Annotated in this window: 43 protein-coding genes and 2 tRNA genes (1 of these 45 only partly in view); 30 read left to right on the forward strand and 15 right to left on the reverse strand. The window is 72.5% G+C overall.

Annotated elements, in window-relative coordinates; all coding sequences use genetic code 11:
• On the forward strand, window positions 1-418 hold the final stretch of the coding sequence (locus ABZ860_RS16850; RefSeq protein ID WP_357220724.1) for an ATP-dependent DNA helicase. 2,840 nt of this gene lie to the left of the window's left edge; 418 of the gene's 3,258 nt are visible here — the last part of the coding sequence; the start codon falls outside the window, past its left edge; the stop codon is at window positions 416-418.
• Here ABZ860_RS16850 and ABZ860_RS16855 read toward each other — a convergent pair.
• The gene (locus tag ABZ860_RS16855; protein WP_357220725.1) at window positions 393-1,115 is read right to left on the reverse strand and encodes a Uma2 family endonuclease; all 723 of its coding nucleotides are present in this window, start codon (window positions 1,113-1,115) and stop codon (window positions 393-395) included. The two genes, ABZ860_RS16850 and ABZ860_RS16855, sit on opposite strands and share 26 nt — an antisense overlap.
• A gap of 163 nt (window positions 1,116-1,278) precedes the next feature.
• Between ABZ860_RS16855 and ABZ860_RS16860 the strand changes: the two genes are divergently transcribed.
• A complete protein-coding gene (locus tag ABZ860_RS16860; RefSeq protein ID WP_357220726.1) occupies window positions 1,279-2,289 on the forward strand; it encodes a hypothetical protein in 1,011 nt (336 codons plus the stop codon).
• 3 nt (window positions 2,290-2,292) lie between these two features.
• On the opposite strand, the gene ABZ860_RS16865 is transcribed toward ABZ860_RS16860, so the two are convergent.
• Genes ABZ860_RS16865 through ABZ860_RS16880 form a run of 4 tightly spaced genes read right to left on the reverse strand, consistent with a single transcriptional unit; the run spans window position 2,293 to window position 7,774 of the window.
• Window positions 2,293-3,387, reverse strand: coding sequence for a type III PLP-dependent enzyme (locus tag ABZ860_RS16865; RefSeq protein WP_357220727.1), 1,095 nt, complete (start codon window positions 3,385-3,387; stop codon window positions 2,293-2,295).
• Complete coding sequence (locus tag ABZ860_RS16870) at window positions 3,384-4,988, reverse strand: IucA/IucC family protein (protein ID WP_357220728.1); 1,605 nt, start codon at window positions 4,986-4,988, stop codon at window positions 3,384-3,386. The genes ABZ860_RS16865 and ABZ860_RS16870 overlap by 4 nt, the downstream gene beginning before the upstream one ends.
• A gap of 3 nt (window positions 4,989-4,991) precedes the next feature.
• Complete coding sequence (locus ABZ860_RS16875) at window positions 4,992-6,611, reverse strand: IucA/IucC family protein (protein WP_357220730.1); 1,620 nt, start codon at window positions 6,609-6,611, stop codon at window positions 4,992-4,994.
• Complete coding sequence (locus ABZ860_RS16880) at window positions 6,596-7,774, reverse strand: siderophore biosynthesis protein (RefSeq protein ID WP_357220731.1); 1,179 nt, start codon at window positions 7,772-7,774, stop codon at window positions 6,596-6,598. The genes ABZ860_RS16875 and ABZ860_RS16880 overlap by 16 nt, the downstream gene beginning before the upstream one ends.
• Window positions 7,775-7,897: 123 nt before the next feature.
• Here ABZ860_RS16880 and nudC point away from each other — a divergent pair, with 123 nt between their 5' ends.
• Window positions 7,898-8,818, forward strand: a complete 921-nt coding sequence (nudC, locus tag ABZ860_RS16885) for an NAD(+) diphosphatase (protein ID WP_357220732.1) — start codon at window positions 7,898-7,900, stop codon at window positions 8,816-8,818.
• A 1-nt stretch (window position 8,819) separates the two neighbouring features.
• Here nudC and ABZ860_RS16890 read toward each other — a convergent pair whose 3' ends face one another.
• Both ABZ860_RS16890 and ABZ860_RS16895 read right to left on the reverse strand, forming a co-directional pair.
• Window positions 8,820-9,059: a mycoredoxin gene (locus ABZ860_RS16890; RefSeq protein ID WP_142571384.1), complete on the reverse strand. Its 240-nt coding sequence runs from the start codon at window positions 9,057-9,059 to the stop codon at window positions 8,820-8,822.
• Between the two features lie 76 nt (window positions 9,060-9,135).
• A complete protein-coding gene (locus ABZ860_RS16895) occupies window positions 9,136-10,161 on the reverse strand; it encodes an alpha/beta hydrolase (protein WP_357220734.1) in 1,026 nt (341 codons plus the stop codon).
• A gap of 75 nt (window positions 10,162-10,236) precedes the next feature.
• Between ABZ860_RS16895 and ABZ860_RS16900 the strand changes: the two genes are divergently transcribed.
• The 6 genes from ABZ860_RS16900 to ABZ860_RS16925 all read left to right on the forward strand — a co-directional run bounded on the left by ABZ860_RS16900 (window position 10,237) and on the right by ABZ860_RS16925 (window position 14,969).
• Entirely contained in the window at window positions 10,237-12,333 is a 2,097-nt protein-coding gene (locus ABZ860_RS16900; protein ID WP_357220735.1) for an ATP-dependent DNA helicase UvrD2, read from the forward strand.
• Between the two features lie 24 nt (window positions 12,334-12,357).
• Window positions 12,358-13,254 (forward strand): acyl-CoA thioesterase II, encoded by an 897-nt coding sequence (locus ABZ860_RS16905; protein ID WP_357220736.1) that lies wholly within the window; start codon window positions 12,358-12,360, stop codon window positions 13,252-13,254.
• Between the two features lie 112 nt (window positions 13,255-13,366).
• Complete coding sequence (locus ABZ860_RS16910) at window positions 13,367-13,657, forward strand: hypothetical protein (RefSeq protein WP_357220737.1); 291 nt, start codon at window positions 13,367-13,369, stop codon at window positions 13,655-13,657.
• Window positions 13,658-13,778: 121 nt separating this feature from the next.
• Window positions 13,779-14,042 (forward strand): WhiB family transcriptional regulator, encoded by a 264-nt coding sequence (locus ABZ860_RS16915; RefSeq protein WP_030507395.1) that lies wholly within the window; start codon window positions 13,779-13,781, stop codon window positions 14,040-14,042.
• Between the two features lie 37 nt (window positions 14,043-14,079).
• Entirely contained in the window at window positions 14,080-14,262 is a 183-nt protein-coding gene (locus tag ABZ860_RS16920) for a hypothetical protein (RefSeq protein ID WP_357220739.1), read from the forward strand.
• Window positions 14,263-14,531: 269 nt separating this feature from the next.
• Window positions 14,532-14,969: a hypothetical protein gene (locus tag ABZ860_RS16925; protein WP_357220740.1), complete on the forward strand. Its 438-nt coding sequence runs from the start codon at window positions 14,532-14,534 to the stop codon at window positions 14,967-14,969.
• A gap of 16 nt (window positions 14,970-14,985) precedes the next feature.
• Here the strand turns inward: ABZ860_RS16925 and ABZ860_RS16930 are convergent, their stop codons facing one another.
• Together ABZ860_RS16930 and ABZ860_RS16935 are read right to left on the reverse strand one after the other, a co-directional pair.
• Window positions 14,986-16,329: an AarF/ABC1/UbiB kinase family protein gene (locus ABZ860_RS16930; protein ID WP_357220741.1), complete on the reverse strand. Its 1,344-nt coding sequence runs from the start codon at window positions 16,327-16,329 to the stop codon at window positions 14,986-14,988.
• Between the two features lie 112 nt (window positions 16,330-16,441).
• Window positions 16,442-17,530 (reverse strand): ThiF family adenylyltransferase, encoded by a 1,089-nt coding sequence (locus ABZ860_RS16935; RefSeq protein WP_357220742.1) that lies wholly within the window; start codon window positions 17,528-17,530, stop codon window positions 16,442-16,444.
• A gap of 200 nt (window positions 17,531-17,730) precedes the next feature.
• On the opposite strand from ABZ860_RS16935, the gene ABZ860_RS16940 reads away from it, so the two are divergent.
• Window positions 17,731-18,246, forward strand: coding sequence for a M48 family metallopeptidase (locus ABZ860_RS16940; protein WP_357220743.1), 516 nt, complete (start codon window positions 17,731-17,733; stop codon window positions 18,244-18,246).
• Window positions 18,243-18,818, forward strand: a complete 576-nt coding sequence (locus ABZ860_RS16945; RefSeq protein ID WP_357220744.1) for a hypothetical protein — start codon at window positions 18,243-18,245, stop codon at window positions 18,816-18,818. Before ABZ860_RS16940 ends, ABZ860_RS16945 begins: the two co-directional genes overlap by 4 nt.
• A 16-nt stretch (window positions 18,819-18,834) precedes the next feature.
• Here ABZ860_RS16945 and ABZ860_RS16950 read toward each other — a convergent pair whose 3' ends face one another.
• The 3 genes from ABZ860_RS16950 to ABZ860_RS16960 all read right to left on the reverse strand — a co-directional run bounded on the left by ABZ860_RS16950 (window position 18,835) and on the right by ABZ860_RS16960 (window position 21,722).
• Window positions 18,835-19,842, reverse strand: a complete 1,008-nt coding sequence (locus ABZ860_RS16950; RefSeq protein ID WP_357220745.1) for an endonuclease/exonuclease/phosphatase family protein — start codon at window positions 19,840-19,842, stop codon at window positions 18,835-18,837.
• An 81-nt stretch (window positions 19,843-19,923) separates the two neighbouring features.
• Window positions 19,924-20,466 carry an NUDIX domain-containing protein gene (locus tag ABZ860_RS16955; RefSeq protein WP_357220746.1) on the reverse strand — a complete coding sequence of 181 codons (543 nt, stop codon included), beginning with the start codon at window positions 20,464-20,466 and terminating at the stop codon, window positions 19,924-19,926.
• A 41-nt stretch (window positions 20,467-20,507) separates the two neighbouring features.
• Window positions 20,508-21,722, reverse strand: coding sequence for a zinc-dependent metalloprotease (locus ABZ860_RS16960; protein WP_357220795.1), 1,215 nt, complete (start codon window positions 21,720-21,722; stop codon window positions 20,508-20,510).
• Between the two features lie 133 nt (window positions 21,723-21,855).
• Between ABZ860_RS16960 and ABZ860_RS16965 the strand changes: the two genes are divergently transcribed.
• The 18 genes from ABZ860_RS16965 to ABZ860_RS17050 all read left to right on the forward strand — a co-directional run bounded on the left by ABZ860_RS16965 (window position 21,856) and on the right by ABZ860_RS17050 (window position 44,540).
• A complete protein-coding gene (locus ABZ860_RS16965; protein ID WP_357220747.1) occupies window positions 21,856-22,926 on the forward strand; it encodes an NAD-dependent epimerase/dehydratase family protein in 1,071 nt (356 codons plus the stop codon).
• Between the two features lie 57 nt (window positions 22,927-22,983).
• Window positions 22,984-23,409, forward strand: a complete 426-nt coding sequence (locus ABZ860_RS16970) for a molybdenum cofactor biosynthesis protein MoaE (RefSeq protein ID WP_357220748.1) — start codon at window positions 22,984-22,986, stop codon at window positions 23,407-23,409.
• A 43-nt stretch (window positions 23,410-23,452) separates the two neighbouring features.
• Window positions 23,453-24,499, forward strand: coding sequence for a PDZ domain-containing protein (locus ABZ860_RS16975; RefSeq protein WP_357220749.1), 1,047 nt, complete (start codon window positions 23,453-23,455; stop codon window positions 24,497-24,499).
• A 239-nt stretch (window positions 24,500-24,738) separates the two neighbouring features.
• A complete protein-coding gene (locus ABZ860_RS16980; protein ID WP_357220751.1) occupies window positions 24,739-27,663 on the forward strand; it encodes a UPF0182 family protein in 2,925 nt (974 codons plus the stop codon).
• 82 nt (window positions 27,664-27,745) lie between these two features.
• Window positions 27,746-27,822, forward strand: a tRNA-Met gene (locus ABZ860_RS16985).
• A gap of 229 nt (window positions 27,823-28,051) precedes the next feature.
• Window positions 28,052-28,128, forward strand: a tRNA-Met gene (locus tag ABZ860_RS16990).
• A 116-nt stretch (window positions 28,129-28,244) separates the two neighbouring features.
• Window positions 28,245-29,786 (forward strand): helix-turn-helix domain-containing protein, encoded by a 1,542-nt coding sequence (locus tag ABZ860_RS16995; RefSeq protein WP_357220752.1) that lies wholly within the window; start codon window positions 28,245-28,247, stop codon window positions 29,784-29,786.
• 116 nt (window positions 29,787-29,902) lie between these two features.
• Entirely contained in the window at window positions 29,903-31,156 is a 1,254-nt protein-coding gene (locus tag ABZ860_RS17000; RefSeq protein WP_357220753.1) for an FAD-dependent oxidoreductase, read from the forward strand.
• Between the two features lie 85 nt (window positions 31,157-31,241).
• Window positions 31,242-32,324, forward strand: coding sequence for a DUF917 domain-containing protein (locus tag ABZ860_RS17005; protein WP_357220755.1), 1,083 nt, complete (start codon window positions 31,242-31,244; stop codon window positions 32,322-32,324).
• Window positions 32,325-32,427: 103 nt separating this feature from the next.
• On the forward strand, window positions 32,428-33,975 hold the full coding sequence (locus tag ABZ860_RS17010) for a hydantoinase/oxoprolinase family protein (protein ID WP_357220757.1): 1,548 nt from the start codon (window positions 32,428-32,430) through the stop codon (window positions 33,973-33,975).
• Between the two features lie 17 nt (window positions 33,976-33,992).
• On the forward strand, window positions 33,993-35,627 hold the full coding sequence (locus ABZ860_RS17015; RefSeq protein WP_357220759.1) for an ABC transporter substrate-binding protein: 1,635 nt from the start codon (window positions 33,993-33,995) through the stop codon (window positions 35,625-35,627).
• 2 nt (window positions 35,628-35,629) lie between these two features.
• Entirely contained in the window at window positions 35,630-36,646 is a 1,017-nt protein-coding gene (locus tag ABZ860_RS17020; protein ID WP_357220761.1) for an ABC transporter permease, read from the forward strand.
• Entirely contained in the window at window positions 36,643-37,500 is an 858-nt protein-coding gene (locus ABZ860_RS17025; protein WP_357220762.1) for an ABC transporter permease, read from the forward strand. The genes ABZ860_RS17020 and ABZ860_RS17025 overlap by 4 nt, the downstream gene beginning before the upstream one ends.
• On the forward strand, window positions 37,497-38,288 hold the full coding sequence (locus tag ABZ860_RS17030; RefSeq protein ID WP_357220763.1) for an ABC transporter ATP-binding protein: 792 nt from the start codon (window positions 37,497-37,499) through the stop codon (window positions 38,286-38,288). The genes ABZ860_RS17025 and ABZ860_RS17030 overlap by 4 nt, the downstream gene beginning before the upstream one ends.
• Window positions 38,285-39,268, forward strand: coding sequence for an ABC transporter ATP-binding protein (locus tag ABZ860_RS17035; protein WP_357220765.1), 984 nt, complete (start codon window positions 38,285-38,287; stop codon window positions 39,266-39,268). Before ABZ860_RS17030 ends, ABZ860_RS17035 begins: the two co-directional genes overlap by 4 nt.
• A complete protein-coding gene (locus ABZ860_RS17040; protein WP_357220766.1) occupies window positions 39,252-40,766 on the forward strand; it encodes a helix-turn-helix domain-containing protein in 1,515 nt (504 codons plus the stop codon). The genes ABZ860_RS17035 and ABZ860_RS17040 overlap by 17 nt, the downstream gene beginning before the upstream one ends.
• Before the next feature lie 43 nt (window positions 40,767-40,809).
• Window positions 40,810-42,834, forward strand: a complete 2,025-nt coding sequence (locus tag ABZ860_RS17045; protein WP_357220767.1) for a hydantoinase/oxoprolinase family protein — start codon at window positions 40,810-40,812, stop codon at window positions 42,832-42,834.
• Complete coding sequence (locus ABZ860_RS17050; RefSeq protein ID WP_357220769.1) at window positions 42,831-44,540, forward strand: hydantoinase B/oxoprolinase family protein; 1,710 nt, start codon at window positions 42,831-42,833, stop codon at window positions 44,538-44,540. The genes ABZ860_RS17045 and ABZ860_RS17050 overlap by 4 nt, the downstream gene beginning before the upstream one ends.
• A 27-nt stretch (window positions 44,541-44,567) precedes the next feature.
• On the opposite strand, the gene ABZ860_RS17055 is transcribed toward ABZ860_RS17050, so the two are convergent.
• Together ABZ860_RS17055 and ABZ860_RS17060 are read right to left on the reverse strand one after the other, a co-directional pair.
• Window positions 44,568-44,939 carry a DUF742 domain-containing protein gene (locus ABZ860_RS17055; protein ID WP_239109313.1) on the reverse strand — a complete coding sequence of 124 codons (372 nt, stop codon included), beginning with the start codon at window positions 44,937-44,939 and terminating at the stop codon, window positions 44,568-44,570.
• Entirely contained in the window at window positions 44,936-46,945 is a 2,010-nt protein-coding gene (locus ABZ860_RS17060) for a nitrate- and nitrite sensing domain-containing protein (RefSeq protein ID WP_357220771.1), read from the reverse strand. The genes ABZ860_RS17055 and ABZ860_RS17060 overlap by 4 nt, the downstream gene beginning before the upstream one ends.
• 175 nt (window positions 46,946-47,120) lie before the next feature.
• Here ABZ860_RS17060 and ABZ860_RS17065 point away from each other — a divergent pair, with 175 nt between their 5' ends.
• On the forward strand, window positions 47,121-48,716 hold the full coding sequence (locus ABZ860_RS17065) for an ABC transporter substrate-binding protein (RefSeq protein WP_357220773.1): 1,596 nt from the start codon (window positions 47,121-47,123) through the stop codon (window positions 48,714-48,716).
• A gap of 5 nt (window positions 48,717-48,721) precedes the next feature.
• Here the strand turns inward: ABZ860_RS17065 and ABZ860_RS17070 are convergent, their stop codons facing one another.
• A complete protein-coding gene (locus tag ABZ860_RS17070) occupies window positions 48,722-49,117 on the reverse strand; it encodes a hypothetical protein (RefSeq protein WP_357220776.1) in 396 nt (131 codons plus the stop codon).
• Window positions 49,118-49,656 lie beyond the last annotated feature (539 nt).

Consider the following 49,656-nt stretch of genomic DNA (forward strand, 5'->3'; position numbering starts at 1 on the left):
GGAGCTGCCCGGCGCCGCCGACGAGATGTCGGAGACCGACGTCCAGCTCGCCGAGCTGCAGGAGCGGTTCGAGGAGAGCGAGTGGGCCGCGCGTGAGCCGGTCGATCTGGAGGTCCCGTTCGAGACCATGATCGGCGACCGGCTGGTGCGCGGGCGGATGGACGCGGTCTTCCGCGAGGGCGACGGCTACGTGGTGGTCGACTGGAAGACCGGCGAACGGCCGCAGGGCAGGGCCGCCGAGACCGCCTCGGTGCAGCTCGCGGCCTACCGGGTGGCCTGGGCCGCGCTGGCCGGGGTGCCGCTGGAGAAGGTGGGCGCCGCCTTCCACTACGTCCGCTCGAACGACACCGTCCGCCCCGTGGACCTCCTCGACGCGGACGGGCTCACCGCGCTCATTCAGCGGGTTCCTCAGGAGTGACCGCCTGGTCGAAGAGCGCGCTCGTCTCGATCTTGATCCCGAACGGCTCGGGCAGCTCCAGCACCTCCCCCTCCTCGGCGGTGACGATCTGCCGGTACGCCTGCCGGTGGTAGTCGAGGGGCTCCAGATCGGGGAGAGGATCGCTCATCAGCGTCACCCTTCGCGGAGACGTCACGGGGTCCACGATCAGGTAGAGCGGCACGCCCGCCCGCGCGTAGTCGAGCGGCTTCTCCTGCCAGTCGACCTTGTACGTCCCGGGCGAGCACACCTCCACCACGAGCAAGGCGCAGTGCCCGCGCATGCGCATGTCGTCGAATTGCTCGACCTCGTCGGGGGCGACCATGAGATCGGGCAGTCGAAGATCCTGATACGGCGGGATGTGCACCCCCCAGGTCTGGTGGAACCGCCAGCCGTTCGCCAGCTTCAGCGGGATCAGCAGATTGGAGAGCCTGTCGACGATGTATGTGCTCTCCCTTCCCGCGGGCGGCGTCACGACGACCTGCCCGAGACGAATCTCCGCCCGGTAACCGGCGTCGTTGAGTTGCATGCACAGGTGCAGCACCTCGTCTGGAAGCTCCTGCGGCTCTTCGGGCTGCCTGGCCTCCTGGGGCTCGTGCTCGTCTGGGATGGGGTCGTCCTGCTTTCGCGGGACGGGATGATCGTGCCTGCCGCGCTTGGTCGGCTTGGTGAGGGCCATGTCGCCATCCTCTCCTGCTCCTCCATGTGATGGTACGGAAGGTTGTCGGGACGCCACGGAAAGTAACAGCGGAGGGATGAGAGGGAAATTCTTCGGAGGGGGCGGCGAGGTGAAGAAAAGCCCTACCAGGGAGAGGAAAACCGGCTCTGTGAATCGGTCATGAGTGACGCACCTGCCGCCAATGTCCCGTGTCGGGATCGGGATTCTCCGCAAGAGCGATTACGTATTCCGCCGACACCGGCTGTTCATGATCGGCTATGAATGGCCTATGTCGGTTTTGCGGATGGCGATGGCGGTGGCCTGCGTCGCGGCGGTGACCGGATGTTCGGCGTCGTCGGCGGTGAATTCTCCGGATCTCGCCCTTCCCCTGGACGCCTACAGTCTCGGCGCGAAGGATCGGGCCCAGGTGATACGAGCCCGGTTCATGCTGATGGAGGAATGCCTGCGCCATGTGGGGCTCGATTTCCGGTTTCCCGCCGTCGAACCGGTGACCGACCGGCGCAATGTCGATCTCCTCGGATGGCTCGATCCTCGCCAGGCTGCCAAATCCGGATATCTGCAGGATGGGCGGCACCCGGATGAGATGACCGGCGTTCCGTCGTACCCCATCACCGACGATGCGTTCTACGTGCTGTACGGGAAGGTCCGGCGATTCCACGGGCGGACCGTGCCGCGCGGAGGCTGCATGGCCAAGGCCGACGCCCTGCTGAACCGGGGAGCGCGGGGCGTGGCCCCGGCCGATGCCGACAGGAGATTCGACGAGGACGAGGTTCCGCGTTACGTCGACAGCGCGGCCGACCTCGCCGTGAAGGACCCGCGGATCGCGGCGGCCGAACGCGAGTGGAGCGACTGCATGCGGTCGGAGGGCTTCGACTACCGGAGCATCGACCAGGCCGCCGGAGACCGGCGCTGGGCGTGGACCGTCGACGACGACTCGATCGGCAACACCCCCAAGCCGCGCGGCACGCAGGCCGAGATCGGCACCGCGGTCGCGGACGCGGGATGCCGGGCCGGGACCGGCTACCTCGACGTGCGCCGCACGGTGCACGTCGAAGCCCAGAACCGGGTCATCGGCCGCAACCGGGCCCGGCTCGACGTCATCAGGTCGCTCAACCAGGCCCGTCTCGCCAACTCCGCCAAGGTCCTCGACGGCACGCTCACGCTGTCCTGGTGAGGCTCACCCCAGGTAGTGGAACGCGGGCTTCGGATGCATGAGGAAGTCGTGGTGCGAGATGTTCCAGGCGTACGCACCGGCCATGGCGAAGGCCACGACGTCGCCGACGGCGAGTGAGGCGGTCACGCGGCGGGCGAAGACGTCCTTGGGCGTGCAGAGCCGTCCCACCAGGGTCACCGGCCCGTCCTCGCCCTCCCCGCCTCTCGCGAGCACGGCGAACGGCTGGTCGTGTCCCTTCGTCACCGGGGTCCGCAGGTGGTGGGTGCCGCCGGAGAGCACGGCGAAGCGCTCCCCGTGGACCCGCTTCACGTCGAGCACGGTGGTGAGATACCAGCCGCAGTAGGCCGTCAGGGCGCGTCCCGGCTCCACGCGCAGCGTCTCGCCCGGCCGGGCCAGCGCCCGCAGGCCCGCGCCGTACGCCGCCCAGTCGAACCGCTCCTGCGGGCGGGTGTAGGAGACGGCCATGCCGCCGCCCAGGTTGAACTCGCGCAGGCCGAGGCCCCTGCCGTACGCCAGGACGGCCTCGGCGAGGGTGAGCAGGCCGGGGGCGGCCAGGCCGCTCGCGAGGTGGGCGTGGACGCCGCGCAGCCGCACCGGTGAGGACCCGAGCAGGGCAAGGCATTCGGCGACCCCGCCGGGGTCCATGCCGAACGGCGTGGCGCCGCCGCCCATGGCGAGGGCCGCGCCGGCGACGTTCACGTCGAGGTTGACCCGCAGCAGCACGTCCGCGGGCTCCCGGAGACGCCGCAACTCGGCCGGGCTCTCGACGTGCCAGCGGTACGCCGAGGGGGCGAGGGCCAGCTCCGCGCCGGTCTTCCCCGGTCCGCCGAAGCTCAGCGGCACCTCCGGCAGCACCGTCCTGACGTGCGCGAACTCGCCGCCGGAGGAGACCTCGAAGCCGTCCACGTGGGGCGCGAGCGCCCGCAGCACCTCCGGGTCGGGATTGGCCTTCACGGCGTAGCAGATCTCCGTCCCCGCCAGGGCGGCCCGTACGCCCGCGGCGTGTCGGGCGAGGCCGGGCAGGTCGTAGACGTAGGCGGGGAGGTCGTCCAGCGACTCGGCGGCCTTCCGCACGCCCGGCGGAACCTCGATGCTCATCGCTCTCCTTCCGCCGCGCAGAACGGGCTCGGAACGGGCACGTATCCGGCGGTCCGGTCGGCCGCCCTCGCCCAGCGCACGCCCAGGTTGGCCTTGGCCGGCAGCGGCGCCCCTGCCAGCAGCCGGGTCAGCGGCTCGGCCGAGTCGGTGGCGTGGTCCGCGACGTAGCGTTCCAGGGACTTGCGGGCGACCGCCCACAACGCGCGCAGGACGCCGTCGGCCGGGCCGGCGACCGTCGCGGCCACCTCGGCGAGGTGGTTCACGAACAGGCAGTAGGCGACCCGGTTCCAGCCCCGCACGGTGTCGTACGACAGGGGGCCCGCCACCTCGTCCGGCACGCCGGTCAGGTCGTGGCGGCCGGCGATCAGCTTGGTGCCCTCCAGGTCGCGGAAGATCGCCTCGACCGGCCACCCGGCGGCGTCGAATCCGACGAGCACGTTCTGCACGTGCGCTTCGAGCACGACCCCGTGCCGGAAGAAGGCGTCGAGCACCGGGAACGCCACGCGCTCGACGTACGCCTCCCACCACCCGGCCGGGTCGGCCGCACGGCGGGCCAGGACGGCCTCGGGAACCCCGTCCGCACCGGCGGCCAGGGCGCCGGCGAGGACCGGCGTGGTCCCCGCCCCGCACACCGCCCACGGGCCGGTACGCACGATCACCCCGAGCCCTTCGAGCAGCCGGGTGCCGAGGGCGGCCGAGCGGTAGCCGGGCTCGGGCAGCCATCGCGTGCCGGGGAACCGCCCGGCCAGCCGCTCGAAGACGGGAGCGAGCCGCCGGGTCAGCTCGACCGCGCCGGACAGCTCATACCAGGCGTTCTTCCGCACGCAGTTGGTGATCCGCACGTCGAGGCTGAACTTCAGGCACACGCCGGTGCCGGGGTCGTACACGGTCCTGACCGACGACGTGGGCACGACCGCGTGGGGGCCGGTCCCGAGGTCGGCCAGCCGCCCGTCCGCCAGCGGCCCGCGCAGCTCGGCGGCCAGCAGGTCGAGCTGCCAGGGATGGGCGGGCAGCGGGACGTACCCGGCCGGCGCGCCCCCGAACGCGTCGAGTGCCGCCGTGTCGCCCTCCTGGGCCACCAGGTCGGCGCGCACCCCGAGCAGCCGCGGCGCGAAGCGCGCGTGCGTCTCCGGCGCGTAGTCCAGCCAGCCGTCGCCCTCGCGGGCCTTGGGCGCCGGGTGGAACGGGTGCCCGGCCACGAGGGCGTGCTCGGAGGCGAGCCACGGGTCGGCGGGCGGCACGGCCCGCGCGCGGGCGGCGCGGATCGCCGCGCCCGCCTCGCGTCCCGCGCGCACCTGGGCGGCGAACTCCTCGTTGCCGCCATCCAGCTCGCGTTCCACCAGCGCGACGAGCGAGGGCAGATCGAGAGGCCGCCACCGCCCCTCCGCCAGATGCTCCGGCGGGCCGTCGAAGCGCAGCGCGATGCCGCCGCTGACCCGGACGCGCACCGGCGTCCCTGCCACGCGAAGCGTCAGGTGAGGCCCGGCGGCGTGCACGTGCCCACGGGGGCCGCCGATCTCGCGCAGCCAGCAGCGCAGCAGCGCCTCGAGCGCCGCCTCCTCGGCCTGGGCGGTGTACGGGTCCAGCAGGAGGCGGTCCATCGCTCAGGCACCCCTCAGGTAGTTGGGGCCGGTCGTGCCGTAGAACTTGTTGACGTCCCTGGCCCCGGTGCGGTCCTTGGCCACGAGCGTCCCGGCGACGACCATCGACTTGCCGGTGAGGCGGGCGGCCTCCAGCGTGCGCGCCCGCAGCAGCCGGGCCATCGGGTCGTCCCCGTGCGGCTCCAGCGCGGCCGTCAGCGCCCGTCCGACGAGCGTGGCGGCGGAGCCGGGCAGCGCGCCGTGGGCCACGGCCATGGCGGCCAGATGCAGGGTGATCGTCACGAAGACGTCGGCGAGCGCGTAGGGGTCGTCGGTCAGCATGCGCTCGTCCCCGAAGCCGGGCGCCTCGATCCCCGCCGCCTGCAGCCGCCGGGGCGAGGCCAGCAGCCCGTCGTTGTCCTTGACCAGCAGCCGCATGGGCCCGTCGCCGAACACCAGCGCGAGGTTCTGCTGGTGGGCCTCCAGCGCGACGCCGTACCGGACGAACAGCGTGACGTTCCAGGTGAGCAGCGCCGCGAGGTAGTCGCGCAGCAACGCCTCCGCGTCGCCGCCGTGGTGGCGCTCGGCCACCTCGTGCAGGACGAGCCGCCCACCGGAGCCGGGAAGCGGCGCGAGCAGGGCCGCGACCGGCACGATCTCCCCTTCGGGCAGGTGACGGACGAGCCAGCCCAGGTATTCGTGCTCCGCGTGCCCGTAGGCCTGCTCGCCGGCCAAGAGGACGCGCAGGCCGGGCTCGCGCGTCAGGATCTCGCGCAGCAGCGACTCGGCAAGCGCGCCGTCCCGCAGGGTGCCCGGCTTGATCGACCGGCGGTTGCGCAGGCCGAGCGTGCTGGCCGGGAGCGGCACCTTGAGATGGACGCGCTCGGAGACCTCCACCGTCCGGGTCGACAGGGTCGGCCGCACGGTCAGGTACGGCTCGCGTCCCGCGACCAGCCCGGGAAGTCCGGCCACCAGCGGCTCCGCCAGCGGATGGACGGGAAGGAGCACGTGCGTGCGGGCCAGGCCGGGCGGCAGCCCGACGTCTCCGGGCACCGGCCACCATGCCGGGAGATCCGGCAGGGAGAGCGTCACCCGCTCGCGCGGCGCCGCCGTCCAGCGCATGGCGAACTCCGGCGCGAACTCCGGGGCGTAGGCCGCCAGGTCGGCGGGGGAGACCCCGAGGCGGCACCTGGCCGTCGGATAGAGCGGATGGTCCACCGCGGCCGCCAGCGACTCGTAGTGGATGAGGCCGTGCCGCATCCGCAGCCGCCGCGCCACCTCGCCGCGCATCCGATAGTGGGCCTCCAGGGCCGCGAGCGCCTCGTGGCACTCCCGCTCGAAGGCGGCGACCCCCTCGGCGTCGGCGGGATGGGCGACGGCCTCCAGCGTCTCCAGGACCTCCGCCAGGCGCAGGCGCTCGTACGGGGCCGTGGCGAAGTCCTGGAACGGGCTGCCCGCGGCGAGCCCGACCCGCCGTCCCGAGGCGAGGACGACGGCGACCCCGTCCTTGTCGTGGGTGACCCTGGCGGAGATCCCGGCGTAGTCCTCCCGCAGCAGGGCGTCGAGCACCCGCGCGGCCAGGTAGGGCTCCCCGCCGGCGGCCTCCTGATGATCGCGAGCCGCCGGGATCATGCGAGCACCCAAGGGTGCTCCTTCCTGAAGGCGTCGATCGCGGCGTCGACGCTCGCGCGGTCGGGGCCGGTGGCGCGGAGCAGGCCGAGGTAGTCGCGGTTCGTGCCCGTCACCTCGACATGATCGCCTATGCCGCGCAGTGCCCGGTGCCACAGCCGCACGCCGTCCTCCGTCTCCGGCAGGGACAGGTCCGCCGGGTGGAGGTCACGCGGGGCGGCGGTGACCGTGCCGGAGCGCTCGGCCACGAGGCTCACCACGGATCCGTACGCCGCGCGGAGGCCGTCCGGATCGCACTCCGGCACCGGTTCGCCCGCGTGGACGCGCAGGATCCACTGGTGCAGGGGCACGCCGAGCAGGTCAGCCAGCAGGAAGTCGCAGTTGTCGCCGATCAGCCGATAGTTGATCTCGATGACGCGGGGGCCGTCGCGGGTGACGGCGTACTCGGTGTGGCACATCCCGAAGCCGACCCCCGCCGCGTCGAGCGCCGCGCTCAGGTGGGCCAGGTGGTCCGCGTCCGGGGGCCGCCAGTCCAGGCGCTCCTCCACGAAGTGCGGCAGCGGGCCGAGCGTGGTGGCGAACCCGCCGACGACCTTCCGGGTGGTGCCGTCGCCGAGCGTCTCCAGCGTGCGTACCGGCCCCTGGAGGAACTCCTCGGCGACCAGGACCTCCTCCGGCCGCCGCTCCCTGATCGCCGCGACGGCGGCGGCCAGCGCGTCCGGGCCGTCCACCAGCATGACGTCCTCGCTGGCCACGCCCAGCGCGGGCTTGACCACGACCGGGTACGGCAGGCCCTCCGGCACCCGTCCGCCGGGCGGCAGCCGTACGGACCTGACGGGTTCGACGGCGGCGAGGGCGCGGCGGGTGAGCGCCTTGTTCTTGGCGGTGACGCAGGCCCGCCAGTCCTTGCCGGGCAGGCCGAAATACCCGGCGGCGAGCGCGGTGGCGGCCTGGAGGTGGTCGGAGTTGGAGAAGATCACGTCGGGCCGGTGGTGGGCGGCGACCGCGTCGATCACCGCCCGGGGGTCGCGCACGTCCGTCGCCACGACGTCGTACCCCGGATACCGATCAGGCTGGTCGGTGAGTATCGTCACGTCCCAGCCCAGCGCGGCCGCGGCGGGGAGGAACCCGCCGGTCACCGAGTCGGTCGGGTTGAGCGTGGTGAGGTACAGCCGCACCGGCCCTCCGTAGGTAAGGCTAACCTAAGCGACTGCATCCTAGCCTGGGACGTCGATCGTTCGACCAGGGAACGGGCATGGGCGGGAAGATTGCCGGGGCGGCGGCAGTGGAAGGATGACGGCGTGGAAATCGCGGACGGACTGCTCGGCCCCCTGCTCCTGGCGAGGAGCGCCATCGACAGATCGGCGGCCCTGCGCGGCGACGAGGAATGGCTGCGGCGCGCGTGGGAGGCGGAGAAGACGAGAGTCCTCCTCATCCACGACGGCCGCACGCTCGTGCGCCGCTTCACCGACGGCGCGGCCCTGGTGCTCACCTCGCCCGCCGAGGCGCCGGAGGGCACGCGCTATCTGCTGGGCGTCGACGAGGACGGCGTGCCCTACTTCGCGGTCAACGCGCCGCTGCCCGAGCCCGTCCACGGCGCCGGCGACACCGTGGGCCTCAGGGAGGCGGCGGTGCTGCTGGACGACCGCGACGCCGGTCTCCTCGTCTACGCGGTGGCCCTGGAGGCCTGGCACGCGACCCACGAGTACTGCCCGAGGTGCGGCAGCCTCACGGACGTCACCGCGTCGGGCCACATGCGGGTGTGCCCGCGCGACGGCAGCCAGCACTTCCCGCGCGTCGACCCCGCGGTGATCATGCTGGTGCACGACGACGAGGGCCGCATCCTGCTCGCCCGCGGGCCGGAGTGGCCCCGGGGCCGGATGTCGGTGCTGGCCGGGTTCGTCGAGCCGGGGGAGTCGCTGGAGCACGCGGTGGTCCGCGAGGTGCTGGAAGAGGTGGGCGTCGCCGTCACCGCGCCGCGTTATCTCGGCAGCCAGCCCTGGCCGTTCCCGCGCAGCCTGATGCTCGGCTTCTTCGCCCGCGCCGTCACCACCGACCTGCGTCCGGACCTCGAGGAGATCGCCGAGGCCCGCTGGCTGTCGAGGGAGGAGCTGGAGGCTCAGGTGCGCTCCGGCGACCTGGTGCTGCCCGGCCAGGTCTCGATCGCCCGGCGGCTGATCGAGACCTGGTACGGAGCGCCGATCCCCGACACCGACTGGTGACTCAGCAGGCGCCTTCGAGGTGCCGCCTCACCTCGGCGACCGACGGGTTGGTCATGGTGTGGCAGTCCGCGACCACCGTGGGGACGACCTGGTTGCCGTTGTTCACGCTCGCGACGAAATCGGCGGCGTCCGGGTGGCGCTCGATGTCGACCTCGCTGAAGACGATGCCCTCCCGGGTGAGCTGGCTCTTGAGCCGCTTGCAGGGGCCGCACCAGCTCGTGGTGTAAACCGTCAGCGCCATCTGTCGTCCCTTCCGTGCGCATCACTGTTGCCGAGAGCAGTCATGGCAACATCGCGAGCGCGCCGCGTGTTCCCGGTTATCCGGCGACGCGTCCCAGCCGGGCGACGATCCAGGCCTGGACGGCCTCCGCGACCCCCGGCTCCCGGTAGAGCGGGGCGCTGTGCTGGGTGCCGGCCATCGTCTTGACGGTCATCTGGACCCCCACGCTCGCCAGCGACTCCTTGAGCATCTCGCTCTGGTACGGCGGCACGAACTCCTCGGAGGAGTGGAAGGCGAGCATCGGCGGGTCGCCCGCCGAGGCGTGGAACGGCACTTCCATGCTCGACCAGACGCGCGGGCACTTGGCGGGCGTGCAGCCGCCGGCCAGCTTGATCGCCGCCTTGCGCAGTTTCTGCTGCTCCTTGGTGCCGAACGCGGTGCCGTCCGCGAACGCCGACAGCGGCGAGACGGGCGGGGAGATCCCGACGACGCCGCGCAGCCCCGGCCGGCCGTCGCCGTACGCGCCGACGGCGGCGGCGAGGTGGCCGCCGGCGGAGAACCCGACCAGGACGTAGCGGCTGGGGTCGGTGTTGAAGAACGCCGCGTGCCTGCGCACGGCGTTGACGGCGGTCATCACGTCGGTGCGCTGCGCCGGCCAGGCCGCGTCGCCCGACAGCCGGTAGTCGAGGTTCACGACCGTGTAGCCGAGCTCGGAGTAGCTGCGGCTGATCGACGTCATGTACTTCTTGTCGCCCCCGGACCACCAGCCGCCGTGGATCACGAACACGGCCGGGCGGCGCGGGCCGACGGTGTGCCACCACACGTCCATGATCTGGCGCGCGTGCGAGCCGTACGCGTAGGTGCGGATCCGCACGTCGGGCGGCGTGAGCGCCGGCGAGGGCGAGGCCGAAGGGGACGGCGAGGGCGACGGGCTCGCGGAGGGCGAGGCGGAGGGCCCCGTGGAGGGCCGCGTGGAGGGCCCCGCGGACGGAGTGGGGGAGGCGGAGGGGCGGTGGACGGGGGCGCCCGCCGAGGTGACCGCGTTGGCGTCCGGCGAGGCGAGCATGAGGGCGGCGAGGGCGGCGGCGCCCACGCCTAAAGAAGTTCGGACCGCGGTGGCCACGGCGTGTTCCTCCCCGATGTCGCGTCGTGCGCCGACCGGTCCCCGGGACACGCTCGGTCGGCTGCTGGAAGGATGATGCCAGTAACAACGTCCGCAACGCATGTTGGGAGCCGCTCCTTGGACGTCCTCGACGGTCTGGATCCCGAGCAGCGCGAGGTCGCCCAGGCGGTGCGCGGACCGGTGTGCGTGCTGGCCGGGGCGGGGACCGGCAAGACCCGCGCCATCACGCACCGCATCGCGTACGCCGTGCACACCGGGGTCGTCGAGCCGCAGGGTGTGCTCGCCGTGACCTTCACGACCCGCGCGGCGGCCGAGCTGAAGCAGCGGCTGCGCGGCCTCGGGGCGCCCGGCGTGCAGGCCCGCACGTTCCACGCGGCGGCCCTGCGCCAGCTCAGCTACTTCTGGCCGCGGGTGATCGGCGGCGACCCGCCGCAGGTGGTCGAGTCGAAGCTGCCGCTGCTCGTGGAGGCGGCCAGGCGCCTGCGCAGGAACCCCGACCGCGGCGAGCTGCGCGACGTCGCGAGCGAGATCGAGTGGGCGAAGGTCACCCAGGTCGGCCCCGAGGACTACCCCGCGGCCGCCGTCAAGGCGCGGCGCACCCCGCCGATCGCGCCCGAGGAGGTGGCGCGGCTGTTCGAGGGGTACGAGAGCCTGCGCCGCCAGCGCAACCTGATCGACTTCGAGACGATCCTGGAGCTCACGGCCGCGGTGATGACCGAGCACCGCGAGGTCGCGGCGCAGATCCGCCAGCAGTACCGCTACTTCGTGGTCGACGAGTTCCAGGACGTCAACCCGTTGCAGAAGCTGCTGCTCGACACCTGGCTCGGCGGCCGCGACGACGTGTGCGTGGTGGGCGACCCCAACCAGACCATCTACTCGTTCACCGGCGCGACGCCCCACTATCTGACCAACTTCGCCGTCGAGCATCCCTCGGCTGCCGTGATCAGGCTGGTGCGCGACTACCGCTCGACGCCGCAGGTGGTCACGCTGGCCAACCGCGTCATGGCGCGCTCGCCCCACCGGCTGGAACTGGTCGCCCAGCGGCCGGACGGACCCGAGCCGGTCTTCACCGAGTACGACGACGAGCAGGCCGAGGCGCTCGGCGTGGCGCTCACGGTCAAGAAGCTGATGGCCGACGGCGTGCCCACCCGCGAGATCGCGGTGCTGTTCCGGGTCAACGCCCAGTCGGAGGCGTACGAGCAGGCGTTCACCGATGCCGGCGTGCCCTACCTGCTGCGCGGGGCGGAGCGGTTCTTCGAGCGCCCCGAGGTGCGCCAGGCCGTGGTGCTGCTGCGCGGCGCGGCCCGGTCGTCGGCCGACGAGCCGCTCGCGCCCGCCGTGCACGCGATCCTCTCGGGCATCGGGCTCACCGCGGAGCCGCCCGGAGGCGGCAAGGCCAGGGAGAAGTGGGAGTCGCTCAAGGCGCTCGCCGACCTGGCCGAGGACATGGCGGCCGAGGGCGCCGACCTGCCCCGGTTCGTCGGCGAGCTGGAGCGCAGGGCGATGGAGCAGCACGCGCCGCCGGTCGAGGGCGTGACGCTCGCCTCCCTGCACGCCGCCAAGGGCCTGGAGTGGGACGCGGTCTTCCTCGTCGGCCTCACCGACGGCATGGTCCCGATCGTCTACGCGGAGACGCCGGACCAGGTCGAGGAGGAGCGGCGGCTGCTGTACGTCGGGATCACCCGGGCCCGCGAGCACCTGCACATGTCGTGGGCGCTCGCCCGCTCGCCGGGAGGCCGCCGCGCCCGCAGGCCGTCGCGCTTCCTCGACGGGCTGTCCCCGCGTACGGCGAGCCCGGCCCGGGCCGAGCGGCCGGGAGGCTCGGGCGGGCGGGCGAAGCGGTCGGCGGCGCCGCTGCACTGCCGGATCTGCGGCAAGACGCTCTCGGCCGCGGCCGAGCAGAAGCTGGGCCGCTGCGCGACCTGCCCCGCGGACTACGACGAGGCCCTGCTCGAACGGCTCAGGGCGTGGCGCACGGCGGCGGCGAAGGAGGCCAAGGTGCCGGCCTACGTCGTCTTCACCGACGTCACCCTCCAGGCCATCGCCGAGCGGGTGCCCGGCTCTGAGGAGGACCTGCTCGCGATCGCCGGAATCGGACGCGTCAAACTTGAGCGGTATGGCGACGCGGTCCTCGAGCTCTGCCGCGGCGCCGATAGTGTTACCGACGAGTAATACCCGCGTGCGCTGGAGGCCCCTGTGAACTCGGCCCTGAAGGAGCTGCTGGACCTGCTCGACCTCGAACCGATCGAGCTCGACATTTTCCGGGGGCGCAGTCCGGAGGAGCGCATCCAGCGGGTCTTCGGCGGTCAGGTGGCCGCGCAGGCGCTCGTGGCGGCAGGCCGTACGGTGCCGTCCGACCGGATGGTCCACTCGCTGCACGCCTACTTCATCCGGCCGGGGGACCCGGCCGTCCCGATCGTCTACAACGTGGAGCGGGTACGCGACGGGCGGTCGTTCACCACCCGGCGCATCACGGCCATCCAGCACGGCAAGGCGATCTTCTCGATGTCGGCGTCGTTCCACGTCGAGGAGCCGGGCGTGAGCCACCAGGCCGCGCGCATGCCGCAGGTGCCGGACCCCGAGACCCTGCCGACCTTCCAGGAGCGGATGCTCGACGTCGTGGGCGACGAGCCGGGCTGGCGCGAGCTGCTGGCCAAGCCGCGCCCGGTGGACGCGCGGTATGTGAACGCGCTGACGTGGGAGGCCGCCCACGACCCCGCCCTGGTCACGCCGGAGAACAACGTCTGGTTCCGGTACGACGCCGACCTGCCCGACGACCCGCTGCTGCACGTCGTGCTCGCGGCCTACGCCAGCGACTTCACTCTGGTGGACACCGTGCTGCTGGCTCACGGGCTCGCCTGGGGGTCCTCGGCGGTGTCCGGCGCGTCACTGGACCACGCGATGTGGTTCCACCGGCCCTTCCGGGCCGACGAATGGCTGCTGTACGCCCAGGAGTCGCCCTGGTCGGGGGCGGCGCGCGGGCTCGCCCGCGGGCAGATGTTCACCGCCGCAGGGGAACTCGCCGTATCCGTGGTTCAGGAATGCCTCATCCGGGTGTCGCCCGCGCTGCATCCCGATGTCACGAAGTCGTGAAAATCGCAGGTAGAAAATAGGTTGCCCACCCTGCCGCGGCGGTTTAGGGTCTTGGACAAGTCAGCCGGACGCTCAGGTCCGGCGCGATCGCACTGAAATGGAGGTGAGTCCAGTGAGGAACACGACGACGTCCCGCGCGCTGTGGCTCGCCTCCGCATGCCCGGCCGCCATTGTCATGCCGACGAAACTGCGGCGTGGCGAGGCCGCCCCGGCCCTGACTCCGGTCGCCGGGGTCTCGGGCTCGGCCGCCTTCGGCGTGTTCGCCCGCCCGGCCAGCCACCGCAACCTTGTCCAGCGTCCGGTCTATGTGCACCGGCCGATGGGCGATGAGCAGATCCGCGCCGCCGCTCGCGGCGGTGCGCAGGGTCCGCACTATGCCTGGAGAGGACCAGTCATACCCTGACCGGTCTCCACCTCCGGGCCGCGGATCCGCACCAGGATCCGCGGCCTTCTTGTTTGTCGGCCACGAATCCACACCCCACAACGAGGACACCCAGACCAATCCATTCAAAGAGGTGACGCAGATGGCGGCCCCGGTCATGGACCTGATCGAAGCCGAAATCCCCTGTCGTACCGAGCCCGACCTGTGGTTCGCCGAGTCTCCCGAGGACGTGGAGTTCGCCAAGGCGCTCTGCGGCGGCTGCCCGATCCAGAAGGCCTGCCTGGCCCGCGCGCTGGAGCGCGAGGAGCCGTGGGGCGTCTGGGGCGGGGAGCTCATCCTGCGGGGGGTCGTCGTGCCCCGCAAGCGTCCCCGTGGGCGCCCGCGCAAGTCTCCTGTCGCCGCCTGACCAGCAACCACAGCATTTCCGGAAGGAAACGATCCAGATGAGCATCTCCCCGATCACCGCCCTGTATCTGCATCAAGAACTGGCGCATGAGCGAATACGAACCCTTCACCGCGAGGCGGCTGAGGAGCGGCTGGCCGGCCGGATCAGGAGCGTGCAGAAGGCACGCCGGCAGGCCGAGCGCGCGTCCCGGCGGCTGAGCTCCGCGCTGGCGCGCATGTGAAGCGAGCCTGACGCGACCAACGGTGCGATCCGATGACGAAGGCCCGGGACCGGCGAACGGCCCGGGCCTTCGCCCGTGCTCATGGAGGCCGTGCTCACGGAAGCCGTGCTCGTAAAGGCCGTGCTCGTAAAGAAGTGATCACCGGACGCACAGAAGATCGCCTGCCGTGGGAACCGGCCAGGACCGCGGGGTATGAGCGGAGCGCCCCCGGCGGCCGGATGGTCATGGGCGGCAGGCGAAGTGGTGTGCGAGCGGTGGGTGGGACTCGGATGGGCGACCGGACGTCAGGCGCGCTTGATCTCGTTGCTGGTGCGCGACGGCTCGCCGTCACCGCGCTCGTCATCGGGCTGTGGGGTTCGGTCATGCCGGAGGCCGGCGCCGCGCCGATCGCCGGAGCACTCCGGGTGGCCCGCCATGGCAGTGGCCACGGTCACGGCGACGGTCACGGCGACGGAGCGACCCAGGTCACCGAGGGCACCAACACCGCGAACTCGCCCACCATCAAAAGCCCGCCGAAGCAGATCTCGGGGGGCCGGCGCAACGTGAACGCCCCCGCTGCCAACAGCGCCGTCACGTTCGTGGGGATCCAGCAGGTGTCGAGCGTCAGCGTCTTCACCAACACCCTCAACGGCAACTGCAAGCGAGGGATCAACCGCTGCGTCATCAACCAGAACCTGCGGACGGTCGAGAACCGGGGCGGCCGATAGCCCGGAGCGCGCGGGCTCAGGTCAGGGCGAGCGCGCTGTCCTCGGACTCTCCCGTCTCGTCGGCGAAGCCGGGGACCCAGCGCACCACCTCGTCGCGGAAGCGGGCGGTGGCGCCGAGCTGGCACAGCACGCCGACCCCGGCCGCGTGCACACGGTGGATCAGCACGTACGACGCGGGCAGGTTGAGCTGGCGGACCACGTTGTTCGGCCGCAGGTCGGCCACGGCCGCCGCCTGCTCCCGCAGCCACTCCCTGCTGAAGGCGAACTCCTCGACCCGGGTCGGCTCGACGTACGGCGCGAGGAAGGCCCGCAGGGCGTCGACGTCGACCTCGATGTGCGGGCGGATGAACCCCTCGGCGCGCAGCCCGCGCACGACCGCGTCCATGTCGCCCTGGTTGAAGATGCGCGTGAGCCTGCCGAAGGCGACGGGGTAGCCGTCGGACATGCGGTTGACCGCCCCGAAGTCCAGCACGCCGAGCCGCCCGTCCTCCATGAGCCGGAAGTTGCCGGGGTGGGGGTCGGCGTGCAGCATCCCGACCCGGGCCGGGGAGCAGAACAGGAAGCGGACGAACAGCAGGCCGACGTGGTTGCGCTCCTCCTGCGTGCCGTCGGCGATGATCCTGGACAGCGGGGTTCCCGTCATCCACTCGGAGACGAGGATCTGCTCGTTGGCCGCGATCACGGCGGGCACGTGGAAGTCCGGGTCGTCGCGGAACTCCTCCGCGAACGCGTGCTGGGCCTCGGCCTCCCTGAGGTAGTCGAGCTCCTCGGACACCCGCTCCTTCAGCTCGGCCAGGACCGGCTTGATGTCGAGGCCGGGCAGCAGCGCGCCGAAGAGCTTGCCGAGCCGCGCGAGCTGGTTGAAGTCGGCGATCAGGGCCTTGCCCGCCCCCGGATACTGGATCTTCACGGCGACCGGGCGGCCGTCGTGCCAGACGGCGCGGTGCACCTGCCCGATGGACGCCGCGGCGCTCGGCCGGTCGTCGAACTCCAGGAAGTTCTCCCGCCAGTCGTCGCCCAGCTGCTCGGTCAGGACCCGGTGGACGGTGGCGGCCGGAAGCGGCGGCGCGGCGTCCTGCAGGCGCGTCAGCGTCGCCCGGTAGGGCCCGGCGATCTCGGGCGGCAGCGCGGCCTCGAAGATCGACAGGGCCTGGCCGAGCTTCATCGCCCCGCCCTTGAGCTCGCCGAGCACCTTGAAGATCTGGTCGGCTGTACGCTTCTGGATCTCCTGGGCGACGATCTCCGCGGAGGCGCCACCGAGCCGCCTGCCCAGTCCGAGCGCGGTGCGGCCGGCGAACCCGAGGGGGAGTGTCGCGAGCTTTGCCGAGCGGGTCACGGCACGGTGGGGAAGGTCACTCACACGACCATTGTCGGCGATGAAGAGTACTTTCGACCACAATTTCCGATCGCCTTGCCGCCCCGGCTCCGGCGGTCGCGAGCCACTCGGGGGAATAGGCGGTCTATGAGATTGGTCACACCATCGCTGCCGTGACGGGAGTTTCCGCCGGTGAGAGGCGTGCCGGGCCGCTCCGGACGCAGCCGCAGTCGGGGTGCGGCTCGCAGACGCGGTGCCGCCAGCGCCATCCGGGCGACACCTCCAGCAGGCCGCCGGGCGCGCGTCCCTCGTCGAGATAGGCCAGTGCCTGACCTGCCGCCTGTGCGGCGACCAGGCAGGACAGCACCACGTCGCAGGCGATCTCGCCCGCCGGGTAACCCCCGAGCCGGGCGCCCACGAGCGGCCAGGAAGGGTCCCGGTCGCGACGGGTGAGATCGAGGCAGCGCAGGCAGGGGGTGAGCCCGGGGACGACGAAGGGCCCCACCGAGCCGTGCCCCTCGAAGGCGCAGACGAGCAGGTGCGCCACGCCCTCGGTGACGATCTCGTGGACCAGCGTGGCGTCGAGCGGATCGGCGGGCGCGAGGATCACGAGGTCGGGGCGCACCCCGCCGTCGGACAGGCGGGAGGCGGCCCGGCCGGGCCAGGCGTTGACGGCGGGGGAGATCCGCCGGGCCGCGAGCACGGCGGCCTCCTCGCGGGTCGTCCCGATCTCCGCGCGGCCGAGCCCGCCGGGGACCACGTCGGCCGCGGTGGCCGTGCCGGGATCGACCACGCAGATGTGGCCCACCCCCGCTGCGGCGAGCAGGGTGACGACCCGGGCGCCGACCCGGCCGGCGCCGTACACGCGGATCCGGGCCGCCCTTCGCGCCGACAGGGCGCCCATGCCGCCGTCGGTGGAGGTCAGCGACAGCCTGTCCAGCTCCGGGCGGAGGCGGTCCCGCTCGGCCAGCGGCAGGCCGGCGAGGGGTTCCGGCCGGGCCGCGGCGTCCTCGATCAGGCCGTGCGCGGCGAGCCGGGCGACCACCTCCTGGGCGGACGCCTCGTCGAGGCCGCTGCCGGCCACCGCCTGCCGGAGGGTGCGGGTGCCGTCCAGGCCGTCGATCAGGCGGCGTACGGGCGGTTCGACGCCGGTCAGCACGACGGCGCGCAGCGGATGGACACCGAACTGCAGCGTGCGGCCGTCCCGTTCGACCCGGCGAAGGACGGGCTTGAGGCGAGGTCTCATAGTCGCCAGACCTTGTCATATGCCGGGATGGCCCGGCGTCGGAACCAGCGGGGCTGTGGATAATTACCGGGGTGATCGTGGTTGGTGAATATCCGCAACCCCGTAGTTTTCACGCCCGCAAGGTCACGTTCGCCCGATTGACCAGGGAGAACGTGTACCACCCCCTGTGGAATTCGGCGCGTGTCGGCTACCTTTCATATGTGCCCCCCGAGACAGTCGAGGTTCGTCGGAGCGCACGACGGCGGCGAACCGTTTCCGCGTACCGCGATGGAGACAAGACCATCGTGTTGCTTCCGGCTGGTCTGAGCACGACCGACGAGGAGCAGTGGGTACGCCGCATGCTCGACCGCCTTGCGGCCAAGGAGCAGCGAAGACGCCCGAGCGACGACGACCTGCTCGAACGGGCGATGGAGCTGTCGGCGCGCTACCTGGACGGAAAGGCCATGCCGGCCAGTGTGCGCTGGGTGGAGAACCAGCTCCACAGGTGGGGTTCGTGCACCCCCGACCACGGCACGATCAGGCTGTCGGCCCGGCTGCGGGGCATGCCGGCCTGGGTCGTCGACTACGTCATCATGCACGAGCTCGTCCACCTGCTCGTGCCGAGCCACGGCCCGCGGTTCTGGGCCCTCGTCGAGCGCTACCCTCGGGCGGAACGTGCCAGGGGCTTCCTTGAGGGCTTCTCGATGGCCGCCAACGGCGCCCCGGAGGAGTGTTGACCCGCGTCGCCGCGGTGCTGGTCACACCGGGAATGGCGGAGGCGGCTCCGCCCGGCGTGGACCCGGCCGAGTTCCTGACGGCGATGGCCGAGGACACCTACGAGATGGTCGCCGGGCTCGAACTGGTGCGGCCGGTGATCCTGTCGGCCGGCGTGCCGGGGCTCGAGGACATCGCCTGGCCGGGCACACCGGTCGTGTCGATCGCCTCACCCGCCGACGCCTTCGCCGCGCTGCCCGCGGAGGAAGAGGGCGTGATCGTCAGCGCCGACGCCCCCGACCTGCCGCCCCTGCTGATCGGAAAGCTCTTCCGGGAACTCGGGCGGGCGCACCTCGCGGTCTGCCCGGCCGAGGGTGGCGGCGCCGTCGCCGTGGCGGCGCGCCTGCCGGTCCCCGAGTGGGCCGCGCCCGACCTCGACGAACCCGACGTCGTCGCCGCCATGCGCCGCCGGGCGCCGGGCCCTCGCATGGTCGCCACCGGTCCCGGCTGGCACCGGCTCAGGAAGCCGCAGGACGTGGCCCGCCTCGACCCCGGCCTCGAGGGCTGGGACAACACCCGGGCCCTGCTGACCTGAGCCCTGCCTGTAGGGGTCACAGGCGTTCTGGCAGGCGAAGCTCGGCGAACAACGCCCGGTGGTCGCTGCCGGGGACCTGGTGAACGCTGGTGTCCACCGCCGACGCCCTCTCGTCGTACAGCACGTGGTCGATCGTGATCAACGGCGGGAACCGCCTGTCGGCCGGCCAGGTGGTGGTCAGGCCGTCGCCGGTCGCGTCGGCGGCGTCCGCGTATCCCCGTCCGAGCACCGCGCGCAGGTCCGCGTGATCGAGGCTCGCGTTGAAGTCGCCCGCCAGGACGCGTACGACGCCGGGGGACGCGGCCGGGAGCGCCGCCAGCTCAGCGGTCCACTGAGCCGCGTCAGGACCGCTCAGCGGGGCGAGCGTGTGCACGTCGACGATCTCCACGGGCGGCCCGGACGGCAGGGTGAGCCGGGCCCTCGGCATGTTGTGGCCGCCCTCGGGCACGAAGTCGGGCGCCTCGGTCAGGGGGTGGCGCGCGTAGATCCCGCTGCCCGAGGGCCCGGGCCCGTCCTCCAGGTGCCGGTACGGCAGGAGCCTCGCCACGCCCGCCGCGTCCAGCGCCTCGACGGCCTCGGGGGTGAGTTCCTGGGTGTTGAGCACGTCCGGTTCGAGCCTGCGCACGAGGTCCACCACGGTCGCGGCGTCGCCCGCGCCGAAGAAGAGGTTGACCGTGAGGATCCGCAGCGACGGGCCGGTGGCGGTGGGGGCCGAGCCGGCCGCGCGGGGCAGGACCATGGCGGCCAGGAGGACCGTCGCCGCCACCGCCACCGCGATCACGGCCGCGCGGCGGGCGGCCAGCGCGATCAGCACCGCCACCGGCGACGCGGCCGCGACGTAGGGGGTACCCGTCATCAGCGCGACGCCGACTCCCCGGATATGGACGGCGCCGTCGACGCCGGCGAGCCGGGCCACCGCCCAGGCCGCGAACGGCGCCACCGCGATCCACGCCAGGAGCGGGGAGACCCGCAGCCTCCGGCGCTGGGGGGAGACGATCTCACCTCCCACGTCCACCTTGGTCATGTGGCGACACTAACCACCGCATGCGAACCGCGGTGTAAGGGAGACGTGCACGAACGGTGCAGAAGTCAGGCGGTGCCGAAGTCAGGCGCGGCACAGCGACCGGGCGCGGCGGGCCAGCCGCCGGGTGGCCTCGTCGCTCAGCTCCGGGATCTCCTCCACCGGGAACCAGCGCAGGTCGAGGGACTCGTCGCTGATCACCGCCTCGGCCCCCGCCGGCGCGACCGCGCCGTACTCGACGTCCAGGTGCCAGCTGTGCGGCGGGTGGCACCAGACCTTGTGCCGGTCGAGGGCGAGCGGCCCGTCCAGCAGGGTCAGCCCGGGGATGCCCGACTCCTCGGTGGCCTCGCGCAGGGCGACCTGCGCGAGTGTGGTGTCGGTCGCCTCGCAGTGCCCGCCCATGGGCAGCCACATCCCGGCCTTGGGGTGCAGGGTCAGCAGCACCCGTTCGCCGTCGTGCGACAGGACGGCCGTCGTCGCCGTGAGATGGCCGGGAGCGCACTCGCGCCACATCGCGTCCTCGTGGCTGCGCAGGTGCGTCAGGAACTCCTCGCGGAGCCGCTCCTCCTCGGGGGTGGGCGCGACCCATCCGGCCAGTACGGCTTGCGCGTCACGATGCAGGCTCACCGGCGCAGCCTACCGACAGCCGGCGAACCCCGAGGCCGGTGCTACTCGCCGGTCTCCCCGCCGGAGCCGGGCTCCTTGGGCTCTTCCAGCGCGGACAGGTCGAACTCGGCCTCGCCCTTCACGAACGACTCGGGGTTGTCCAGGTCGTCCGCGGTGGGCATCAGGTCGGGGTGGCCCCAGACGGCGTCCCTGCCCTCGATCCCGCGCTCGTCGCCCAGGGCCTTCCACAGGGCGGCCGCCTCACGCAGCCGTCTCGGACGCAGCTCCAGGCCCACCAGCGTGGCGAAGGTCCGCTCGGCCGGGCCGCCCGTGGCACGGCGGCGCCGTACGGTCTCGGCCAGCGCCGCGGCGGACGGGAGCTTGCCCTCGGCGGCGGCGTCGACCACCGTGGCCACCCAGCCCTCGACCAGCGCGAGCGCGGTCTCCAGCCGGGTGAGCGCGGCCTTCTGCCGCTCGGTCTCCTCGGGCTTGAGCAGCTCGCCGCCGCCCAGGACCTCCTGGATCCGCTCGGGGTCGCTGAGGTCGAGCCCCTGGAGCTTGTCCTGCAGGGCGGACACGTCCACCGTGATGCCCTGGGCATACTCCTCGACCGCGCCGAGCAGGTGCGCCCGCAGCCACGGGACGTGCTGGAAGAGCCGGTGGTGCGCCGCCTCGCGCAGCGCGAGGTAGAGGCGGATCTCGTCCGAGGGCGTCTCCAGGCCGCTGCTGAAGGCGGCGACGCCTCCGGGCAGCAGGGCGGCGGTGTCGGACAGGGGAAGGCCGATGTCGGAGGAGCCGACCACCTCGCGGGCGAGCGAGCCGAGGGCCTGGCCGATCTGCTGGCCGACCATCATGCTGCCCATCTGCTTGAGCATGCCCATGAGCGGCCCGGCCATGGCCTGCGCCTCGGGCGGCAGGCCCGCCCCGCCGAGCGTGCCGCCCATCGTCTCCACCATCTGGGCGGCGACGGGATCGCACAGCTGCTTCCAGACCGGGATCGTCTTCTCGATCCACTCCGACCGGCTCCAGGCCTGCGGGGTCGTCACGCCGCTCGGCAGCGTGGTCACCTCGTTGAGCCACAGGTCGGCCAGGTTGAGGGCCTCGACGATCTGACGCCGCTCGCCCTCCATGACGCTCGGATCGCCCTCGGCGACCACGGCGTGCCGTGCGATGTTCTTCGCCATGTCCCAGTTGACGGGCCCGGCCTCCGGTGAGGCGGACAGCATGTCGGCGAACTGCCGCATGGCCGCGGCGATCTGCTCCGGGCTGCCGAACATGGCGAACGGATTGTCGTTGGGGTCGTTTTCGCGACCTGGCAGGTCAGTCACCGCGCCACCTCGTGCAGGATGGAGGAGTCCACATCCGCCACGTTATCCGCCGTGGGGCGGATCAGTGCAAAGTGAGGACCTCGTGCCTACCTCGAAACGCCTGCGTCCCCCCGTCGTCGCCGTCACCGGCGCCGCCTCCGGTCTCGGCCGGGCGTTCCTCGCGAAGGTGGCCTCGTCTGCGGATTTCCGCCGCGTGGTGGCCATCGACGAGCAGCGCGGCGACGTCCCGGACGTCACCTGGCGGGTCCTCGACATTCGTGATCCGCTCTTGGCGAACCGGATCTCCGATGTGGACGTCCTGGTGCATCTCGGCACGGACGAGTCGCTCGACACCGATCCCGCCGAGCGCCGCCGCTACAACCTGCGCGCCGCCCAGACCGTGCTCACGGCCTGCGCCGCGGCCCGGGTGCGGCGGGTCGTGCTGGTGACGAGCGCGATGGTGTACGGCGCCGCCGCGGACAACCCGGTGCCCCTGCCCGAGGACGCCCCGGTCGCGGCCGAGCCCGACACCGGGCTGGTGGGCGACCACCTGGAGATCGAGGCCCTGGTGCGGCGGTCGCTGCGGGCGCATCCCGGCCTGGAGGTGACCGTGCTGCGACCCGCCGCCCTGGTCGGGCCGGGCGTCGACACCGTCATCACGCGCCACTTCGAGGCGCCGCGGCTGCTCGTGGTGAAGGGCTGCCTGCCGCGCTGGCAGTTCTGCCACGTCGACGACCTGGTGTCCGCGCTGGAGGCCGCCGCCCTGGGCAGGGTCGGCGGGGTCGTGGCGGTCGGCTCCGAGGGCTGGCTGGAGATGGAGCAGGTGGAGGAGATCTCCGGCCTGAAGCGGTTCGAACTGCCGGCGGGCGTGACGTTCGGCACCGCGCAGCGGCTGCACCGGCTCGGCATCACGCCGACCGCCGCGACCGACCTGCACTACGTGGTCTATCCCTGGGTGGTCGACGGCGTGGCGCTGCGGGAGGCGGGCTGGAAGCCGGCCTGGACCAACGAGGCCGCCCTGCGGGAACTGCTCGAACTGTGCGAGGGCAGGCACGCGGTCGTCGGCCGCCGCCTGTCGGGCAAGGAGGCCACGATCACCGCCGCGGGCGCGACCGTCGCGGTCATCGGCACGGCCGCGATCGTCCGCGCGGCTCGCCGCAAGCGCCGCACCTGACAGCGCCGCGTCTGACAGGGCCGCATCTGATCCTGCTCAGGCACTACCCTCGGGAACGTGGACGTCATCCGATTGCTGGGCATTCGCGACACCCCGCTGTCCGTGGACGAGGTGCTGGGCGCGGTGGAGGACCACGCCGCCGGGGGCACGGCGGTCTTCGTCGGCACCGTACGCGAGCAGGACGGCGGCAGGCCGGTGACGCTTCTGTCCTACTCGGCGCACCCGTCCGCGCAGGAGCATCTGCGCAGGGTCGCGGAGAAGGTGGCGGCCGATCACCAGGTGACGGCGCTGGCGGCCGTCCACAGGGTGGGCGACCTGCGCCTGGGGGAGATCGCCGTCGTCGTGGCGGCCGCCTGCCCGCACCGCGGCGAGGCGTTCGAGGCCTGCCGCAGGCTGATCGACGACCTCAAGCACGAGGTGCCCATCTGGAAGCACCAGGTGTTCGCCGACGGGGGCACCGAGTGGGTCGGCGCCTGCGAGTAGCGCACCCGGAATGCCCGGAGCCCGGAACGCATAGAGTTCGTCCATGTCCCGACGCGCTCTGACCCTGCTGGTCGCGGGTTTCCTCGCGCTCGCGTTGGCCGTGATCGGCGCCATGCTGCCGGTGCCGTACGTCGTGCTGAGCCCCGGCCCCACCGAGAACACGATCGGTGACGTCAAGGGCAAACCGGTCATCACGATCTCGGGTCACGAGACCTTTCCGACGCAGGGCAGGCTGAGCCTGGTCACCGTCGCCTACCAGGGCGGGCCCGACAACCGCCTCGACCTGCTCACCGCGCTGCGCGGCTGGCTCGACCCGACGGTGGCCGTGGTGCCGGAGGAGACGCTGTTCCCGAAGTCCACCTCGGCCCAGCAGGTCGAGGAGCAGAACACGCAGGAGATGACCGACTCGCAGCAGTCGGCCACCGCCGCCGCGCTCAACGCCCTCAAGATCCCCATCGAGAAGGTGGTCACGGTCGCCGAGACCGACAAGGGGGCGCCCGCCGACGGGAAGCTGAAGCCGGGCGACGAGATCACGGCGGTGGACGGCACGACGGTGGGCGAGCTGGGGTCCGTCGCGGCGTCCGTGCAGAGCCGCAAGCCCGGCCAGCGGGTGATGTTCACGGTCAAGCGCGCCGGCGCCTCCACGCAGGTGCAGGTCGGCACCGTGGCCGGCAAGGACGGCAAGGCCAAGGTCGGCGTCCAGATGCGTTCGGGCTACCGGTTCCCGTTCAAGGTCGACATCAGTGTCGGCGAGGTCGGCGGGCCGAGCGCGGGCCTGATGTTCTCGCTGGGCATCTACGACAAGCTGACGCCGGGGGCGCTCACCGGAGGCATGTCGATCGCGGGCACCGGGACGATCGACCCGGCCGGCCAGGTCGGCCCGATCGGCGGGATCGAGCAGAAGATGGTCGGCGCGCGCCGGGCCGGCGCGACGGTCTTCCTCACGCCCGCAGGCAACTGCGCCGACGCCGTCAAGGCCACGCCCGCCGGGCTGCGCCTGGTGCGGGTCGAGACGCTGGACGGCGCGATCAAGGCGATCGACGCCCTGCGTAATCACTCCGGCGAGGTCCCCGCCTGCCCGGCCGGCTGAGCCGCGCCGCGGGCGCTGGGGCCGTGACCTGCCCGTCTTGCTGTACACGGCGTCCTGATAACGATCAGATCTGTTACCACGACCACGCCGGTCGCGGTGTAGGTTTCCAAGCACGGACCGTTGCCCTCTGACAATCATGGCCCTGCCAATCTGAGACAAGGGGTTGAGCGTTGAGCTTCCGGAGCCCCGGAGCCGGACGGGCGGTGCGCTTGCCCCGACGGCCGCGCCTTCTGATACCCGTGCTGATCGCCGTCGTGGCGATCGTCGTGTTACTGCTGGTCTTCTCGGGGATCTACACCGACTACCTCTGGTACGACTCGGTGCACTTCTCCTCGGTGTTCTCCACGATGCTGCTCACCCAGGTGGTGCTGTTCATCGTGGGCGCCGCCCTGATGATCGCCATCGTGGGCGGCAACATGGTGCTCGCGCACCGCACCCGCCCGATGTTCGGGCCGGGAATGTTCGGAGCGCCGCAGGGCGCCGACCGCTACCGGGTCGCCCTCGACCCGCACCGGCGGCTGGTCTTCCTGGTGGGCATGGGCGTCCTTGCCCTGTTCACGGGCTCGTCCACGGCGGGGCTGTGGGGGACCTGGCTGAAGTTCGTGAACCGCACGCCCTTCAACGAGAAGGACGCGCAGTTCGGCCTCGACCTGTCGTTCTTCGTGTTCACGATTCCGTTCCTGCGGATGCTGCTGAACTTCCTGTTCACTGCCGTGGTGCTGTCGATCATCGCGGCCACGATCGTGCACTACCTTTACGGCGGCTTCCGGATCTCCTCGCCCGGCGGGGTGCACGCCACCCGGGCCGCCCGGGCGCACCTGTCGGTGCTGCTCGGCGTGTTCGTCCTGCTCAAGGCCGCGGCCTACTGGCTCGACAGGTACAGCCTGGTCTTCTCCGACCGCGGCAAGGTCTTCGGCGCGTCGTACACCGACGTGCACGCGGTGCTCCCGGCCAAGGGGATCCTCGCGGTCATCTCCCTCATCTGCGCGCTGATCTTCTTCGCCGGCGTCATCAGGCCGGGCGGGATGTTCCCTGGCGTGGCGTTCGGACTGCTCGTGCTGTCGGCCGTCCTGATCGGCACCGTGTATCCCTCGCTGGTCGAGCAGTTCCAGGTCAAGCCGAACCAGCAGAGCAAGGAGCAGGCGTACATCCAGCGCAACATCGACGCGACTCGAAAAGCCTACGGAGTCGACACGGCGAAGGTCACGGAGTACAGCGCCAAGACCGACACCGACGCCTCCGTGCTGCAGACCGAGGCGTCGGCCATCCCCGGCATGCGCCTGCTCGACCCGAGCCTGCTGTCCCCGACGTTCCAGCAGAAGCAGCAGATCAAGGGGTACTACCAGTTCCCCGAGCAGCTCGACATCGACAGGTATCCCGTCGACGGCAAGCCGCGCGACACGGTGGTGGCGGTCCGCGAGATCGGCCGCCCGCCGGACGGGCAGCGCAACTGGATCAACGACCACCTGGTCTACACGCACGGTTTCGGCTTCGTCGCCGCGCCCGGCAACAAGGTGGACAGCAGCGGCCTGCCGGAGTTCAGCGAGCGCGACATCCCGCCGGTCGGCGACCTCGGCGACTACGAGCCCCGCGTCTATTTCGGCGAGAACTCGCCCGACTACTCGATCGTCGGCGGTCCCAAGTCGGGCAAAAAGATCGAGCTCGACTACCCGCAGCAGGGACAGCCGGGCGCCGACCAGCAGAACAACACCGGCCAGGTCGACAGCACCTACGAGGGCAAGGGCGGCGTCTCGATCGGGAACTTCTTCCGCCGCCTGCTCTACGCGGTGAAGTACGGCGAGACCAACCTCCTGCTGAACTCGAACATCAACTCCGAGTCCCGCATCCTCTACAACCGCGAGCCGGTGGGGCGCATCCAGCAGGTCGCGCCGTTCCTCACGCTTGACCGCGACCCGTACCCGGCCGTGGTGGACGGGCGGATCGTCTGGATCGTGGACGCGTACACGACCTCGGACTCCTACCCCTACTCCGAGCGCAAGAGCCTGGAGTCGCTGACCACCGACGTGCAGTCGAGCCGCCTCGGCGTGCCGCAGGTGCCCAGGGACGAGATCAACTACATCCGCAACTCGGTCAAGGCGACCGTGGACGCCTACGACGGCACGGTGACCCTGTACGCCTGGGACGAGGCCGACCCGGTGCTGAAGACCTGGGAGAAGGCCTTCGGCGGGGTCGTCAAGCCGGCGTCGCAGATCAGCCAGGCGCTGCGCGCCCACCTGCGCTACCCGGCCGACCTGTTCAAGGCCCAGCGGGAGATCCTCACCTCCTACCACGTCACCGACGCCAACGCGTTCTTCGGCGGCCAGGACTTCTGGAAGGTCCCCGAGGACCCGGCGACCGGCAAGAGCAAGCAGCCGCCGTACTACGTGACGATGAAGATGCCGGGCAGCGAGACTGAGCGCTTCTCGCTGACGACCACGTTCGTGCCCAACCAGCGGCAGAACATGGCGGCGTTCATGGCGGTCGACGCGACGGCCGCCACGCCGAACCCGCCACTGGAGATCCTCCAGTTGCCGAGCACGACCGCGATCCAGGGTCCGCCACAGGCGCAGAACCTGTTCGAGTCGAACACCACGGTGTCGACCGAGCTCAACCTGCTGCGTGGCGGCGGCACCGACGTGCTGTACGGCAACCTGCTCACGCTGCCGTTCGGCAACGGCCTGCTGTACGTCGAGCCGGTCTACATCCAGCCGCGCGCCGAGACCTCGGGCAAGTACCCGACCCTCCGCCGGGTGCTCGTCCTGTACGGCGAGAAGGTCGGCTTCGGGCCCACGCTCGGCAACGCGCTGGAGCAGGTGTTCGGCGGCACCGTGGCCACGCCGCCGGAGCAGACGCCCGACCAGATGGCGAACCAGCCACCCGGCCAGGTCACCCCGCCGGAGAACTCCGCGGCGCTGACGTCGGCGCTCGGGCGGGCCCAGCGGGCGTACGACGACTCGCAGAAGGCGCTGTCGGCGGACCCGCCCGACTGGAAGGCGTACGGCGACGCGCAGACCTCGCTGAAGAAGGCGCTGGACGACCTGGCCAAGCTCAAGGGTGGGACGCCCGCTTCGACGGCGTCCCCCGCCCCGAGCGCGAGCGCCAGTCCGAGTGCGAGCGGGAGTCCACCGGCCGGTGCGACGCCCAGCCCCACACCGAGCGGCTGACCCTTCCGGAGCCCCGCGTCCCCACGGGCGCGGGGCTCCGGTTTGCTTTGGGCCCGATGCCGGGATAACCTCGAAGAGCCGACGCGGGGTGGAGCAGCTCGGTAGCTCGCTGGGCTCATAACCCAGAGGTCGCAGGTTCAAATCCTGTCCCCGCTACCAAGAGTCAGAGGCCCGGTCTCCGGAAACGGAGGCCGGGCCTCTGGTCGTTCACCGGTCACCCTGTCGCCGGCGGCTATGATCACGGCCGCCTGCGGGCGGATGCGGCACCGTCGAAACGGCACTGGCGGGGCACCGGCCCCGCCTCCGGCTGGAAGGTGCGAATTCGCCTCACACCGCAAACGATTTGGCACTTGTCTCCGGCGCCCGGTAAGCTTCAAACACACAACGACGCGGGGTGGAGCAGTTCGGTAGCTCGCTGGGCTCATAACCCAGAGGTCGCAGGTTCAAATCCTGTCCCCGCTACCAAGAGTCGAAGGCCCGGCCTCCGGAAACGGAGACCGGGCCTTCGGTCTTCCACGGGTCCGGTCCAGTCCAGTGCGGTCCGACAGGGCACAGCCGTCGGCCTCGGGCGGGAGTAGCGAATGATCACGTTGGATCGCCTGGTCAACGTGCTGGGCGCGTACGGCGTGCGGCTGTGCGGGCGGCCCGAGAGGCGCTCGGCGCGGCTGCGCAGCGTGGCGATACCGGACGCCACCGACGGCCGGGTCGCCGGTGACGTGCTCATGGCCGTGGGCGCCGGGTCGGTGACCGAGGCGGTGCGGTGGGCGGTCGCGGCGCAGGCCACCGTGGTCCTGGTGCGGGCGGGCGCCGAGACCGCGCGCGAGGCGGCCGCGGCCGGCGAGAGCCACGACGTGGCGGTGATGCTGGTCGACCCCGCGGTCTCGTGGAGCCACCTCGTCGGAGTGGTCTACGGACTGGTGCTCGAAGGGCGGGAGACCGAGTCGGGGCGGGGGCCCACCGACCTGTTCGCGCTGGCCGACAGCCTGGCGGACGCCGTCGGCGGCGCCGTGACCATCGAGGACCCGCTCTCGCGGGTGCTCGCGTACTCCCGCTCCCAGCAGGCGGGCGACCCGGCCCGGCTGGAGACGATCCTGGTGCGGCAGGTTCCGGAGCGGCTGAGGGAGATGTTCCGGGCGCGCAGGGTCTTCGCCCGTCTGGCGGCGACGGACGAGCCGATCTTCGTCGAGCCGGACCCGTCACACGGCATGACCGGGCGGATGGTGGTGGCGGTGCGGGCCGGCCGCGAGCTGCTCGGGTCCGTGTGGGTGACGTGCGGCAGCCCCCTGACCGGGACGCGGCACACCGCGCTGGCGAACGGCGCGCGCACCGTCGCGTTGCACCTGCTGCGCTCCCGGGCGAGCGCCGACCTGGAACGGCAGGTGGAGTCCGACCTGGTCGTCCGCCTGCTGGAGGGCACCGCCGACGCGGCGACCGTGGTCAGCCGGCTGGGGCTGGCGGCGCGGGAGATGCGGGTCGTCGCCGTGCGTACGCACACCTCCGAGGAGCCGCACGCCATGCTCCTGCTGGCCTTCGAGCGGGCCACCACCGGTTTCGGCTGGTCCAGGCCCGGAAGGAGCACGCTGCTCGGCGACACGCTCTACACGATCCTCCCCGACGCGGGGGCGGCGGCGGCACGGGAATGGGTGGCCGCACTGGGGGCGGGGCTGCCGCCGCGCGTGCGCGTCGCGGCCGGGATCGGCGCGGCGGCCCCGGCGGCGGAGCTGCCCGCGAGCCGCCGTGAGGCGGAGGAGTGCCTGGCGCTGCACGAGAGGGACACCTCCCACGCCGCGCCCGCCGGCGGGCCGCCGGCGTACGACGAGTCCTGGGACGACATCCTGCTGCACCGGTTGCGCGCCGCGGCGCGCGCCGGCCGCGTCCCCGCACGCGGACCGGTGAGCGCGCTGCGCCGGCACGACGCCCTTAACGACACCCACTACGTCGCGACGTTGCGGGCGTGGCTGGAGGCCCAGGGCGATCTCGTGGTCGCGGCGGAACGGCTCGGCGTGCACGCCAACACGGTCCGCAACCGCCTGCGCAGGATGAGCGAGGTGACCCCGCTGAACCTGGACGACCCGCGCAAGCGCCTCGCCATGGTCATCACTCTGGCTGCCGAGGACGAATAGGAGGTTGTCCGGAACCCACAACAGGAGCGCCGTGATTGTGCGGCCGCTACAACGGTGCGCGGCGCCGCACGGGCGATGCTGACCGGGCAAGCAGTCACCTGGTGTGGAGGTGGGACATGTCCGAGCGCGTCGAGGACTGGCCGCGGTCGGTCGTCGTGGTGGGCGCCGGGATCGTGGGCCTGTCCACCGCGTGGTTCCTGCAGGAACGCGGTGTGGAGGTCACCGTGGTCGACCGCCGGGGAGTGGCGGCCGGCGCGTCCTGGGGCAACGCGGGCTGGATCGCGCCCGGCCTGGCCATCCCGCTGAACGAGCCCTCCGTGCTGAGGTACGGCCTGCGCTCGCTGCTCAACCCGGCCGCGCCGCTGCACGTTCCGGCGACCGTCGATCCGGGGCTCTGGGCGTTCCTGACCCGCTTCGCCGCCAACTGCCGGTGGTCGTCGTGGACCCGGGCCGTGCGCGCCAACCTGCCGCTCAACGACGAGTGCATCGAGGCGTACGAGGTGCTCGCCGCCAACGGCGTGGCCGCCCCCGTCGAGGACGCGCCGATCACCGCCGGGTTCCGGACGCCGCGCCAGGCCCAGGGCCTGCTCCACGAGCTGCGCAGGATGGCCGCGGCCGGGCAGCCGGTCGACCACACCCCGCTGGACGCGCGGCGGCTGGCCGAGGCCGTGCCGCTCGCCTCGCAGGCCCTGACGGCGGGCGTGCGGATCGACGGGCAGCGCTATATCGACCCCGGCCGTTTCGTCCACGCGCTGGGCGAGGCCGTCGTCGCCCGGGGCGCCACGGTCGAGAAGCACGAGGTCGCCGACGTGCGCACCGACGCCAGGAAGGTCGTCGTGGTGGCCCGGGACGGCGCCGTCCTGTCCGCCGACGCGGCGGTGCTGGCCACCGGCGCCTGGCTGTCCCGGCTGGCGGGCCGCTGGGGCGTACGCGTCCCCGTGCGGGCCGGCCGCGGCTACTCGTTCACCGTGCCGGTGGACCACCCCGTCCCCGGCCCGATCTACCTGCCGGACGTGCGGGTGGCGTGCACGCCCTACCAGGGCGGGCTGCGCGTCGCGGGCACGATGGAGTTCCGCGACCCCGACGCTCCGGCCGTCGAGGCCCGGCTGCGGGCGATCATCGCCTCGGCCCGCCCCCTGCTGCGCGGGGTGCGCTGGGAGGACCGCACCGACGTCTGGGTCGGCCCGCGGCCGGTCACTCCGGACGGGCGACCCCTGATCGGCGCGACCGACGCTCCGGGCGTCTACGTGGCCGGCGGGCACGGGATGTGGGGCCTGGCCCACGGGCCGGCCACCGGACGGCTCCTCGCCGAGCAGATCACCACCGGCAAGCAGCCCGCCGCCCTGCGGGAGTTCGACCCGCTGCGCTGATCGCCGCCCTTCCGGCCTTGTCGTGCGGCGACAATAATCGGCCGACAGATGTCGCAGGGTGACATTGAGGCGGGACCGTCCGGTGGTGAAGGCTCCCCGCATGCAGGCCCGCATCACACTGGAGGACGTCGCCGCGCTGGCCCGCGGCTGCGCCGTGCTCGGCACCGGCGGCGGCGGGGACGTCCGCCCCGGCGCCATCGCCGCACGGCGCGCGATACGCGAGCACGGCGAGGTGCCGCTGGTCACCCTGGACGAGCTGCCCGACGACGCCCTCGTCATGCCGCTGTCGGGAATCGGCGCCCCGACCGTCAGCAACGAGATGGTCCACGGCACGGACGAGCCGGTCAGGATCGCGGAGGAGATCGAGCGGATCTTCGGCCGGCCGCCCGCGGCCGTGATGTCCTCGGAGATCGGCGGCGGCAACGGCGTCGCCCCGGTGGCCTGGGCGGCCAGGCTCGGCCTGCCCCTGCTCGACGCCGACGCGATGGGCCGGGCCTTCCCCGAGGTCCAGATGGTCTCGATGTACGTCGCCGGGATCCCGGCCAACCTCGTGGTCATGTCCGACGTCGTCGGCAACGTCGTGACGATCCGGCCGGTCGACGGGCTGTGGTCGGAGCGGATCGCGCGGGCCGTCTGCGTGGCGGCGGGGTCGAGCGCCCTGATGGCCGACTACGTGCTGACCGCGCGCGAGTGCGCGGGCGCGGTGATCGAGGGCACGGTGAGCCGGGCGATGGCGGTCGGCCGGGCGACCGAGGGCGCCGCCGACCCGCTGGCCGCCCTGACCGCGGAACTCGGCGCGGTGCGGCTGATCACCGGCAAGCTCGCCGACCTGGAGCGCAGGACCACCGGCGGGTTCGCCCGGGGCACGGCGGCGATCGAGGGCACCGGCGACGACCGGGGCAGGACGCTGACCCTGGAGATCCAGAACGAGAACCTCGTCGCCGTCGAGGACGGCCGCGTCAGGGCCATGGTGCCCGACCTGATCACGGTGATCGACAGCCAGACGGCGACGGCGATCCAGACCGAGGGGCTGCGGTACGGCCAGCGGGTGACCGTGCTGGCCTGGCCCTGCGACCCCCTGTGGCGTACGCCGAAGGGCCTGGAGACGGCGGGCCCGCGGGCGTTCGGCTACGACATGGACTACCTGCCGGTGGAGAAGATCGCATGAGCGAGCGTAGCGAGCGAATCAGTAAACACGGCGCACTGTACGACGTGCTCGATTGCGCGCCTCCGGCACGACGGCACTCCGAGCCGCAAGGCGAGGAGGTGGCATGAGCACGACGCTGCGGGTCGGCATCGACGTGGGCGGCACCAACACCGACGCGGTGGTGCTGGACGACGACGACCGGGTCCTCGCCACCGCCAAGCGGCCCACCAGCCCCGACGTGACCGAGGGGCTGCGCGCCGCGCTCGACGCGGTCCTCGCCGAGCTGCCCGAGCCCCAGATGGACAAGCGGGTCAAGCGGGTGATGCTCGGCACCACCCACGCGACCAACGCCATCCTGGAGCGGCGCGCGCTCGGCCGGGTGGCCGTGCTGCGGCTCGGCGCCCCGGCGACCACGTCCGTGCCGCCGCTCAGCGAGTGGCCCGACGACCTGCGCGACACCGTCGCGGCGGGAACCGCCATCGTGCGCGGCGGGCACTTCGTGGACGGGCGCGCGATCGCGCCTCTCGACGAGGACGCGGTCAGGAAGTTCGTGGCCACTACGCCCGCCGACGCGGTCGCCGTCGCCGGCGTGTTCAGCCCGGCGAGCGCCGACCAGGAGAACCGGGTCGCCGAGATCATCCGCGCCGAGATCGGCGAGGTGCCGGTGAGCCTCAGCCACGAGATCGGCTCGCTCGGCCTGCTGGAGCGCGAGAACGCGACCGTGCTCAACGCCGCCCTGTACGGCGTGGCCCGCGACGTCACCGCCGCGCTGCGCGAGGCCCTGGACGCCAGGGGCCTGGAGGTCGAGACGTACTTCGCGCAGAACGACGGCACGCTGATGGCCGTCGACTACGCGGCCCGCTACCCGGTGCTGACCATCGGCTCGGGCCCGGCCAACTCGCTGCGCGGCGCGGCCTACCTGTCGGGCGTGACGGACGCGATCGTGGCCGACGTCGGCGGCACCTCGACCGACCTCGGCGTGCTCGTGGGCGGTTTCCCCCGGGAGTCGGCCGCGGCGGTCGAGATCGGCGGGGTCACGACCAACTTCCGGATGCCCGACATCCTGTCCATCGCGCTCGGCGGCGGCACGATCGTCGGGGCGGAGCCGCGGTCGGTGGGCTACCGGATCGGCACGGAGGCGCTCGTCTTCGGCGGCTCCACCCCCACCATGACCGATGCGGCGGTGGCGGCCGGACGGGGAACGGTGGGCACCCGTCCCGTCCTCGAGGAGTGGCGCGAGCGGCTGGCCCGGGCCGTACGGGCGGCCGACGAGGCCGTCGCGGACGCGGTGGACCGCGTGGCGCTGGGTCGTGCCGACCGCCCGCTCGTCGCGGTCGGCGGCGGCGCGTTCCTGCTGGCCGATCGGATACCCGGGGCCCGCGAGGTGATCCGCCCCGCGCACGCGGAGGTGGCCAACGCGGTGGGCGCGGCCATCGCCCTCGCCAGCGGCAGGCTCGAAACGATCGTGCCCGCTTCTGGAGGCGGGAGCTCCAGGGCTAGATTGATCGACAACGCCAAGGAGGAGGCGGCCGCGCGGGCCGTCGCCGCCGGGGCCGACCCCGCAACCGTTCAGATCGTCGAGCTCAGCGAGATCCCTCTCAGCTACCTTCCTGAGCCCGCGGTGCGCCTGCACGTCAAGGCCGCCGGCCCCCTCGCCCGGCAGGCCGGATAGGAAAGGAACTCCCTCACATGCGCTGGCACAAGCGTCTTCTCGCCGCGGGGGCCGTGGCCGCCGTGACCGTCACCGCCGCGGCCTGCTCAGGCGGGCAGGTCCGCGGCGCCGCCGACTCCACCCCGCAGCCCGGCTCGTCGGCGGGCGCGGCCGCAGGAGCGGCCGACAGCACGTTCGTGTACGTCCCCAACCTCGACGTCGTCACCGACTGGGACCCCGCGAGCTCGTATTCCAACGAGAACATCGCGATGGAGAACATCTACGAGTCGCTCACCCGCTACAACCCGCAGACGAAGAAGGCCGAGCCGCGGCTGGCCGCCTCGTGGACGTCCTCCTCCGACGGCAAGAAGTGGACGTTCACGCTGCGCGAGGGCGTGAAGTTCCACACCGGCAAGCCGGTGGACGCCGCCGCGGCCAAGGCCGCGATCGAGCGCACGATGAAGGAGGGGCAGGGCGCGGCCTACATCTGGGGCGCGGTCAAGAAGATCGAGGCCAAGGACGCCACGACGCTGGAGTTCACGCTCAAGTACCCCGCCCCGCTCGACCTGATCGCCTCGGCCGGCTACGCGTCGTACGTCTACGACACCACGGCCGCCTCCGGCGACCTGAAGAAGTGGTTCGGCGAGGGCCACGACGCGGGCTCGGGGCCGTACACGATCGAGAGCTGGCAGAAGGGCAAGGAGACCGAGCTCACGCTCAAGGCGTTCGACGGCTACTGGGGCGGCTGGGACGGCCAGCACTACAAGAAGGTCGCCTACCGGGTCACCCCCGAGCTGACCACCGCCTGGCAGCTGCTGCAGCGCGGCGAGGTGTCGTTCGTCCAGCGGCTCAACTCGCAGCTGTTCGCCCAGGCGGGCAGCACGGACTCGGTGCAGACCTCGCAGACACCGTCGTTCCAGAACCTGCTCGTGCTGTTCAACACGGCCGACGGCCCGCTCAAGGACGTGAAGCTGCGCCAGGCCCTGCAGAAGGCGATCGACTACGACGGCCTCGTGGCGGCGCTGAAGGGCGCGGGCGTGGCCGCCAGCGGCCTGGTTCCCCAGGGCCTGCTCGGCAACGTCCCCGGCATGACCCCCAAGCAGGACCTCGCGGGCGCCGAGGCGCTGCTCAAGGAGGCCGGATACGGCCCCGGCGGCAAGCAGCTCGAACTCACGCTGACCTACGCCCAGGGCGACGCCGACCAGGAGCTGCTGGTCACGCTGCTCTCCTCGGCGCTCGACAAGCTGAACGTGAAGCTGTCGGCCAAGCCGCTGCAGTGGACCACCCAGTGGGACCAGGGCAAGGCGAAGGACCCGTCGAAGCGGCAGGACATCTTCGTCATGTACTGGTTCCCCGACTACGCCGACGCCTACTCGTGGTTCGTCAACGTCTTCCACGGCGAGAAGGACGTGCAGTTCAACCTCTCCTACCTGAAGGACGCGGCGATCGACAAGGAGATCGACGAGCTGCCCGCGCTCACGGCGACCGACAAGGCCGCCGCCGAGAAGGCGTACGCCGACCTTCAGAACAAGATCATCAATGAGCAGGCGGCGGTGGCCGTGCCGTACGTGCAGAACTACCAGCGGGCCTTCGCCAAGTCGGTCCAGGGGTACGTGGACAACCCGGCCTACCCCAACGTGGTGTTCGTCTACGACCTGAAGCCCGGCGCCTGATCATGCCGAGGTATCTGATCCGCCGGCTCGGCCAGGCCGTCCTGGTCGTGGCCGGCGTGATCGTCCTCACGTTCGCCGTCATGCGCCTGGTGCCCGGCGACCCGGCCGTGGCGTACGCCGGGCCGAAGGCGACGGCGGCCGAGCTCGCCGAGGCCCGGCGGCGGTTCGGCCTGGACGACCCGCTGCCGGTGCAGCTGTGGAACTACGTGCGCGACCTGCTGGGCGGCGACTGGGGAACCAGCCTGCACACCCGGCAGCCCGTGCGCGACGACCTCTTCCAGGCGTTCCCCGCCTCCCTGGAACTCGTGGGCGCGGCGCTGGTCATCGCCCTGGTCGCGGGCATCCCACTGGGGATCGCCGCCGCCCGCTACAAGGGCCGGCTGCCCGACCTGTCGGTGCGGCTGTCGTCGATGCTGGCCGTGTCGGTGCCGGTGTTCTGGCTGGCGCTGGCCCTGCAGACGGTCTTCGCCAGCGGGCTCGGCTGGTTCCCCGTCGCCGGGGAGTACGACGCGTCGCTCGACCGGACCAGCCCCCTGCACCTCTACACCAACATCACGGCCGTGGACGCGCTGATCACCGGCAACTGGCCGATCCTCACGAGCACGCTGTCCCATCTGGTGCTGCCCGCCCTGGTGATCGCGGCGTACCCGGCCGGGGTGGTCGCCCAGATGACCAGGGCCGCCCTCATCGAGGAGTCGTCGCGCGACCACGCCCGGCTGGAGCGCGCACTCGGTTTCGGGGAGACCGCGGTGCTCACCCGGTTCGCCCTGCGGCCCGCGCTGAACCCGGTGCTGTCGCTGATCGCGCTCGTCTTCGCGTACTCGATCGTGAACGGTTTCCTCGTGGAGGCCGTGTTCAACTGGCCGGGCCTCGGCCGGTACGCCGCCGACTCGATCCGCTCGCTCGACACTCCCGCCATCGCCGGGGTCACGCTGCTGGTCGCCGTGCTGTACGTCATCGCCAACCTCGCCGTGGACCTCGTCCAGGGCGTGGTCGACCCGAGGGTGAGGGCGCGATGACCGCTCCGGCCCTGACCGCGTTCCGCCGTACGCCGCTGCGGCGCCTGGCGGGGGTGGACCGCCTCGCGGTGGCGGGGGCCGTGCTGCTGGGCGTCGTCGTGCTGGCGGCGCTGCTCGCGCCGTGGATCGCCCCCTACCCGGAGGACGGCGGCTCGGCCACGCATCCCCTGGAGGCGCTGCTGCCGCCGAGCGGCGCCCACTGGTTCGGCACCGACCAGGTCGGCCGCGACGTGCTCAGCCGGGTCCTGTTCGGCGCCCGCACCTCGCTGCTGATCGCCGTCGCGGTGCTGGCCGTCAGCGGCGTCGCCGGCGTCGTCCTGGGAGTGGTCGCCGGGTACGCCGGCGGCTGGGCCCGCGATGTGATCATGCGGGTGACCGACGTCTTCCTCGCCTTCCCCGCGCTGCTGCTGTCGCTGGCGCTCGCCGTGGTGCTCCAGCCGAGCGTGACCACCGTGATCGTCGCGATCGCGGTCACCTGGTGGCCGTGGTACGCCCGGCTCACGGCGTCGGTCGCCGCGTCCGTGGCCACGCGCGGGTTCGTCGACTCCGCGCGCTGCCTGGGCGTGCCCGCCCCGCTCATCGTGCTGCGGCACGTGCTGCCGAACTCGCTCACGCCGGTGCTCGTCCAGCTGTCGCTGGACGGCGGCGGGGTCATCCTCACCGCCGCCGCGCTGTCGTACCTCGGGCTGGGCGCCCACGAGCCGACCTCGGAGTGGGGCCTGATGGTCCAGCAGGGCCAGTCGCTGTTCACCACCGACTGGTGGGTGGTGACCTTCCCCGGCCTCGCCATCCTGGTCACCGCGTTCTCGTTCAACGTGCTCGGTGAGGGGCTGAGGGCGAGGCTGTCGCGATGACGTTGATCAGCGTGAAGGACCTCGTCGTGAGGATCGGCGACCGGGTGATCGCGTCGGTTCCCGAGCTCGACGTGGCGGCAGGGGAGTGCGTGGCGATCGTCGGCGAGAGCGGGTCGGGGAAGACGACCACCCTGCTCAGCACGCTCGGCCTCGTCCACGGCGCGGACGTCTCCGGCCGGATCACCGTCGGCGACGTGGACGTGCTCACCGCGAGCCCGGCCCGGTTGCGGGAGATCCGCGGCTCGCGGGCCGCCCTGGTGATGCAGAGCCCGCAGGCCGCGCTCAACCCCACCATGCGCCTGGGCACGCTCATGCGCCGCGCGCTCGCCCGCCACGGCGTCAAGGGCGCGGACGCGCGGGAACGGGCAGAGGAAGGGGTCCGGGCGGTGCTGCTCGACCCGGAGATCCTGCGCCGCTACCCCCACCAGGTGTCCGGTGGCCAGGCGCAGCGGTTCGCCATCGCGCTGGCCCTCGCACTCGGCGCGCAGGTCGTGCTGGCCGACGAGCCGACCAGCGCGCTGGACGTGACCGTGCAGGCCGAGGTGGTCGCGGTGCTGCGCCGGCTGCGTGACGAGCGCGGACTCGCCGTGCTGCTGGTCTCCCACGACCTCGCGCTGGTCTCCACGATCGCCGACCGGGTCGTGGTGATGCGCGACGGCGCCGTGGTGGAGAGCGGGCCCGCCGCCGAGGTCTTCGCCCGGCCGGGCGACCCCTACACCCGTGAGCTGATCGCCGCGGTGCCCGCGTTGCCGGAACCCGCTGACTTCGACGAGGGGGAGGGGGCATGACTCTGCTCGCCGCCGAGGGAGTCACCCTCGCCTACGGCACGACCGCCGTGGTCCACGACGTGAGCCTCGCCGTGGACGAGGGCGGGGTGGGCCTGATCGGGGAGAGCGGCTCGGGCAAGACCACGCTCGCCCGCGCCCTGCTCGGCCTCATGCGGCCGCGCTCCGGCGTCGTCCGGTACGGCGCCGGCGACCTGGCCGGGCTCGGCAGGGCGGGCCGGGCCGAGTTCCGCCGGGCCGTGCAGCCGGTCTTCCAGGACGGCAGCGAGGCGCTCGACCCCCGCATGACGGCCGGGGCGTCGATCAGTGAGGCCCTGACCACCCACCACCGCATGTCCAGAGCCGAGCGGCGGGACCGGGTCGCCGCGCTCCTCGCCGACGTGGGCCTCGACCCCGCGCTCGCCGCCCGCAGGCCGCACGAGATGTCCGGCGGCCAGCGGCAGCGGGTGGCCATCGCCCGCGCCCTGGCCGTGGAGCCGCGCCTACTGGTGCTCGACGAGCCCACCAGCGCGCTCGACGTGACCGTGCAGGCCAGAATCCTCGACCTGCTGGAGAGGCTGGCGGCGGAGCACGGGCTCGGCTACCTGCTCATCACGCACAACCTCGGCGTCGTGGGGCGGCTGTGCCGTACGTCGTCGGTGCTGTTCGCCGGGCGGGTCGTCGAGTCCGGCCCGACCGGGGAGCTGCTCACCCGGCCGGCCCATCCGTACACCCGGGCGCTGCGCGACGCGGTGCCGCGCCTGGGCGGCGAGCCGCCGCGCGCGGCCGGGCGGACCGAGGCGGCCGCGGCGGCGACGGGGTGCCCGTTCCGGCTGCGCTGCCCTCTCGCGGTGGACCGCTGCCGGGAGGAGACGCCGCAGGCGCGTGAGGTCGAGGGGCGTAAGGTGGCATGTCACCGCGCGGAGGAGGTGCTGACCACCCCGGGCTCCCCGGCTCCGCGCGTCCCCCACGGAGGTGAGACCCCCGATGCGCCGCGTCAGTGACCTGCTCAGGACGCCCGCGGGCCGCAGGCTGACGCTCGTCGCCGGGCCCTGGGACGCCAGGGAGGTCGGCAGCGTCGTCCTCGTCGACGAGATGCGCGAACTGGCAGCGGCGGCCCCAGGCGCGCTGGCGATCCTGTCCCGCCACGCCATGCGGTCGTGCGACGTGCTCGACGCGCTGCGCCTGGCCGGACGCGGCGGCCTGGCCGGGATCGTGCTGCCCGGCCCCTCGGGCACCACGCCCGAGACGGTGGAGCTGGCCAGGCGGGAGCAGGTCGCGCTGCTCGCCGGCGCCTCCGACCACTCGCTGTCGGACACCGTGCTCGGCCTCAGCGCGGCCGTACGCGCCGACCCCGGGCTGCTGCTGCGCCGTACGCGCGAGGCGATCGACGGCATCGGCGCGATGGAGGGCGCGGGCGAGGACGACATCCTGCGCGCGGCGTCCGCCTCCGTCGGGGTCGCGTACGTGGTCGCCGGCCTGGCCGACCCGGCGGCCAACGCGACCGTGATCCGGGTCGGCGGCCGGCCGGACGGCTACGTGTGCTGGGAGGGCGAGGACCCGGCGGCGGCGATCGTCGCCCAGGTCGTCGCGACCACGCTCGGCCGGGTGCGGGCCGCCGCGCGGCAGGCGGAGGCGGCCCGCGAGCGCGCGCTGCTGGCCCTGCTCGGCGCCAAGGACATCCGGACCGCCGCCCGCCGCGCCCGGCACGAGGGCGTCCCGGTGGACGGCTGGCATGTCGCGGTCTTCCTGCGCGACCCCGGCGGGGACGCGACCCCGGGGGCGGCGGATCCGGTGCTCCGCGAGGCGCGCGGGACCGCCGCGGCGCTCCCTGGCGCGCTGGGACTGGGTCATCCGGGCCTCGGTGATCTGGGCGTCGGGGGGACGGCCGACCTGTCCGCGCCGCCGCTGGTCACCCGGTGGCAGGACGGCGTGCTCGTGCTTCTCACCGCCGACGAGCGGATGACTCTCGGCGCAACCCCGCCGCACCCGCCGTCACCACTGGCGCCGTCAGCGCTCTGGCCGTCGATGGCGGGAGCCGGGGCCGTGGGAGCAGGGGTCGGCACCTGCCAGGCGGGGCCGGACGGGCTTCGCCGTACGGCCTCGCAGGCACGCGCGGCCGCCGCCCGCGCCGCGGCGGGGGAGGTCGTGCGGTTCGACCGGCTCGGGGTCCACGCGCTCCTCGCGGAGCTGAGCGGCAGCGAGAGCGCGCTGGTCGCCGCCCGCGACATGCTCGCCCCGCTGGAACGCCTCGGGGCGCTCAGCGCCCAGGCGGTGCCCACGCTGAAGGCCTACCTGGACAGCTGGGGCTCCCGCACCAGGGCGGCCGAGCTGCTCAGCCTGCATCCCAACGCGGTGGCCCACCGGATCAGGCGCATCGCCGAGGCGCTCGACGCCGACCTGTCCGACCCGCAGACCCGCTTCGCGCTCCAGCTCGCCTGCCATGTGGTGCTCGACCACGACTGTCTCCCGGGGACAACAACGCCGATCTCGTCGTCGTGAGGACACATCGACGCGGCGCGCGGCCGCATCTACGTTGCCAGGCATGACAACGGTCATCGGAGTGGACGTCGGCGGCACCTTCACCGACCTCGTTCTGCACGACGCCGCGACCGGCGAGATCAGGGTCGCAAAACAGCCCACCACGCCGTCCGCACCGGAACGCGGGGTCCTCGCCGCGGTCGACGCGGCGGTGCCGGCGGACCTGCTCGCCCGCTGCCGCCACTTCGTGCACGGCACCACCGTGGGACTGAACGCCCTGCTCGAAAGGCGCGGCGCGACCGTCGGCCTGATCACCACGGCCGGGTTCCGCGACGTGCTGGAGATCCGCAGAGGCGACCGCGACGACCCCTACGACCTGTTCTGGACGCCGCCGCCGCCGCTCGTGCCCCGTCGGCTGCGCCTGGAGGTGACCGAGCGGGTGGCCGCCGACGGCTCGGTCGTCCGCGACCTGGAGCCGGAGGACGTGCGGCGGGCCGCCGAGGCCTTCGCGGCCGAGGGCGTGGACGCCGTCGCGATCGTGCTGGTCAACTCCTACGCCAACCCCGCCCACGAGGCACGGGCGGCCGAGCTGCTCAGGCAGGCCGGGTTCGCCGGACCGGTCTCGCTGTCGCACGAGGTCTCGGGGGAATACCGGGAGTACGAGCGCACCTGCACCACCGTCGTGGACGCCTTCGTCCGCCACCGCATGGGCCCCTACCTGCACAACCTCGACCGCGAGCTGCGGGCGAGGGGTTTCGCCGGCGAGCTGCTCGTGACCCGGTCAGGCGGCGGCGCGCTGGCGCTGGCCGAGGCCGCGGCCCGGCCGTTCGAGACGATCCTGTCCGGCCCCGTGGCCGGGGCCGCCGCCACCGCCCGCCTGACCGCCTCCCTCGGCCCCTCCCTCGGCCCCTCCCTCGGCATCGGCACGGCCGTCGCCGCCGACGTGGGCGGCACCAGCTTCGACACCGCGCTCATCGAAGACGGGCGGCTCCCGCTGCTCTACCAGGGCGAGGTCGTCGGCCTGCCGCTGCAGAGCCCCTGGGTGGACGTGCGGTCGGTGGGCGCGGGCGGCGGCTCCGTGGCGTACGCCGACGCGGGCGGTCTGCTGCGCGTCGGCCCGCGCAGCGCGGGCGCCGACCCCGGGCCCGCCTGCTACCAGCGCGGCGGCACCGAGCCCACGGTGACCGACGCCGCCCTGCACCTCGGCATGATCCCCCGCGGGCACATCTCCGGCGGCATCGAGCTGTCCGAGGACGCGGCGGCCCGCGCGCTGGCGCCGCTCGCGGGCCCGACCGGCATCGACGGCGTGGACGCGGTCGCGGTGGGCGTGGTCAGGATCGCCGCCGCGCACATGGCGCAGGCCGTGCGAGGCGTGACGGTGGAGCGGGGCGTGGACCCGCGCGGCGCGGCCGTCGTCGCCTTCGGCGGCGCCGGGCCGGTGTTCGGCTGCCTGCTCGCCGACGAGCTCGACGTGGACACCGTGGTCGTGCCGCCCAACGCGGGCAACTTCTCCGCCGTCGGCCTGGTGCAGGCCGACATCGTGCGGTCGGCCGCCCGCACGATGGTGCGTCCCCTGGACGACGAGGCGCTCCCGCTGGTGGAAGGGGTGGCGCAGGCGCTGTTCGAACGGCTCGCGCAGCCCGAAGCCGTACGCGAGGTGGACCTCGACCTGCGCCACCGGGGGCAGGAGCACACGCTGACGATCCCGGTGCGGCTCGGCGAGGACGACCTGGCGGCCGTGTCCGCCCGGTTCTCCGAGGCATACCACCGGGCCTTCGGCCACACCCTGCCCGACCCGCTGGAGATCGTCACCGTACGGGCGACCGGCAGGGTGGTCCTCGACACGGACCGCCCACTGGTGCCGGCCCCGCCGTCCGGCGAGGGCGGGCGGGGGACGACGCGGCTGTGGTCGTTCCGCCGGGGCGCCTGGACCGAGGCCCCGGTCGTACGGCGGGAGGACCTGGACGGCGTGGCCGAGGGCCCGCTGCTGGTGGTGGAGCCGACCGCGACCACCTACGTGGACGCCGGATTCGCGGCGGAGGCGCACGAGAGCGGCTGCCTCCTGATCACACGGAAGGACCGCCCATGACCATCGTGCGCACCCGATACGCGGAGGTCCACCCCGGCCTGGGCGACGGCGCCGACCCCGTGACCACCGAGATCATCCGGCAGGGCCTCAACGCGGCCGCCGACCAGATGAAGCAGTCGCTGATCCGCACGGCGTTCTCGCCGATCATCTACGAGGCGCTGGACTTCGCCGTCGCCTTCTACGACGCCGACATGTGCATGCTGGCGCAGGCCCCGACGCTGCCGGCGTTCATGGGCACCCTCGGCTTCTGCGTGAGGGAGGCCGTCGAGGGCGTCGGCGGTCCCGCCGCGCTCAGCCCCGGCGACGTGATCCTCTACAACGACCCGTACGGCACCGGCTCCCACCCGCAGGACGCGGCGATGGTGGTGCCGATCTTCCACGACGACACGCTGGTCGCCTACTCGGCCATCAAGGCCCACTGGCTCGACATCGGCGGCAAGGACCCCTACTGCACCGACACGGTGGACGTCCACCAGGAGGGCACGATCTTCCCCGGGGTCAAGCTGTACGACGCCGGGCGGCTGGTCAGCGACGTCTACCGGATGATCCTGGCCAACAGCCGGATGCCGGAGATGGTCATCGGGGACATCAACGCGATGGTGGCCGGGGCCCGGACCGGGGCGGAGGCCCTCGGCGCGCTGGTGCGGCGGCACGGCCTCGGCACCTTCCGCCGCTGCGTCGCCCGCATGTACGCCCACGGCGAGGCGCTGGTGCGCGGCTGGTTCGAACGGCTGCCCGACGGCGTCTACCAGGCGTCCAGCGTCATCGACTCCGACGGCGTGAACGGCACGCCGATCCCGTTCGGCGTCCGCGTCCTCGTGGACGGCTCGTCGGTGACCGTCGACCTGACCGACTGCCCCGACCAGGTCGGCGGGCCCGTCAACTGCCCGCTGCCGTCCACCGTGGCGGCCGTCCGGATCGCGGTGGCGTTCCTCGCCGGGGCGGGAGAGCAGCCCAACGAGGGCCACTTCCGCCCGCTGGAACTGATCACCCGGCTCGGCTCGCTGTTCCACCCCGTACGGCCGGCGCCCTGTTTCATGTACGGCATCCCCTCCGACCACGCCATCGAGCTGATCATCAGGGCGCTGGCCGAGGCCGTGCCGGAATCGGTGCCCGCCGCCAGCGGCGGGGACATCAACGCCCTGGTGTGGTGGGGCAACCGCGAGGCGACCGGCGAGCCGTGGGCCGACGGCGCGCCCCATCCGGTGGGCCAGGGCGCCTCGCCGTCGGCCGACGGCGCGAGCGCGCTCATGTACATCTCGGAGTCGGCCACCCGCTTCACCCCCGCCGAGGTGTGGGAGGCGCGCAACCCCTGGCGGATCGAGCGGCTCGCCTTGGCCGAGGACTCCGGCGGGCCGGGCCGTCACCGCGGCGGCCTGGGACTCGACCTGTCCTTCCGCATCCTGGAGGACCAGTACCTCACCGCGGGCCTGGCCAGGACCGCGCTTGCGCCCTGGGGTCTGGAGGGCGGCCTGCCCGGCCGGCCCAACCGGCTCACGGTGGAGTATCCCGACGGGCACGCCGAGGAATTCTCGCTGAAGACGCGGATCTTCCTGCCCAAGGGCGCGGTCGTGCACCTGCGCACCGGCTCGGGCGGCGGGTACGGCCCGCCGGAAGAGCGCGACCCCGAGGCCGTGCGCGCCGACCTGCGGGAGGGATACATCACCTCCGAGCACGCCGCACGGCACTACCCGCACGCGCTCTGATCCGGCGCTTTCAGCGCCGGAGGAGGGTCACAGCGCGCGCAGGCCGCTGATCACCTCGGTCAGGATGCCGGGGGTCGGGAAGCGGGCGACGTTGGCGGGTGGGCGCACCTGGACGAGACCCTGCTCGTGGAGGTCGCCCACCAGCACCCGTACGACGCCGAGCGGCAGGTCGATCGCCGCGGCGATGTCCGCCAGCGACGCCGGGCGGGCGCACAGGCTGAGGATCATCCACTGCTCGGGACCGAGGCTCACCGGCGTGGGCCCGCCGGTCGCGGTGACGATGGCGACGAGGTCGATCTCCTGGCTGGAGGGCCGCACGCGTCCGCGGGTCAGGGCGTAGGCCGGCACGATCGGCCCGGCCTCCTCGTCCAGCCACTGGTCCTGCATGCGTTCGGTCACTTTCGGTCCTCCTCGCCGGTGTTCTCGTTCTCCTGCGGCCCCCGTTGCAGCGAGGCGAGGATGATGTCCTCCGGGGTGACCTCTCCCGCGGCGAGACGGGCGAGATCGGGATCCTTGGGGCCAACCATGAGCACGGATGGGATCAGCACGATGGCGGTCGTTCCTCCGTAGGGCGAGGGCCGCAGGGTCACGCGGATATCCCGCCGCGCGGCCAGGCGCGCGACGACGAACAGTCCCATGCGGTCGGTGTCCGCGATGTCGAACTCCGGCGGGTTGGCCAGACGCTCGTTCAGCTCGGCGAGCCGCTCCTTGGTCATGCCGAGCCCGCGGTCCTCGATCTCGACCGCGAAGCCCATGCCGACGAGTTCGCCGCGCACGGACACGGAGGTGTGCGGCGGCGAGAAGATCGTGGCGTTCTCGATCAGTTCGGCGATGAGGTGGATGACGTCGGCCACCGCGGCGCCGTCGAGCCCGTGGTCCTCCATCGGCAGCACGTTCACCCGGGCGTAGTCCTCCACCTCGGCCGCGGCCCCGCGTACGACGTCGTACATCGGGACGGGCTTGCGCCAGGCGCGGCCGGGGGCGTTGCCCGACAGGATGATCAGGCCCTCGGCGTGGCGGCGCATGCGGGTCGTCAGGTGGTCGAGCCGGAACAGCTCCTCCAGCATGTCCGGGTCGGTCGTGTGGCGCTGCATGCCGTGCAGCTGGGTCCGCTGCCGGTGCAGCAGCGTCTGGCTGCGCCGCGCCAGGTTGAGGAAGACCTGGCTGACGCCCCGCTGCAGGCGGGCCTGCCCGATGGCGGCCTCCACGGCGGTCTCCTGCACGGTCGAGAAGGCCCGGCCCACGTCCTGGATCTCGGCGGTCCCGCCCGCGGTCTGGAGCGCGGGCGCCTCGGTGGCCACGTCGACGTCGTCGCCCCGCTTGAGCTTGGTCAGCACGCCCGGCAGCCGCTTGTTCGCGAGGTCGAGCGCGGCCTGCCGCAGGTCGGCCAGCTCGCGGGCGAGGCGTCCGCCGACCCGCAGCGAGATCAGGATCGAGGCGATGACCGCGAGGAGACCGAAGCCCCCGACCAGCACGGCCCGCCGCAGGATCGAGTCGGCGATCGGCGCGGCGCGCTCGGCGAGCAGGGCCGCCGCCTCGGTCTGCGCCTTCTGGAACGACTCGGCCAGGTCGTCCGAGGTCGACTGCCACACCCGCTGCGTACGCGCGGAGAGCTTGGGCGCGGCGATGATCTGCTCTTCCTGCAGCCGCAGCCGCTGGTAGAGGGGAGTGGTGATCAGGTTGACGTGGAGCTGCCGCAGGCCGGCGTCCAGCTCGGGCAGCGCCTGGTCGATGAGGAAGCGGCGGTTGCCCACGAGCTGGGTGAACAGCTTGCGTTCCTCGTCGGTGAGGCCGGACCCGCCGGCGGCCGCCTCCAGCGCCTGCTCCCGGGTCAGCAGCTCCTTGGCGTACCCGAGCGAGATCACCACGCGCGACTGCTGGTAGATCGGGATGTCGTCGATCAGCGCCAGGCTGTAGTGCATGCGGTAGATCGAGTCGCTGACCAGGTTGTAGGTCTCGAGGGCGTACAGCCGCTGGGAGAGCCCTTCGTCGATCTCCGCGCGGATCTCGTCGATCCTGCTGAGCCCCGCCAGCATCTCGTCGACCTGCGTGCGCATGGCCGGAGTGGTGGCCGAGCGGGAGGCGCTGGACAGGGCCAGCGTGCGGACCTTCTCCCTGGTCTTGTCGGTCTGCTGGCGCTGCAGGACCATGGCGTCGCGCTCCGTCGTCCGGTGCGAGCCGAGGTACCGGGCCGTGGCCAGGCGCTCGGTCTGCAGGTCGACGATCAGGGAGTCGGCGGGCCGCCGAAGCGTGGACCACAGGGTGTTGTACGTACGCAGGCTCAGGCTCTCGCCGATCGTGACGCCGGCGGTGACCGCCCACAGGGCGACCAGGGAGAAGAGCGGCACCAGCAGCAGGCCGATGAGCCGGGACCTGATCGGCCGGTCACGCCTGCGCGGACTCATGGCACCTCGCCCAGTGAGGAACAAGCCTCACATAAAACCCTTTTGAGACAGGGATCAAGACTAGCAGTGGGGTGGGCCGGATGAGGGACGTGTGATCGGTTAGCCGGAAATATCATGTCCAATCGTGATCTTGCAGTAGCGTCGATCATGGTGGACACGGAAAGGACCCGCACGCATGCGCCGTTTTCTCGTGCTGGGAGTGATGGCCGTGCTGGCCCTCGCGGGATGCGGCGGAGGTGAGGTCCCGGAGATCTCGGCCGCGAACCTCCCCTCGACGAAGGACTCGACCTTCGTCTACCTGTCCAATCTCGACATCGTCACCGACTGGGACCCCGCGAGCTCGTACTCCAACGAGATCATGTCGATGCAGAACATCTACGACTCGCTGACGTCGTACAACCCCCGCACGCGCAGGGCCGCGCCGCGTCTGGCCGAGCGCTGGCAGGCCTCGTCGGACGGCAAGATCTGGACGTTCACCCTGCGGTCCGGCATGGTCTTCCACACCGGGCGGCCGGTGGACGGCTCCGCGGTCAAGGCGTCCATCGAGCGCACCAAGCGGATGGGCGCCGGTGCGGCCTACGTCTGGGACTCCGTCCAGCAGATCACGGTCAAGGACTCGCTCACCGTGGAGTTCCGGCTCAAGTACGCCGCGCCGCTCGACCTGATCGCTTCCTCCGACTACGCGGCCTACATCTACGACACCCAGGCGGCGGGCACGGGCGACCTCAAGAAGTGGTTCCAGTCCGGCCGGGACGCCGGCTCGGGGCCGTACACGGTGGCGAGCTGGAAGAAGGGCCGCGAGAAGGAACTGGTGCTGCGCGCCTTCGACCGCTACTGGGGCGGCTGGGAGGGCCCGCACTACCGGAACATCGAGTTCCGCGTGACGCCCGACCTCGACCGGGCGTACCGGCTGCTGCTGCGCGGCGAGGCGAGCTACGTGCGACGGCTCAACCCCGAGCTGTTCCGGCGGGCCCGCGCGACCGCGGGCGTGCGCACCCTCCAGGTGCCGTCGTTCCAGAACATGCTCGTGCTGTTCAACACCGCCTCAGGCCCGCTGGCGGACGTACGGCTGCGCAAGGCGGTGCAAAAGGCCGTCGACTACGACGGCCTGATCGCCGCACTCAAGGGAGCGGGGGCGCCCGCCTCCGGTCTGGTGCCCGAGGGACTGCTCGGGCACACGCCCGGTCTCACCCAGAAGCAGGACATGATCGGAGCCGCCGCGCTGCTGAACGAGGCGGGGTACGGCCCGGGCGGCAAGCCGCTGCGCCTGACGCTGACGTACGCGCAGGGAGACGACGACGAGGAACTGCTCGTGCGCAGGCTCAGGAGCGCGCTCGCCGAGCTGAACGTCCAGCTCGACGCGAAGGCGATGCAGTGGACCCAGCAGTGGGACCAGGGCAAGTCCGCCGACCCGGCCAAGCGCCAGGACATCCTCGTCATGTACTGGTGGCCCGACTACGCCGACGCGTACTCGTGGTTCCTCAACGTCTTCCACAGCGCGGAGCCGGTGTCCTTCAACCTCACCTACCTCAAGGACAGGGACGTCGACGCGAAGATCGACCGCCTGCCGTCACTGCTGACGAACGACCGTCGCGCCGCGGAGAGGGCGTACGCCGAACTCCAGCGGAAGCTCATCGAGGAGGAGGCCGTGGTGGCGGTGCCGTGGGTGTCCAACTACCAGCGGGCCTACCTGGGCAACGTCCAGGGGTACACCGACAACCCGGCCTACCCCAACGTCGTCTTCGTGCACGAGCTCATCCCCGGCGGCTGAGCCGTTCAGCCCCGCAGACTGCGGCTGACTCCGCCGCACAGTGGGCCGCGGGCGGCGCGGGACCGCCGGGGGCCCGCCGGCTCGTCGAGGTGGGCGAGCATGGACTGCGCGGCCACGGCGTCCGACAGGATCCGCTGCGCCTGCTCACCGTCGGGAAGCTGCCCGTGCTCGGCCAGCTCGTGCTGGAGGAACGTGAGCGGCGCCGGGTGCCCGGCGGCGTCCGCGGCCACGGTGGCGCGAGCGGCGGTCAGCAGAGCGAGGTAGTGCGACCGCATGATCGCCTCGCGGGTTCGCAGTTGCTCCAGATCGTCGAGCAGGGAGTGCGCGAGCTCGAGCAACTCGCTCGGCCGCGGCGGCTCGGCGGTGATGTGGGCACGGATGTCGTCGAACTCCGACCGCATGATGATGGCCACCTCCAGCGACGGAAGTCCGGGCGGCCGGGTTGGCGCCGTACGGGGACTTCCGCATCGTCTTCGTAGCGCGGGGCGATTGCGAGCGGCTTGACGTTCGGTTGCGTGGGAAGGCGGCGGCCACGTGGAGCCGTCGCGGAACGCGGGAACGACGGCCGTTCGCGGCTGTCGTCCCTCACGTCGTGCCTCCCCGATCGTCCGTGCCGTGCCGGCTGATCGCCGCGGCGCTAAGTAGATGCCTGAGAGACGGATCTGGTTGTCCCGCTCGCCCGCCCGTTTTGCCACGAACGGGACGTGGTGCACGCTCCCGGCCACGACCTGCGGGAATAGCCGCCACGGAGTGGTGTGTTGAGAGGACGCCTGGGCGCCGGATTCCGGACGCCGGGCCGGCGCGGCGGGGAATAGCCCGCGCGGTGGGGGCGTTGTTCTCGTACTGGGTCATGGCGGTGCCGGACCCTGGTAATCTTGTGGTGTCGGCGCGGTTCGGCGCACTCCTCTTCGATCACTTCGGTGGTTGTGTTGTGTGTGCG

Source organism: Microbispora sp. NPDC046973 (assembly GCF_040644495.1).
Lineage (GTDB): Bacteria > Actinomycetota > Actinomycetes > Streptosporangiales > Streptosporangiaceae > Microbispora.

Excerpts from the sequence above, each read along its gene's own strand:
- ABZ860_RS17025 (WP_357220762.1), top strand. The coding sequence starts at position 36,643 with ATGACCGCTCCGGCCCTGACCGCGTTCCGCCGTACGCCGCTGCGGCGC.
- ABZ860_RS16935 (WP_357220742.1), bottom strand. The coding sequence starts at position 17,530 with ATGAGACCTCGCCTCAAGCCCGTCCTTCGCCGGGTCGAACGGGACGGC.
- ABZ860_RS17015 (WP_357220759.1), top strand. The coding sequence starts at position 33,993 with ATGCGCTGGCACAAGCGTCTTCTCGCCGCGGGGGCCGTGGCCGCCGTG.
- ABZ860_RS17010 (WP_357220757.1), top strand. The coding sequence starts at position 32,428 with ATGAGCACGACGCTGCGGGTCGGCATCGACGTGGGCGGCACCAACACC.
- ABZ860_RS17035 (WP_357220765.1), top strand. The coding sequence starts at position 38,285 with ATGACTCTGCTCGCCGCCGAGGGAGTCACCCTCGCCTACGGCACGACC.
- ABZ860_RS16855 (WP_357220725.1), bottom strand. The coding sequence starts at position 1,115 with ATGGCCCTCACCAAGCCGACCAAGCGCGGCAGGCACGATCATCCCGTC.
- ABZ860_RS16915 (WP_030507395.1), top strand. The coding sequence starts at position 13,779 with ATGGCGGCCCCGGTCATGGACCTGATCGAAGCCGAAATCCCCTGTCGT.
- ABZ860_RS17070 (WP_357220776.1), bottom strand. The coding sequence starts at position 49,117 with ATGCGGTCGGAGTTCGACGACATCCGTGCCCACATCACCGCCGAGCCG.
- ABZ860_RS16920 (WP_357220739.1), top strand. The coding sequence starts at position 14,080 with ATGAGCATCTCCCCGATCACCGCCCTGTATCTGCATCAAGAACTGGCG.
- ABZ860_RS16950 (WP_357220745.1), bottom strand. The coding sequence starts at position 19,842 with ATGACCAAGGTGGACGTGGGAGGTGAGATCGTCTCCCCCCAGCGCCGG.
- ABZ860_RS16865 (WP_357220727.1), bottom strand. The coding sequence starts at position 3,387 with ATGAGCATCGAGGTTCCGCCGGGCGTGCGGAAGGCCGCCGAGTCGCTG.
- ABZ860_RS17065 (WP_357220773.1), top strand. The coding sequence starts at position 47,121 with ATGCGCCGTTTTCTCGTGCTGGGAGTGATGGCCGTGCTGGCCCTCGCG.
- ABZ860_RS16925 (WP_357220740.1), top strand. The coding sequence starts at position 14,532 with ATGGGCGACCGGACGTCAGGCGCGCTTGATCTCGTTGCTGGTGCGCGA.
- ABZ860_RS17040 (WP_357220766.1), top strand. The coding sequence starts at position 39,252 with ATGCGCCGCGTCAGTGACCTGCTCAGGACGCCCGCGGGCCGCAGGCTG.
- ABZ860_RS16900 (WP_357220735.1), top strand. The coding sequence starts at position 10,237 with ATGCCAGTAACAACGTCCGCAACGCATGTTGGGAGCCGCTCCTTGGAC.
- ABZ860_RS16870 (WP_357220728.1), bottom strand. The coding sequence starts at position 4,988 with ATGGACCGCCTCCTGCTGGACCCGTACACCGCCCAGGCCGAGGAGGCG.
- ABZ860_RS17050 (WP_357220769.1), top strand. The coding sequence starts at position 42,831 with ATGACCATCGTGCGCACCCGATACGCGGAGGTCCACCCCGGCCTGGGC.
- ABZ860_RS16960 (WP_357220795.1), bottom strand. The coding sequence starts at position 21,722 with ATGTTCGGCAGCCCGGAGCAGATCGCCGCGGCCATGCGGCAGTTCGCC.
- ABZ860_RS16995 (WP_357220752.1), top strand. The coding sequence starts at position 28,245 with ATGATCACGTTGGATCGCCTGGTCAACGTGCTGGGCGCGTACGGCGTG.
- ABZ860_RS17030 (WP_357220763.1), top strand. The coding sequence starts at position 37,497 with ATGACGTTGATCAGCGTGAAGGACCTCGTCGTGAGGATCGGCGACCGG.
- ABZ860_RS17020 (WP_357220761.1), top strand. The coding sequence starts at position 35,630 with ATGCCGAGGTATCTGATCCGCCGGCTCGGCCAGGCCGTCCTGGTCGTG.
- ABZ860_RS17000 (WP_357220753.1), top strand. The coding sequence starts at position 29,903 with ATGTCCGAGCGCGTCGAGGACTGGCCGCGGTCGGTCGTCGTGGTGGGC.
- ABZ860_RS17060 (WP_357220771.1), bottom strand. The coding sequence starts at position 46,945 with ATGAGTCCGCGCAGGCGTGACCGGCCGATCAGGTCCCGGCTCATCGGC.
- ABZ860_RS16975 (WP_357220749.1), top strand. The coding sequence starts at position 23,453 with ATGTCCCGACGCGCTCTGACCCTGCTGGTCGCGGGTTTCCTCGCGCTC.
- ABZ860_RS16890 (WP_142571384.1), bottom strand. The coding sequence starts at position 9,059 with ATGGCGCTGACGGTTTACACCACGAGCTGGTGCGGCCCCTGCAAGCGG.
- ABZ860_RS17045 (WP_357220767.1), top strand. The coding sequence starts at position 40,810 with ATGACAACGGTCATCGGAGTGGACGTCGGCGGCACCTTCACCGACCTC.